Below are 50,472 nucleotides of genomic sequence, written 5' to 3'. Positions count from 1 at the left end.
GTGCCGGCCGCTGGCCGGCATGGCCATGAACGCATCGGACGACCCGAGGTTGCCGGCCAGCGGCCGGCACTACCGGTAGGGGCGCGAACAAAAAAGGCGGCCCTGCGGCCGCCTTTTTCGTGAATCACTTGCCCTTGACGTGCTTCATCAAGCGCCGCTTGGCCTTGACCTGCCGCTCGGTGAGGACGTTCTTCTTGCCCTCGTACGGGTTGGTACCCTCGCGGAAGATGAAGCTCACCGGCGTGCCGATCAGCTTGAAGCGCTTGCGGAAGAAGTTCTCCAGGTAGCGCTTGTACGACTCCTGCAGCTCCTTCAGGCGCGTGCCGTGCACGATGAAGGTCGGCGGGTTGGAACCGGCCGGGTGCACGTAACGCAGCTTGGAGACATGGCCGCGGATGGTCGGCGGCGGATTGGTCTCGTAGGCCACTTCCAGCGCCTTGTTCACTTCGCTGGTGGTGAAGGTCTTGTTCGCCGATTCGTGCGCACGATGCACCGCACGGAACAGCTCACGCAGGCCCGAGCCATGCTTGGCCGAGATGCGCACGGACTCGGCCCACGGCACGAAGCCCAGCTTCAGCGACAGCATGGTTTCGGCCTGCTCGCGCTGGTACTCGGTCAGGCCATCCCATTTGTTGATGGCGATCACCAGCGCGCGGCCGGCGTCGAGCACGGCACCGAGCACGGTGGCGTCCTGGTCGGTCACGCCTTCGGTGGCGTCGAGCATCAGCACGGCCACCTGGCACTGCTCGATCGACTGCATGGTCTTGACCACCGAGAACTTCTCGACGACCTCATCCACGCGCGAACGACGGCGCAGGCCGGCGGTGTCGATCAGGCGGTACTCACGGCCGTCGCGCTCCAGGTCCACCGCGATCGAGTCGCGGGTGGTACCCGGCACGTCGGAGGCGATCATGCGCTCCTCGCCGAGGATGCGATTGACCAGGGTCGACTTGCCCACGTTCGGGCGGCCGACAAAGGCGATGCGGATGCGGTTCGGGTCGTTGTCCAGCTCTTCGCCGCTGCCTTCTTCCGGCAGGCGCTGGATCACTTCGTCCAGCAGGTCGTCCAGGCCCTGTCGATGCGCGGCCGAGACGGTCAGCATCTCGCCGAAGCCATAACGGGCGAACTCGGAACGCACGCTGTCCTCGTCGGTGCCGTCGATCTTGTTGATCAGCAGCAGCGTCGGGCGCGACAGCTTGCGCAGCCAGGCCAGGATCTCGTCGTCCAGCGCCGAGGTGCCCTCGCGGGCATCGACGACGAACAGGATCAGGTCGGCTTCGGCCGCGGCCGCACGGGCCTGGCGCGTGGTGGCGCCGGCCAGGCCTTCGTCTTCCCCGGCGATACCACCGGTATCCACGACGAGGAAATGGTTGTCCTCGTCGAGGCGGCAGACACCGTAGTTGCGGTCGCGGGTGACGCCGGGCTGGTCATGGACCAGCGCGTCACGGGTGCGCGTAAGCGCATTGAAAATAGTCGACTTGCCGACATTCGGCCGTCCAACCAGGGCGACCAGAGGCAGCATCGCGATTACTCCAATTTTTTAGTTTGCCAACCGGAAGGCGGTCAGCTTGCCATCCACGTTCTGCACCAGCAGCACCCCGTCGACGACGACCGGCTGGGCCAGCAGGGCGTCGCCGCCACTTTTTGCCCGTGCCGCCATCGCACCATCGGAGGCCTGCAACCAGTGCACGTATCCCTTGTAGTCACCGACCACGACGTAGTCGCCGTGCAGTGCCGGGCCGGTCAGGGAGCGACGGGCCAGTGCCGTCTGCGACCACATGGCTGCGCCGCTGGCCTTGTCCAGGCCGAACACGCCGCCCTTGTTGTCGGTCACGAACACATTGCCCGACGACACCGCCACGCCACCTGCGCCGCCATGGTCGCGCGCCCACAGCGGGCGACCGGTCGGGCCTTCGATGGCCATGGTCTGGTTCTTGAAGCTGCTCACGTACAGGGTGTTGCCATCGAGCACCGGTGCGCCGTCGACGTCCGCCATGCGCTCCAGCTCGGTGCGGCCTTCGCCGTTGCCGAGGTTCTGTTCCCACAGCGTGCGGCCATCCTGCTGGGCCAGGGCCGCAACCGCGCCCTCGTCCTTGCCGATGAACAACACGCCCGGGCCGGTCACCACCGGCGCGTTGCCGCGCACGGTCAGCGCCGGCAGCTCGCTGGGGTTGAACCACTTCTGGGTGCCGTTGCCGACATCGAAGGCGGTCACACGACCGTCGTTGCTGCGCACGTAGACCATGCCCTGGGCAACGGCCGGCGCGGCGATGACTTCACCCGGAACACGGGCGCGCCACTTCTCGCTGCCGTCGTTGATGTCCAGCGCGATGACCTGGCCATCCAGCGTGCCGATCACGACCAGGTTCTCACCGACACCCGGGCCGCCGGACAGGCGCAGCTTGGCCTTCTTCTTTTCCTTCTTCGGCTCCCAGGTCCAGACCTTCTTGCCGGTCTGCAGGTCGATGGCGTGCACGCCACCGGTGATCGCCGCAGCGAACACGTGGCCGTTGGCCACCGCCGGGCCCTGGCGCACACCGATGCGACGCTCGCCCTTGCCGAGGTTGACCGACCAGATCTTGCTGACCTTCACGGTCGGCTCGAACTTGACCAGCTCAGCCGGTTCCTGTGCCTTCTTCGCCGCCGCGTCCTTGCCAGCGAACCAGCCCTTCATGGTGCCGCAGCCGGTCAGGGCCATGCCCATCAGGAGCACGGTGGCGACGCGGGTGATCATGACCTTCTGACTCATCAAACCGACTCCGCAGGGGCGGCAACGGTGCCGCCGGCGTCCATAACCTTGGTTTCCAGCAGGCGCCGCTGCGGCGCTGCCACGTCCAGCGTCTTCAGCGCCTTCTCGTACTGTACGCGGGCGTCGTCACGCTTGCCCTGCGCCATCAGCGCATCGCCATGGATTTCCAGGCTGCTGCTGTCGGTGGCGCTGCCCAGCAGCTTGATGGCCTCGTCGCTCTTGCCGGTGGCCACCAGCAGGCGGGCCACACGCTGGTCGACCACGCGCTGCAGGTCGCCTTCGACCTTCACGTTGCGCAGGGTGGCCAGTGCCTCTTCGTTCTTGCCGGCGTCGACCTGGGCCTTGGCCAGCTGCAGCGCCGCGAGGTCGCCGTAGATGCTGGACGGACCGGCTTCGAGCGCCTTGACCGCCTTGGCGGCGTCGTCGAGCTTGTTCTGCTGCAGGCCCTGCAGGGCCTTCTGGTACTCGACATTGGCCGAGGCCAGCTTGCTGCCCTGCTCCTTCTGGTACCACTGCCAGCCAGCAATGGCACCGATGGCGATGACTACGCCACCGAGGATGCTGGCGCCATTCTTCCGCAGCCAGCTGCGGACGCGTTCACTTTGTTCGTGCTCGTCGAGCAGATCGTCGATCGCCATGCGTACTCTCGCCCCGCCCGTCGGGAGGGACCATTGGGTTTAATCGAAGGTGGTGAAACCGCGCCTCAGTGCGAAACCGGGACTACGGAGCCTTCAGAGGATACCTGAAAGCGTGCCACGTTGGCTCGCTGGTAGGGGGTCAGATCGACGATAGCGCCGTTCTGCTGAACCTGGACCGCCGAGGCGTTGCCCAGGGTCACCCGGGTCACCTGGCCCGGCGTGAAGCTGCGGGTCTCGCCGGACTTGATCAGTGCCTTCTCGACGGTGCTGCCGTCCGGGCCGCCGATGTCGACCCAGCTGTCGCCGCTGAACTGCATTTCCAGCGCATTGCCGGCAGCCGGGGCCGGCGCCGGGCGCGGCACCGGGGCCAGCGAGGCGACGTAAGGGGTGGCCGCCGGCTTGCTGGCCGGGGCCATGGCCGCTTCGGCCGGGGCGGCCGTCTCGCTACCGGCTGCGGACGGCGTGACCGGCACGGCGGCCGGGATCACGTCCAGCGAGGCGGTGCTCGGCGACGGGGTCGCGCTGCCGTCGAAGTGGCCACGGGTGGCGAACCACACCGGCACCGCCAGCACGGCGGTGATGCCCACATACAGCGCGCGCCGGCCGAGGTTCTCGGCAATGCGGCGCGCACGCGGGGTATGGGTATGGCTGACCAGGGTGGGCGGAACCACCGGGCCGACCTGGGCCTGTTCCAGCAGCTCGCCCACGTCCACGTCGAGCAGGCGCGCATAGCTGCGCAGCTGGCCGCGCACGAACACCGGCGCCCCCAGCTTCTGCCATTGTTCCTCTTCCAGGGACTTGACCACCTGGACCGGCATGCGCAGGCGCGAGCCGACATCTTCGAGGGTCAGTCCGGCCGCTTCACGGGCCTGGCGCAGGCGGGTGCCGCAGCCGGCCGCAGTCTCGAGAGCGCTCACAGTCTGGTCATCAATCACAATGCATCAACCCTGGAGTTAGGAGCCCGCATCCTGCGGAAATTCCTGTCGAATCCGCTGCAGATAGCGATCAGATGCCGCCCGATCGCCCAGCCTCGCTTCGATTTGAGACGCAAGTTGTAACACGGAACGCGTTGCGGGTGCAGCCGCAATCCTACGTTCGGCGAACGCCCGGGCCTCCATATAGCGGCCTTGGCGGAAGCTCAGCTGGGCCATCGACTCCAGCGCAACCGGGTTGGCCGGCGCCGCGACGAGTGCCGCGCGCAGGTCGCGCTCGGCACGTTCGAGCTGCCCAGCGTCCAGTGCGCAACTGCCGGCATTGGCCTGCGCTTCGCCCGGGGTGGCATAGCCCGGCGCCTGCAGCGCCCGGTCGAACCAGACCAGCGATTCGGCCGGCTGGCCCTGCTGGCACAACCAGGCACCGTAGTTGTTGAGCACGTCTCCGCGCTGCGGCGCCAGCTCGGCGGCCTTGCGGAAATTCTCGCCCGCCTGGCGGGTGCGGCCACGACGGTCATCGATGCCAGCCTGCAGCACCAGCGCATCGGGCGCCTCCGGCGCCAGCTTCAGCGCTTCGCGCACCTTGCGCTCGGCGGCGTCGAGATTGCCGACCTGCATGTCGCGGGTCGCCAGGGTCAACAGGTCGCGCCAGCGCACTTCGCGCCGCACGCTTTCCGGGTCAGCCACCGAATAGACCGGCGCCTGGCTAGGCCCGAGCTTGGCCTTGGGATGGGATTTGCAGCCGCCGACCGCAACGGCCAGCATGCCTGCGAACAGAACCAGCCAGAGGCGGTCAGGCCGCGGCATCGCTCCCCTTCCCCGCCTGCAGCGTCTTGTTGAACTCCGCCTGGCGGCGGGTGCGGTCCATTACCTGGCCCTTGAGCTGGCCACAGGCGGCATCGATGTCGTCGCCACGGGTGCGGCGGACCATGGTCAGCACGTTGCTGTCGAGCAGGATCTTCTGGAAGGCGCGGATGTGCGCTTCTTCCGAACGCTCGTAGCGGGTGCCCGGGAACGGGTTGAACGGGATCAGGTTGACCTTGCCCGAATCCTTGGCCTGCACCGCGTTGTCGAACTGGCGCATCAGGCGGGCCAGCTCGCGGGCATGCTCGGGCTTGTCGTTGATGCCCTTCATCAGGGTGTATTCAAAGGTGACCGACTCGCGGCGCTTGTTGGCGCGCAGGTAGCGTGCACACGAGGCCATCAGCTCGGCGATCGGGTACTTCTTGTTGAGCGGCACCAGCGTCTCGCGCAGCGCGTCGTTCGGCGCATGCAGCGACACCGCCAGCGACACGTCGCTTTCGGCAGACAGGCGGTCGATCTGCGGCACCAGGCCAGAGGTCGACAGGGTCACGCGCTTGTTGGCCAGGCCGTAGCCCAGGTCGTCGCGCATCACACTCATGGCGCGCACGACGTTGTCGAAATTCATCAGCGGCTCACCCATGCCCATCATCACCACGTTGGTGAGGCGGCGCATCTGGTGCGGCACGTTGCCCAGGTGGCGTGCGGCAACCCACACCTGGCCGATGATCTCGGCGGTGGTCAGGTTGCGGTTGAAGCCCTGGGTGGCGGTGGAGCAGAACGTGCAGTTCAGGCCGCAACCGACCTGCGAGGACACGCACAGCGTGCCGCGGGTCTTGTCCGGGATGTACACGGTCTCGATGGCGTTCTTGCCATCCACGCCCATCGCCAGCAGCCACTTGTGGGTGCCGTCGGCGGAGGGCTTGTCGAACACGATGTTGGGAACCAGCACCTCGGCATGGGCCTGCAGCTTGGCGCGCAGGACCTTGCCGAGGTCGGTCATTTCATCGAAATCGGTGACGTAGCGATGGTGGATCCACTTCATCACCTGATGGGCACGGAACTTCTTTTCGCCGAGGACCTCGACGAAAAACTTCTCCAGGCCCGCGCGATCGAGGTCGAGCAGGTTCTGCTTGCCAGCCGTGGGTGCCGACTTCGGCAGCGGCTGGATGGCGGGGGACTGTACGACCTCGTTCACGGCATTACTCTCAGCGCGAGACGACTTCGGTGGCGGCGAAGAAGTAGGCGATCTCAATCGCGGCATTCTCGACCGAGTCCGAGCCGTGGGCGGCGTTGGCATCGATGGATTCGGCGAAGTCGGCGCGGATGGTGCCCGGCGCGGCTTCCTTCGGGTTGGTGGCGCCCAGCAGGTCGCGGTGGGCCAGGACGGCGTTCTCGCCTTCCAGGGCCTGGATCATCACCGGGCCGGAGATCATGAACTCGACCAGCGCGTTGAAGAACGGACGCTCGCGGTGCACGGCGTAGAAGCCTTCGGCTTCACGACGGGACAGCTGCTTGTACTTGGCGGCCACGACCTTCAGGCCGGCCTTCTCGAAGCGGGCGTAGATTTCGCCGATGACGTTCTTGGCAACGGCGTCCGGCTTGATGATCGAAAGGGTGCGCTCCAGCGCCATGGGATGTCTCCAATGGAATCGGGCCGCTGATGGCCCGAAGGGTAACATGAAAAAAACCCGCGTCGGGACGCGGGCTTAGCCTGATAAACGTAGGCGAATTGTAAAAGATAAAGCCGCGGCATGGTAGTGCCGGCCGCCGGCCGGCAACCCCGTCGCGGCCAAGGGTCGGATTCCCGCAGGGGCTCTGACCCATTCCGGGGCCCACCGTTGGGGTCGGAGCCCCATTCGGGGATCCGACCCCACCCCATCGCATTCACCCACCTGAGTGAAATCTGAACGGCCCGGGCAACTTTGCTGCACTGCAAAATGCCATACGCCACCGTCTGGTCCTAGTATCAAACAATCGTTTGATTAAGGTCCGCCCGCCGATGGCCAAACCCGCCCACTTCTCGACCAAGGACCGGATCCTCGGCGCGGCCGAGGAGCTGTTCGCCCAGCACGGCTTCGCCGGCACCTCGCTGCGCCAGGTGACCAGCCAGGCCGATGTCAACATCGCTGCGGTCAACTACCACTTCGGCTCCAAGGAAAACCTGGTCAACGAGGTGTTCCGCCGCCGCATGGACGAGATGACCGGCGCCCGCCTGTCACAGCTCGAACGTGCCCGCGCCGAGCACCCGGGCGAACTGCGCCCGGTGCTGGCCGCCTTCGTCGAGCCAGCGCTGGCGCTGGCCCAGGACCGCCAGAACGGCGGCGCCTTCGTGCGCGTGATCGCCCGCGCCTACGCCGAGAAGAACGACAACCTGCGCAAGTTCCTGTCCGACCACTACGGCCACGTGCTGCGTGCGTTCGGCAAGGCCATCGGCGAATGCGTGCCGGACCTGAGCAAGGAGGAGCTGTACTGGCGCCTGGACTTCCTGGCCGGCTCGCTCACCTATGCCATGGCCGATTTCGGGCTGATCAAGCGTCCCGCCGGTGTCACCGAAGCGGCGCATCGTGCCCATGCCGCCCACGAACTGATCCATTTCGCCGAAGCCGGGTTCCGCGCCGCCGCACGCGCCAGCGCCCTGCCCGCTTCCGTTTGATTCCACCCAGTAACTGCTGACCAACAAAGGCCCTACACCATGTCCAATTCCCTGCTAGTCCGCCGCGCCGCCGTGCTGGGTGCCGGCGTCATGGGTGCCCAGATCGCCGCCCACCTCACCAACGCTGGCGTCGACACCGTGCTGTTCGACCTGCCTGCGAAGGAAGGTCCGGCCGACGGCATCGTGCTGAAGGCGATCGCCAACCTGGGCAAGCTGAGCCCGGCGCCGCTGGCCAGCAAGTCGCTGGCCGAAGCCATCACCCCGGCCAACTACGAGTCCGGCCTGGAGCAGCTGAAGGACTGCGACCTGATCATCGAGGCCATCGCCGAGCGCATGGACTGGAAGCAGGACCTGTACAAGAAGATCGCCCCGTTCGTGGCCGACCACGCGGTGCTGGCCTCCAACACCTCGGGCCTGGGCATCAACAAGCTGGCCGACGTGCTGCCCGAGCAGCTGCGTCACCGCTTCTGCGGCGTGCACTTCTTCAACCCGCCGCGCTACATGCACCTGGCCGAGCTGATCCCGGCCACCACCACCGACGACGCCGTGCTGGAAGGCCTGGAAGCTTTCCTGGTCACCACCCTGGGCAAGGGCGTGGTGTACGCCAAGGACACCCCGAACTTCATCGGCAACCGCATCGGCGTGTTCTCGATTCTGTCCACCATCCACCACACCCAGCAGTTCGGCCTGGGCTTCGACGAAGTGGACGGCCTGACCGGCCCGCTGGTCGGCCGCCCGAAGTCGGCCACCTACCGCACCTCCGACGTGGTCGGCCTGGACACCATGGCCCACGTCATCAAGACCATGGGCGACACCCTGCCGAACGACCCGTGGCATGAGTTCTTCAAGTCGCCGAAGTGGCTGGACGCGCTGATTTCCAAGGGCGCACTGGGCCAGAAGACCGGCGCCGGCATCTTCCGCAAGGTCGGCAAGGACATCGTCGTGCTGGACCTGGAGAAGCAGGACTACCGCCCGGCCGACCGCACCGCCGCCCCGGAAGTGGTCGAGATCCTGAAGATCAGGAACCCGGCCGAGAAGTTCGCCAAGCTGCGCGAGAGCCAGCACCCGCAGGCGCAGTTCCTGTGGGCGACTTTCCGTGACCTGTTCCACTACAGCGCCTACCACCTGGCCGACATCGCCGAGACCGCGCGCGACGTCGACCTGGCCATCCGCTGGGGCTACGGCTGGTCGCTGGGCCCGTTCGAAACCTGGCAGGCCGCCGGCTGGAAGCAGGTCGCGCAGTGGATCGCCGATGACATCGTGGCCGGCAAGAGCATGAGCAACGCACCGCTGCCGGACTGGGTGTTCGATGGCCGCGATGGCGTGCACGCCGCCGAGGGCAGCTACAGCCCGTCGCGCAACGCCAAGCTGCCGCGTTCGTCGCTGCCGGTGTACCAGCGCCAGCGCTTCCCGGACCCGCTGTTGGGCGAGAAGTTCGCGCCGGGCGAGACCGTGTTCGAGAACGACGGCCTGCGCATGTGGCACGACGGTGATGGCATTGCCGTGGTCAGCTTCAAGACCAAGATGAACACCGTGTCCGACCAGGTGCTGGATGGCCTGCAGGAATGCGTCAGCCGCGCCGAGAAGGACTTCCAGGGCCTGGTGATCTGGCAGCAGAAGGAGCCCTTCTCTGCCGGTGCCGACCTGGCCGGTGCACTGGGCCTGCTGCAGGCCGGCAAGGTCGACCAGTTCGAAGAGATGGTCGCCAACTTCCAGCGCACCAGCCAGCGCATCAAGTACTCGCTGGTGCCGGTGGTGGCCGCCGTGCGCGGCCTGGCCTTGGGTGGTGGCTGCGAGTTCCAGATGCACAGCGCCAAGACCGTGGCCTTCCTGGAAAGCTACATCGGCCTGGTCGAAGCCGGTGTCGGCCTGCTGCCGGCCGGTGGCGGCCTGAAGGAACTGGCGGTGCGCGCCTCGCAGGCTGCGGGCCCGGGCGGTGATGTATTCGCCGAACTGAAGAAGACCTTCGAGACCGTAGCGATGGCCAAGGTGTCCAACTCGGCGGTCAACGCCAAGGAACTGGGCCTGCTGCGCAGCACCGACAAGGTGGTGTTCAACAGCTACGAAGCGCTGCACATCGCCAAGGCCGAAGCTCGCGCCCTGGCCGAAGCGGGCTACCGTCCGCCGCTGCCGGCACGCCGCATCCAGGTGGCCGGTGACGTGGGTATCGCCACCTTCAAGATGATGCTGGTCAACATGCTGGAAGGCCGCTTCATCAGCCCGTACGACTACGAGATCGCCGAGCGCATCGCCACCGTGCTGTGCGGCGGCAAGGTCGACCGCGGCACCCTGGTCGACGAAGAGTGGCTGCTGACCCTGGAGCGCAAGCACTTCGTCGAACTGGCCCAGCAGGAAAAGACCCAGGCCCGCATCGCGCACATGCTGAAGACCGGCAAGCCGCTGCGGAACTGACGGAAGGCATCGGTAGTGCCGGCCGCTGGCCGGCAACCTCTTCCAACCCCTATTCAAGAGATCATTGCAATGACCAAGCAAATCCAGGACGCCTACATCGTCGCCGCCACCCGTACCCCGGTGGGCAAGGCGCCCAAGGGCATGTTCCGCAACACCCGCCCCGACGACATGCTTGCGCACGTGCTGCGCAGCGTCGTCGCCCAGGCCCCGGGCGTGGACGTCAACCGCATCGATGACGCCATCATCGGCTGCGCCATGCCGGAAGCCGAGCAGGGCATGAACGTGGCGCGCATCGGCGTGCTGCTGGCCGGCCTGCCGAACACCATCGCCGCGCAGACCGTGAACCGCTTCTGCTCCTCCGGCCTGCAGGCCGTGGCGCAGGCCGCCGATGCGATCCGCCTGGGCAACGCCGACCTGATGCTGGCCGGCGGTACCGAGTCGATGTCGATGGTGCCGATGATGGGCAACAAGATCGCCATGGCACCGAGCGTGTTCGACAACGACCACGTCGCCATCGCCTACGGCATGGGCATCACCGCCGAGAAGGTGGCCGAAGAGTGGAAGGTCTCGCGCGAAGACCAGGACGCGTTCGCCCTGGCCTCGCACCAGAAGGCCATGGCCGCGATCCAGAACGGCGAGTTCAAGGACGAAATCAGCCCGTACGAGATCGTCTCGCACCTGCCGGACCTGGCCGACGGCCAGCGCATCATCACCCGCAACAAGATCGCCGACACCGACGAGGGCCCGCGCCCGGACTCCTCCGCTGAAGGCCTGGCCAAGCTGCGCCCGGTGTTCCGCAACGGCCAGTTCGGCGGCACCGTCACCGCCGGCAACTCGTCGCAGATGAGCGATGGCGCCGGTGCCGTGCTGCTGGCCTCGGAGCAGGCGATCAAGGACTACGGCCTGACCCCGCTGGCCCGTTTCGTCAGCTTCTCGGTGGCCGGCGTGCGCCCGGAAGTGATGGGCATCGGCCCGATCGCCGCGATCCCGAAGGCCCTGAAGCAGGCCGGCCTGACCCAGGACCAGCTGGACTGGATTGAACTGAACGAAGCCTTCGCCGCGCAGTCGCTGGCAGTGATCCGCGATTGCGGCCTGGACCCGAGCAAGGTCAACCCGCTGGGCGGCGCGATCGCCCTGGGCCATCCGCTGGGCGCGACCGGCGCGATCCGTACCGCGACCCTGCTGCACGGCCTGCGTCGTCGCCAGCAGAAGTACGGCATGGTGACGATGTGCATCGGCACCGGCATGGGTGCGGCGGGTATTTTCGAGGCGCTGTAAGGTTCAAAGCGTTGCCGGCTGATTGTTGGTTGGCTGTGGGGCCCGGGTGGGTGAGGCTGCCCGGGACACGCCGTAAACCCGTCCCTGGGGGCGTGGCAGCGGCATCCATGCCGCTGACAGTCCCGGTCAGCCTCACCCACCCGCGCCACCCGGCATTGCGCTCGGCGGAAGGGTGAGCAAAGGCAAGGCAAGAGCCGGGGTCAGAGCCCTTTGCTGCGCACGGGGATCTGACCCCAACAAGCAAAAAAGGCAGCCATTGGCTGCCTTTTTTGCTTTGCTTCTGCCTTTGATTCCGCCCTTCCCGTCCGCGCCCGCAGGAAACTGTCGAGAGGCGCGGGCAGTCCGCTGCAGGACCGTTGGCGCCATGGATGGCGCCATCGAGCCCCCAGGGATGGGTTTACGGCGTGTCCTGCAGCGGACTGCCCGCGCCTCCCCCACTTTGGCAGGAAGGCGCTGACGGAGCGCTTGATAGAACCCTTATTCCGCCAGCATCGCCGCAAGCTTCTCCCGCGCCGGGCCGGCCAGCTTCGGGTTGTCCAGCGCGAAGCGGATCGTCGCCTCCACCAGACCCAGGTGCGTACCGCAGTCGAAGCGGGTACCCTCGAAACGATAGGCATCGACTTCTTCGGTCTTCAGCAGCTCGGCAATCGCATCGGTCAGCTGGATCTCGCCGCCGGCACCGGTCTGGGTCTGTTCCAGCAGTTCGAAGATCTTCGGGCTCAGCACGTAGCGGCCGACCACCGCCAGGTCACTCGGCGCGTCCTCCGGCTTCGGCTTCTCGACGATCTGCGAAATGCGGCCCTTGCGGCCATCGAACGCCTCAGTGGCGACGATGCCGTAGCTGGCGGTCTTTTCGTGCGGCACGTCTTCGACCGCGATCACGCTGGCACCGCTGGCCTCATTGAGGTCGGCCATCTGCTTCAGCGCACCGGCACCGCGATTCCAGATCAGATCGTCGGGCAGCAGCACCGCGAACGGCTCGTCACCGATCACAGCCTTGGCACACAGCACTGCGTGCCCCAGGCCCAGCGCCTCGGCCTGGGTCACGAAGATCGCGCGCACGCCGTTGGGCAGCACATGCCGGATCAGCTCCAGCTGCTCCTGCTTGCCGGCGCGCTCGAGCTTCTGCTCCAGCTCGTAGGCCTTGTCGAAATAATCGGCAACCGCGTGCTTGTAGCGGTTGGTGATGAACACCAGCGTGTCGCAGCCGGCTTCGATGGCTTCATCAACGGCGTACTGGATCAGCGGCCGATCAATGATCGGCAGCATCTCCTTCGGCACAGTCTTGGTTGCTGGCAAAAAACGCGTTCCCAGTCCTGCCACCGGGAAAACTGCCTTGCGAATTCGCTTGCTCATTGGTGCCTGTTCGCCTCACGTGCCGGAAAGGGCACGACTTTAGCGGATGAAATGTAAGCATCCTGTTCGATTGGCGAGAATTCCGGCATCGTCGCAAACAGGATTTCCTGGATGCTGGCAGTGTCGTAGCTGGCAATCGCCTCACGCAGGCGCGGAACGTTGCCCAGCACCAGGTCGCGCGAGAACGTACGCACGCCGGCCTCGAGAATCTTCGGGTGCGCGGTCGAACGGTAGTCTTCGTCCGAATAGAACAGCGTCTCGTGCAGCTTCTCGCCCGGGCGCAGGCCGGTATAGATGATCTGGATGTCCTTGTACGGCTGCTTGCCGGTCAAACGGATCATCTGTTCGGCCAGCACGCGGATCGGCACCGGCTCGCCCATGTCCAGAGTGTAGATCGCACCATGCGACGCCGACGCGGCCGCCTGCAGGATCAGCTGGCAGGCCTCGGGGATGGTCATGAAGTAACGGCTGACTTCCGGGTCGGTGACCGTGACCGGACCACCGCGCAGGATCTGCTCGCGGAACAGCGGCACCACGCTGCCGGCCGACGCCAGCACGTTGCCGAAACGCACCGTGACGAAACGGGTGTGCGTGGACTTCTGGTCCAGGCTCTGGCAGATCATCTCGGCGTAGCGCTTGCTCGCACCCAGCGCATTGACCGGGTCGACCGCCTTGTCCGTGGAAATGAACACGAAATGCTCCACGCGGGCTTCCAGGCACGCGCGGGCGACGTTTTCGGTCGCCAGGATGTTGTTGCGCACCGCTTCGCGCAGCTGGCGCTCCAGCACCGGCACGTGCTTGTAGGCGGCCGCATGGAAAGCGGTATCGACCGGGTGCAGCGACAACGCATGGCGAATCACCGCCGGGTCACCGCAGTCGCCCAGCACCGCCTCGATCTCGACATCGGGGAAGCTGCGCCGCAGCTCGCCCTCGATGGTCAGCAGCAGCAGCTCGCTGATCTCCAGCAGGATGATGCGACCTGCACCGTGCCGCGCGCACTGGCGACAAAGCTCCGAGCCGATCGAACCACCGGCGCCGGTGACCATCACAGTGCGCCCACCCAACCAGCCGCGGATCAGGTTCCAGTCCGGCATGATCGGCTTGCGGCCCAGCAGATCCTCGATCGCCACTTCCTTCAGCTGGCCCGGCAGCGACTGGCCCTGCAGGATGTCGCTGAGCTTGGGCACGGTACGGAACGGAACGCCGGTGCTTTCGCAGATCGCGACAACGCGCTGCATGCCTGCGGCGTCCAGTGACGGCATGGCAATGACCAGCAGCTTGGCAGCGGTCTCGCGGACCACTGTCGGGGCGTCATCCAGGGTGCCGAGGATCGGCAGGCCCTGCAGCTTGGCACCCCGCAGGTGCGGTGCATCGTCGAGCAGGCCGACCGGCTCGAAGTTGCCGGAACGACGCAGGTCGCGCACCAGTGTTTCCGCCGCCTGGCCGGCGCCAAGGATCAGCACGCGGCGGGCGCTGGAATCGGACTGCAGGGCCTGATAGTCCTTCCAGGCCCGGTACAGCAGGCGCGGTGCGCCCAGCAGGGCCGACAGCGCGAACGGGTAGATCACCAGCACCGACATCGGCACGCCGTCGAAGCGCTTCCACATCAGCACCAGGACGATGGCGACCATGCCGATGAAGCTGGCCTTGAAGATGTTCAGCAGGTCGCTGACGCTGGCGAACCGCCACAGCCCGCGATACAGGCCCACGCGCCAGAACACCAGGCCCTGCAGCAGCAGGACCAGGGTGGTATCGACGTTCCACAGGGGCAGCGCCGGAGCGTTGGGCAGGATCGAGTAACGCCCTGCATGGAGCAACTGCCAGCATGCCCAGACCATGAAAAGGTCGTGGCAGACGATGGCCGAACGCGGCATCAGGCCGAGGATTCTGTCCCGCCAGGGTGAAGCCATAAGTCAGGTATTTCCTTGTCGGTAGCGCATTCCATTGCGCAGGAGGAGCCAGAGGACGCTCAGCGCGGTGAACCACGCGATCGCCACGGCAGCCTCCCACCTCGGCTGCAAATTGGAGCAGACATTGAACACTGTAATACTGAACAGGCCCAAAGCAAAGTACATCCCTGTCACCTGGGGGTGACTGGCTCCTGCCTGCACCGCGCGCTGGTAGACGTGCTGGGTGTGGGGTTCCATCCAGCGTTGTCCTGAAATGATGCGCGCCAGCAGTGTGAAGCCCGCGTCCACGAGGAACGGCGAAACCGGGACCAGCAGCAGGATCCAGTTGATATCGGTACGCACGCTGGCGAGTGCCAGCACCGCTGCGACCGCATACCCCAGCGCTCCACTACCGACATCGCCCATGAAGATCCGGGCCCGAGGAAAGTTGAACGGCAGGAATCCAAGGCAGGCCAGGCCCAGGGCCACGGCAGCCAGCGAGTACGGCCACGGCAGCACCGGCGCCAGCCCCAGCATCGCCACGACGGCCTGGCTGGCGGCAATGCCGTTGATGCCGTCCATGAAATTCCAGATGTTGATCAGTGAGGCGGTGAACAGCAGCACCAGCGCCGCCAACAGCCAGCTGCCGCCATTCACCTTCACCAGGCCGGCCAGCAGCGTCGCGGCGATGAAATGCACCAGCAGGCGACGCATCGCTGGCAGGGGCTTGTGGTCGTCCCACCAGCCGATACCGGCCACCAGCACCAGCCCAAGGCTGGCCACCAGTACTGTCGGCGTGCTCTCGGGCCAGGCCCAGATGGCCACGGCTGCAGTCACCAGCAGGCTGATGACGATGGCGATGCCGCCACCGCGCGGTGTAGCGACGCTATGGCTGCGGCGTTCGCCGGGCTGGTCCATCAACTGCTGGCGCAGCGCATAGCCGCGTGCCGCCCAGGTCAGCACCGCACTCAGCAGGGCGAGCGCCAGCAGCGCGCCCATCACAAGCCAGGGCATGGATCAGAGCACCGCGTAGTTCAGCAGCGGCTTGACCGTCCCCCACTCCTTGCAGCTCGGACACTGCCAGTGGTGGGTACGCGCCCCGAAGCCGCAGCGGGTGCAGCGATAGGCCGGGTTGCGCACCAGCAACTGGTCAGTGATGTGCTTGAGGTCATGCAGGGTGGCTGTGGAATCGGCGCCCTCGGCCAGGGTGAGGTCGATCAGCGCGGACTCGCCACGCACCGACGGGCGATCCTTCAGCTGGCGGCCGAGGTAGGCACGCGCCGGGGCCACGCCTTCCTGCTCTTCCATCAACCGGGTCAGCGCAAGCACCGGGGCAATGCCTCGGTAATGCTCTGTCATCTCCGACAGGAACGCGCGCGCACCTGCCAGATCGCCCACCTTGCGATAGTTCTGCATCAGCGCCGGCAGCAGTTCCGGCAGGTATTCGGGGTCGTTGCGCGCGGCGCGCTCGAAGGCGCGCACGGCGGCCTCAGGATTGCCCGCGTCGGTTTCCAACCGGCCCTCGATGATGCCGGCGCGCACCGACATCGCATCGGCCTGGTAGGCGCGGGCGATCGCTGCCCTCGCCTCTTCCAGCTTGCCGGCGCCACGGAATCGCTCGGCCAGTTCGCACTCGAACTGCCCGATCAGCTTGCCCATCGGCTCGCCGGTGACATCCTCGAACCGGGTGGCGTTGTCGATGGCCTTTTCCCAATCGCGCTCGGCCTGGTAGATGCCGATCAGGTGCTTGAGCGCCTGCGGTGCGCGCTGATCCAGCTGGGCCAGCTCGGTGAACACGGTCTCGGCACGATCCAGCAGGCCGGACTTCATGTAGTCCTCGCCCAGGGCCAGCAGGGCCTGCACGCGCTGTGCGTCACTCAGGTCATGGCGATTGACCAGGCCCTGGTGCAGGCGGATGGCGCGGTCGACTTCGCCACGACGGCGGAACAGATGACCCAGCGCGACCTGGGTCTCGAAGGTTTCCTTGTCCAGCTCGGCGATGTGCAGGAACAGCTCGATGGCCTTGTCCGGCTGCTCGTTGAGCAGGTAGTTCAGGCCACGGAAATAGGTGCTCGACAGGCGGCTGACCTGGCTGTCACCGTGGCGTTGGCCACCACGCCGCCCGATCACCCACCCGGCCAGTGCGGCCAGCGGTACGAACAGGAAGAACCAGAACCACTCGGTGACGAAATCCATCTTCGATCAACGTCCATCAAAAGATTGGGGGGAAGCAACCGGTGCCGGCGAAGCGGCAGCGGACTTGTTGGCGCGACGCAGCTGGCCGTAGAGCGGAATGACCACGCTCACCAGCACCAGGCCAGCACCGACGATGACGCCGATCAGCAATGCGGCAATGATTGCCACGCCGACCGAGGTCTTCAGTTGGGTGAAAACAAGGTTGATAGTCATCTCGTCCATGTTCATGGCACCGATGATCAACCCAAGAATGAGTACCGCCAGCAGGACCAGCAGACGAAAAACCTTCATGCGACAGCTCCAGTGGCAGGAGTCCGTAGCTTATCCGACTCGCGGCTGGATTCGCACGCGGTGGCGCGACGGCAGGCTCAGGCCGGATCGGCGTCCAGCGGCAGCACACTGCTGACCCGCTCGCGCAGTTCCTTGCCCGGCTTGAAATGGGGGACATGCTTGCCCGGCAGGGCAACCGATTCGCCGGTCTTCGGGTTGCGACCCAGGCGCGGCGGACGATAGTGCAGCGAGAAGCTGCCAAATCCACGGATTTCGATGCGATCCCCGGCGGACAGCGATCCGCCCATCATTTCCAGCAACGACTTCACCGCCAGATCGACATCATCGGCCTTCAGGTGCGCCTGGCGGCGCGCAAGGATTTCGATCAGTTCGGATTTGGTCATTACCGGCTCACATCAGGGGCATCTCAGCCTGAAACGGCCCGGGCAATGCCCGGGCCGTCCAGGAAACAACGAACAGCCTAAGGCCGATTACTCGGACTTGTTGCCGTTCAGCTGTGCACGCAGCAGCGCGCCCAGCTGGGTGGTGCCGCTGGAAGCCGAAGAGGACTGGTATTCCTCCAGCACTTCGCGCATTTCAGCGTCGTCCTTGGCCTTGATCGACAGCTGCAGGGTACGGCCCTTGCGGTCCATGCCCACGAACTTGGCTTCGACCTTGTCGCCGACCTTCAGGTGCTGGGTGGCGTCGTCAACGCGCTCGTTGGCGATGTCGCGGGCCGAGACGTAACCTTCGATGCCGTCAGCCAGCTCGATGATCGCGCCCTTGGCGTCGACTTCCTTCACCACGCCTTCGACCTTGGAACCCTTCGGATTGGCAGCCATGTACTGGCCGAACGGATCCTGCTCCAGCTGCTTCACGCCCAGGGAGATGCGCTCGCGCTCCGGATCGACGGCCAGGACGACGGCGTCCAGGGTATCGCCCTTCTTGAAGTTGCGAACGACGTCTTCGCCGGTGGTGTTCCAGCTGATGTCGGACAGGTGGACCAGGCCGTCGATGCCGCCGTCCAGGCCGATGAAGATGCCGAAGTCGGTGATCGACTTGATCTGGCCCGACACCTTGTCACCCTTCTTGTGGGTGGCAGCGAAGGTTTCCCACGGATTGGCGGCAACCTGCTTCATGCCCAGCGAGATGCGGCGACGCTCTTCATCGACGTCCAGCACCATCACTTCGACTTCATCACCCACCTGGACAACCTTGGACGGGTTGACGTTCTTGTTGGTCCAATCCATCTCGGAGACGTGCACCAGGCCTTCGACGCCCGGCTCGATCTCAACGAACGCACCGTAATCGGTGACGTTGGAGACCTTGCCGAAGACGCGGCTGTTGGCCGGGTAACGACGGCCGATGTTGTCCCACGGATCCTCGCCCAGCTGCTTCAGGCCCAGCGAAACGCGGTTGCGCTCGCGGTCGAACTTCAGCACGCGGACGTCCAGCTCGTCGCCGACGTTCACGACTTCCGACGGGTGACGCACGCGCTTCCACGCCATGTCGGTGATGTGCAGCAGGCCGTCGATACCGCCCAGGTCCACGAACGCGCCGTAATCGGTCAGGTTCTTGACGACACCCTTCAAGATCGCGCCTTCCTGCAGCTTGTCCATCAGCTGCTCGCGCTCTTCCGAGTGCTCGCTTTCGACGACAGCGCGGCGCGAGACCACGACGTTGTTACGCTTGCGGTCCAGCTTGATGAGCTTGAACTCGAGTTCCTTGCCTTCCAGGTAGGCCGGATCGCGCACCGGGCGCACATCGACCAGGGAACCCGGCAGGAAGGCGCGGACATCCTTGATGTCCACGGTGAAACCACCCTTGACCTTGCCGCTGATGCGGCCGGTGATGGTTTCGTTCTTTTCCAACGCTTCTTCCAGCTCGTCCCACACCATCGCGCGCTTGGCCTTCTCGCGCGACAGGACGGTTTCGCCGAAGCCGTTCTCGATCGAGTCGAGGGCGACCTTGACGATATCGCCTTCGGCGACGTCGATTTCGCCAGCGTCGTTACGGAACTGTTCGATCGGCACGATGCCTTCGGACTTCAGGCCAGCGTTGATCACCACGACGTCGCCGCGGACTTCAACAACGGTACCGCTGACGATGGCGCCCGGCTTCAGCTTGGCCAGGTTGGCCTGGCTGGCTTCAAACAGTTCGGCAAATGATTCGGTCATTAGATTTACTCTGTTGGACACATGGGTCGGTGGCGTCCCCTTCAGGGGAATGGCGACCGCCCGCCTGTTGGTCGACCCCGGAAACGCAGGTCGTGTGTAGTAGGAAAACCGCCACGCATCATTGCGCGACGGAGCGGGTACAGCACTGCTATGCGCGACCACCGCCGATGCTGCTGGCAGTGCTCCCGCGCGAACGGATCAGGCAGCCGGAACCGGAAGCAGATCCATCACTCGGGCAACGACATCATCGATGCCGATGCCTGTGGTGTCGATGAGGACAGCATCGTCTGCCGGCTTCAGGGGCGCCACGGTACGCTGAGCATCACGGGCGTCGCGGGCCATGATCTCGCGCAGGAGGTCATCAAAGTTAACAGAAACCCCCTTGTCTTTCAACTGCTTATGCCGGCGCTCGGCGCGCTCCTCGGCACTGGCGGTCAGGAAGACCTTGTAGGGGGCGTCCGGAAAGATCACCGTGCCCATGTCGCGGCCGTCGGCGACCAGGCCTGGCAGTTCCCTGAATGCGCGCTGGCGCTCCTTCAGGGCGGCCCGGACCTCCGGGATGGCGGCAATGGCCGAGGCCAGCGCCCCGGTGGTCTCCAGGCGCAGCTCGTCGGTGGCATCGGTGCCGTTGACCATGACCCGCATCGCATCGCCCTGCTCGACAAACTGAACGTGGGTGTCAAAGGTGCAGCGCACCAGCGCGGAGGCGTCGGAGGTGTCGATGTCGGCCCAGCTTGCGGCCACGCCCACCGCCCGGTACAGCGCGCCCGAATCCAGGTAATGCCAGCCCATCCTGCGCGCGATGATGCGGCTGATGGTACCCTTGCCGGCCCCGGATGGGCCGTCGATGGTCAGGACGGGAGCGAGTGGATTCATGGGGGTCCCAGAGCGTGTGAAGAGGCCATTCTAGCCCCTGCCAGACGCCCCCAGCGGGATCTTTTGTGCAACCACTTGAAACCATGAGGAAAAGCCCGGTAGAATGGCGGGCTTGAACGAGCGTCAACTGCCGATTGTCTTTCGCATATCGCGGCCACGCTCCACCCGAACAACTACTGTTTACGCCGAGGTATGCCATGAAAGTCCTGTCCTCCCTGAAGTCGGCGAAGGCCCGTCACCGTGACTGCAAGGTCGTGCGTCGTCGTGGCAAGATCTTCGTCATCTGCAAGTCGAACCCGCGTTTCAAGGCGCGTCAGCGCTAAGCCTCACAGCCGTCCGGCTGCGGCTGGCCCTACGCGGGGCCGACCCGATGCAAGAAACCGCCTTCGGGCGGTTTTTTGTTTATGCGGCTTTTTCCTGCCGTTTTTGCTGTAATCGCCTTTCTTGACCACTGGGGAGTAGATCGAGATGAAGCGTTACCTGTCCGCCCTGGCCGTGATGGCCACCCTGGCCGCCGCCACACCGGCACTGGCCGATACCCTGCTTGTCGACCGTGCCCGCGAGAAGCCGGCCGGTGCGCTGCCCGTGCGCGGCCAGAGCATGCAGCAGGTGCAGGCGCAGTTCGGCGCGCCCAGCGAACAACTGCAGCCGCGTGGCGGGCAGAAGCGGCAATGGCCGACCATCAACCGCTGGGTGTACCCGCAGTTCACCGTCTACTTCGAGAAGCAGAAGGTGATCGACGTGGTGGCCAACCAGGCGGACCCGAACGAAATCGGCCCGAAACCACCGATCCGTTGATCCCTTTACCCGCCCTGGGCGGGCCTGTGTAGCGAGACCATGAACCAGACCCTTCGTTTTCCTGCCGAGTGGGAAGCCCAGAGCGGCGTCCTGATTGCCTGGCCTACCGCTGACACCGACTGGGCCGACCGCCTGGGCCAGGTGGAAGAGACCTACATCGCCCTGGTCGCGGCCATCACCCGCTTCCAGCCGGTGCTGATCTGCGTGGCCGACGACGATGTGGAGACCTATGCCGAAATGCGGCTGCGCTCCAACCGCATCGACATGGACAAGGTCCGCTTCACCACGGCCGCCTACGACGATACCTGGCTGCGCGACTCCGGCCCGATCACCCTGCGCCGCGCCGACGGCGGTTTCCAGCTGCTGGACTTCCGCTTCACTGGCTGGGGCGGCAAGTTCGACGCCACCCTGGATGACCAGCTGGTGGGTGTGCTCGACCAGGCTGGCGTGTTCAACGACGCCCCGGTGCGCAGCATTCCGTTCGCGTTGGAAGGCGGTGGCATCGAAACCGACGGCGAAGGCACCCTGCTGACCACCTGGAAGTGCCTGCACGAACGCCACCCGGACCGCGACCGCGCCAGCCTGAGCGCCGACCTGGCCGACTGGCTGCAGCAGGACCGCGTGCTGTGGCTGGACCACGGCTACCTGGAAGGCGACGACACCGACGCCCACATCGATACCCTCGCCCGCTTCGCCTCCGCTGACAGCATCGTCTATCAGGCCTGCGACGACGAAAGCGATTCGCACTACGCCGAGCTGCAGGCGATGGGCAACGAGCTGGCCGCGCTGCGCACCAAGGACGGCCAGCCGTATCGCCTGTTCCCGCTGCCGTGGGCGCGGCCGGTGATCGACGAAGGCCGCCGTCTTGCTGCGTCGTACGCCAACTACCTGATCGTCAACGGCGCGGTGCTGATGCCGGCCTATGGCGACCCGGCCGACGACCTGGCCCGTGATGTGCTGGCCCAGGCGCATCCGGGTCGCGAGATCGTGCAGGTGCCTTGCCGCTCGCTGATCTGGCAGAACGGCAGCCTGCACTGCATCACCATGCAGCTGCCGGCCGGGTTGTTGAAGGTCTGAGAAAAGGGAGTGCCGGCCGCTGGCCGGCAACCAGGCAATGCCTGACGGATTGATGGGGATGCCGGCCAGCGGCCGGCACTACCATCACCCATTCAGCGCGCAACACGCCGTCGCCGCCCATCCGCGCTAACATGCAGGTTTTCCCCCGCAGGAACGCCCGCATGAACTCGCGCAGCCCCCTTACCGTCGCCCTGATCCAGGAGCGCAACCACGGTGATGCCGCCGCCAACCTGGCGGTGATCGAAGCACGCGTGGCCGAGGCGGCTGCGCAGGGTGCCAAGCTGGTGCTGCTGCAGGAACTGCACAACGGCCCGTATTTCTGCCAGCACGAATCGGTGGACGAATTCGACCTGGCCGAATCCATTCCGGGCCCGAGCACCGAGCGCCTGGGCGCACTGGCGAAGAAGCATGGCGTGGTGCTGGTCGGCTCGCTGTTCGAGCGCCGCGCTGCCGGCCTGTACCACAACACCGCCGTGGTGTTCGAGAAGGACGGCAGCCTGCTCGGCAAGTACCGCAAGATGCACATCCCGGACGACCCGGGCTTCTACGAGAAGTTCTACTTCACCCCGGGCGACATCGGCTTCAAGCCGATCGATACGTCGGTGGGTCGCCTTGGCGTGCTGGTGTGCTGGGACCAGTGGTACCCGGAAGCGGCGCGCCTGATGGCGCTGGCCGGCGCCGAGCTGCTGCTGTACCCGACCGCGATCGGCTGGGACCCGGACGACGTGCAGGACGAGAAGACCCGCCAGCGCGACGCCTGGGTGCTGAGCCACCGTGGCCACGCCGTGGCCAACGGCCTGCCGGTGCTGAGCTGCAACCGCGTCGGCCACGAGGCGTCGCCGCTGGGCGCGTCGGGCATCCAGTTCTGGGGCAACAGCCACGTGCTCGGCCCGCAGGGCGAGTTCCTGGCCGAGGCCGGCACCGAGGCCACCGTGCTGCTGTGCGACGTCGACCTGCAGCGCAGCGAGCATGTGCGCCGCATCTGGCCGTTCCTGCGTGATCGCCGCATCGATGCATACGGCGACCTGCTCAAGCGCTACATCGACTGAGCCGGAGCCCGCGCATGGCCGTCCTCATCCGTGATGCCGGCCCGGCCGACATCGACGCGATCACCGCCATCTACGCGGTGGAAGTGACCGATTTCGTCAACACCTACGAGTACGACATCCCGGACGCGACCGAGATGCTGCGCCGCATGCGCGACATCATTGATCGTGGCTTCCCCTACCTGGTCGCCGAGATCGACGGCCAGGTGGCTGGCTATGCCTATGCCAACACCTATCGCACCCGCATTGCCTACCAGTGGACCGTGGAGAACTCGGTCTACGTCGATGCCGCGTTCCAGGGCAAGGGTGTCGGCACCGGCCTGCTGCAGGCCTTGATCGACGCCTGCGTGGCACGTGGCTACCGGCAGATGGTGGCGGTGATCGGCGAACCGACCAACACCGCCTCGATCAAGCTGCACGAACGCTTCGGCTTCGAGCTGGTGGGCGTGTTCCGTGGCCTCGGCCGCAAGCATGGCCGCTGGCTGGACACCGTACAGATGCAGCGCGCGCTCGGCGATGGCGCCGACACCGCACCCTCCAATGAATGAACCCATGACCGAAACCCTTCCCGAGACCGGCGACGACCTGTTCGCCGGCCAGCCGGTGCGCGTCGTCGAACGCGACGGCGTGCGCTACACCCTGCTGGGCACCGCCCACGTCTCCCGCGCCAGCGTCGAGGCCGTTGAAAAAGCCATCGACAGCGGCCGCTTCGATGCCGTTGCCGTCGAGCTGGACCCGCAGCGCCTGCAGGCGCTGAGCGACCCTGACACGCTCGCCAAGCTCGACCTGGTCGAGGTGATCCGCAAGGGCCGCGTCGCCCTGTTCGCCGCCAACCTCGCTCTGTCCGCCTATCAGCGCCGCCTGGCCGAGCAACTCGACATCGAGCCCGGCGCCGAGCTGAAACGTGCGGTGGAACTCGCCCGCGAACGCAACCTGCCGGTGCACCTGATCGACCGCGAGGTCGGCCTGACCTTCCGCCGCGCGTCGCAACGGCTGGGCTTCTTCGGCAAGCTGAAGCTGGTTGCCGGCCTCGGCGCCGGCCTGTTCTCGTCCGAGGAAGTGGGCGAGAACGAGATCGAGAAGCTCAAGCAGGGCGACATGCTGGAATCGAGCTTCGGTGAGTTCGCCAGCGAGAGCCCGGCGCTGTACGAAACCATCATCGGCGAGCGCGACCGCTACATGGCCACCCGCCTGCGCGAAGAACACGACCCGCACCAGCGCGAAGTGCTGGCAGTGGTCGGAGCCGGCCACCTGGCGGGTCTGGCACGCCACCTGGAAACCGACACCGAGGCACCGGCGCCGCTGCGCGCCGAGCTGGAGGCGGTGCCGAAGAAGCGCAACATCCCGTGGTTCACGCTGGGCATCCTGGCGATCGTGGCGACCGGCATCGGCGTAGGCTTCTACCGCGGCGGCCTGGGCGTAGGCACCGAGCTGCTGGCAACCTGGGCAATGTATACCGGCGGCCTGGCCGGCCTGGGTTGCCTGCTGGCCGGTGGTCACCCGCTGAGCATCCTCACCGCGATCGCGGTAGCCCCGTTCAAGCCGTTCCGCCTGAGCATCCCGACCGGCGCCTTCTCGGCACTGGTGGAAGCGCGTGTGCGCAAGCCAGCCTACGAGGACTTCCTGAAGCTGCGCGACGATGCGCAGAGCCTGAAGGGCTGGTACCGCAATCGCGTTACCCGCGTGGTGCTGACCTTCATGCTGACCAACATCGGCAGCATGCTTGGCCTGTGGCTGACCACCTTCAAGGTGTGGGGCAAGGTGGCGGGATGACGTCCCAGCGCTCGTGCCTATACTCAGCGTTTTAGGAAGGAACACTCCAATGGATGCATACGATGCGCTGATGCGCGATGGTTTCGTGGTGGTGCGCCAGGCCATCGCACCCGCGCTGGTCCAGGACATCAACGCGCGCATCGCGCGCTTCAAGCAGCGCAATCCAAAGGCGGTGTCGCGCAACCTGGACGAACACAAGCGCATGTATCGGGTCGTCAACCTGCACCTGGCGGTGGATGCGATGACCCGCCTGCTCACTGACAACCCGGCCATCGACGTCTGCGATCGTTTCCTCGGCGAACCGACCACGCTCTACACCAGCCTCTACTACGAGCGCGGATCGGAACAGGCTTTGCATCGCGATACGCCAGTGTTCTGCACCTCTCCGGGCGAGCGCTACATGGGAGTGTGGACCGCACTGGATGCGGTTGATGAAAGCAATGGCCCCCTTCGCGTGGTTCCGGGCAGCCACCTGTTGCCGCCGATTGACGTGCAGGCGCTGCGACGCACTGTCTTCGGCGACGGCCCGATCAGCGCCATGTCGCCGGAAGGCTGGACCGCCTATCAGGATGCGGTGGCGCGTCAATGCGAAGACGCTGGCCTGAAGCCGCAGTCGGTGCACGTGCAGCCTGGCGATGTGATCGTCTGGCACCCGCAGCTGTTCCACGGCGGCGCGCCACATCCCTCTGCCGGAACGCGTCGCAGCGTGGTCATGCACGTAACGCCGAAGTCGATGCCGGTGGGCCACATGGATGTTTTCTACGGGCAAACTCCTCCGCTGTCCAAAGCACCGTGGCGCTATTACCGGCGTGGCCAGCGTGAGATCGCACGGTTCGGGCAGGTGGATTTCGGTCACGAGTACACGCGCCGGACCTGGTTCCTGCGCAAGGCCTGACCCAAGCCGAAAAAAGGGGGAGGCCGCCCCACTACGACCGGCCTCCCCCACACCACAACACGTTGACGTGCATTACAGCCGGGCAGCGCCCGGCTCTACCATCTCCACTCCACGCGCGCGACGGATCAGCCGCGTCACGGCATTGCGCAGGTCATCGAGCACCGCGTAGATCGTCGGCAGGAACAGCAGGCTGACCACGGTCGAGAACGCCAGGCCGCCGGCAATCGCGCGCGCCATCGGCGAATACTCCGGGCCATTGCCGAACATCTGCGTGTCGGTCAGCGAGATCGGCACCATCGCCAGGATCGCCGTGCCCATGGTCATCATGATCGGGCGCAGGCGTTCGCGTGAGCCTTCCACCAGCGCCTGGGTACGGCCCATGCCGCTGCGCCGCAGGTTGTTGATGTGCTCGATCATCACGATGCCGTTGTTCACCACCACGCCCATCAGCACCAGGATGCCAATGAAGGACATGATCCCGAACGAGGTGCCGGTGATCCAGAACAGCCAGAACACGCCGAAGATCGAGAACAGCACGCCACTCATGATTGCCGCCGGGAACAGCAGCGACTCGAACACCGCCGCCATCACCACGTAGATCATCACCAGCGCGATCAGCAGGTTGAACACCATCTGCTGCATGGCTTCATCATCGTTGCCGTAGTCGCCGCCATCGAAGGTGAAGCCGTAGCCGGCCGGGAAGTTCATCGGCTTGAGCACGGCCTCTATCGCCTTGCGCCCGTCCGGTGCGGTGACCTTCCCGGCCAGGTTGGCCTTGATGGTCAATGTCGTCTGACGATTGGTACGGCCGATCTGGGTGGCCGACGAACCAACGTCCACGGTGACCAGGCTCAGCAGCGGCACGCTGCGGCCATCGCCGGTACGCACGCTGAAACCGGCCAGGTCTTCCGGGCTGCTCTGCTCGGCGCCGGCAAAGCGCACCCACACCGGCACTTCATTGTCACCGCGACGGAACTCGCGCATCGGTGCGCCGCGCAGCGCCAGGCCGACGAAGCTGGCCACCTGTTCGGCGTTGAAACCGAACGCTGCGGCACGCTCACGGTCGACGCGTACCTTCAGCTCGCCGCCCTTCTCGCCGTTGTCGATGCGCACGTCCCGCAGTTCGGCACGCTGCGCCAGCAACGGCACCACTTCCTGGCCGATCTCCTGCAGCATCGAGCTGGAATCGCCCACCAGCTGCACCTGCACGCCCTGGTTGCCGCCACCCCCGCCATCGCCGCCCTGGTTGCCGACGAAATAGTCGGTGCGGGCGGACTTCGGCAGGCCCTTGCGCAACTCTTCCTGCAGCGCCTTGATGTCCTTGGCGTACTTCTCGTCCAGGGTGACCACCGTGGAGCTGCCTTCCTGCTCGCTGTACCAGGAGTACACCTGCTTCACGTGCAGGCGCTCGCGGTTCTGGTCGATCCAGCTCTCCACGCGCGCCACTTCCTCGGACATCTGCCGGTAGGTGTAGGCGCCCTTCCACATGTAGCCGATGAAGATGTCCTTGCCGCCCTCGCCACCGAACATGTCGACCTTGGTCAGCTTCATCGGCACCAGGCTGACCAGCACCACCAGCAGGATGCCGAGCAGGCTCCAACCGCGGTGATGCAGTGACCAGTCCAGCAGCTGTGCATAGCGCCGTTGCAGGCGCGCGATCAGGCCGGTCTGCGAGTGCACCAGCTTGGGTGTGGCCATGCGTGCGGACAGCATCGGAATCAGGCTGACCGCGACCAGCCACGAGGCCAGCAGCGAGACCGAGATGGTGATCGCGATCTGCGCCATGAAGATGCTGATGTTGTTGGTCTCGCCGAACAGGTTCGGCACGAACACGATGCAGTGGCACAGCGTACCGGCGCTGAGCGCGATGGCCACGTTGCGGGTGCCGATGATCGAGGCCAGCCGTGGCTGCCCCGGCATGCGCTCGCGCTCCTGGTAGATGCTCTCCACCACCACCACGGCGTTGTCGACCAGCATGCCCACGGCCAGCAGCAGGCCCATCATGGTCAGGATGTTCAGCGTCACCCCGACGAAGTACATGAAGCCCAGGGTGATGGTGAAGCAGATCGGAATGGCCAGGGTCACCATCAGCGTCGACGGCCAATGGCGCAGGAAGAAGAACAGCACCGTCACCGACAGGATCAGGCCGACCGCACCGGCTTCGGCCAGCTCCAGCAGCGACGAGGTCACCGCCTTTCCCTGGTTGTCGATCACCTTGATCTGCACGTCGCGCATCGACGGCTGCGCGCGGATCGCCTCGACTTCGGCCAGCGCCGCACGCGAGACGTCCACCAGGTTGGCACTGCGCTCCTTGAAGATGTCCAGGCCCACCGCCGGGTTGCCGTCCAGGCGGCGCCCGTAGTTCATCCGCGCCGGCTTCAGGCGCACGTCGGCGATATCGCCCAGGCGCAGGCCCTTGGCGTTGATCACCAGGTCGCGCATCTCCTGCAGGTCGGTGATCTCGCCCACCGGCTGCACGCGCACGCGCTGGCCGTTGTCGTCGATCTGACCGGCCGAGATCGAGAAGTTCAGCGTGCGCAGGCGCTCGCTCAGCTCGTTGATGCTCAACCCATGCGCGTTGAGCCGGTTCGGATCGATGGCGATCTCCACCTCGTTCGGCGGTGCACCGGTGATGTCGACGCGGGCCACACCGGGAATACGCTCGATGCGCCGCTTGAACTCACGGTCGAGCATGTCATAGGCAGTGGTCAGGTCGGTGGTGCTGGCCAGCCGCACCTTCAGTACCGGCTGGTCACTGCTGGACCACTTGAACACGTTGTAGCGCTGCAGGTCGTCGGGCAGGTCGCTGCGGATCGCATCGATACGCTCGCGCGCGTCGGACGCGGCAATGGCGATGTCGCGGTCCCAGTCGCTGAACTCGATGTAGATCAGCGCCGCCTCGGAGGTGGCCGATGAGCGCATGCGCTTGATGCCGGTCATCGTCGCCAGCGACTCCTCGACCGGGCGGATGATGGTCCGCTCCACTTCCTCGGGCGTCGAACCGGTGTATGGGATCTGCACGAACAGGAACGGCGCGGAGATGTCCGGCAGCGCCTCCAACGGCAGCCGGAACGAAGCGATCAGGCCGATCACCACCAGCGACACGAAGCACATGATGGTGGTGACCGGGCGGCGGATGGAGAACTCGGCAACGCTCATGCCGGCTCCTCCACACCTGCCGTGCCGCCCTCGTCGCCATGCAGGCCTTCACCGGCATGCTTGCGGCCGCGCTCACGGTAATAGGCGTCGCCGCGACGATCCATCAGGTCGTACACCACCGGGATCACCAGCAGCGTCAGCAGCGTCGACACCAGCAGGCCACCGATCACGGTGATCGCCATCGGTGCACGCACTTCGGCGCCCTCGCCCATGGCCACCGCCAGCGGCAGGAAGCCGAACAGCGTGCATAGCGTGGTCATGATGATCGGGCGCAGGCGCGAGCGCGCACCTTCCACCAGCGCCTCATGCTTGGCCACGCCGGCTTCGCGCAGCTGGTTGACCTTGTCGATCAGGATGATCGCGTTCTTGGTGACCAGGCCGACCAGCAGGATCAAGCCGATGAACACCACCACCGAGATGGGCTTGCCGGTCAGCATCAGCGCCAGGATCGCGCCGACCAGCGCCAGCGGGATGGTGAACAGGATCACGAACGGGTGCAGCAGCGACTCGAACTGCGAGGCCATCACCAGGTAGACCAGGAAGATCGCCAAACCAAAGGCGAAGATCAGCGACTTCGCCGCCTGCGCCAGCTCCTCGCCCTGGCCACCGATGTGCAGGCCAACGCCCGCACCCAGCGGCTGCTCGGCCACCATCTGCTGCACTTCGCGCATGGCTGCGCCGAGGTCGATGTCGCGCAGGTTGGCCGATACCACCGCCACCCGGGTCTGGTCGGCACGATGGATCTCGCTGGGGCCGGTGGTGGCGACCACGTCGGCCACCGCGTCCAGGGTGACCGGGCGGGTGCTGCCCGGATTGACGATCAGCCGGCGGATGCTCTCGACGCTGGCGCGGTCACCTTCCTGGGCACGCACCAGCACGTCGATCTTGCGATCACGGAAGCTGTAGCGGGTGGCGACGTCGCCGCGCACCTTCTTCACCACCACGTCGGCGATCTGGCGGGTGGTCAGGCCCAGCGCACCCGCGCGCTCCTGGTCGAAGCGGATCTGGATTTCCGGGAAGCCCTCTTCCACCGTCGACTTCACGTCGGCGTAGTGCGCATTGCCGCGCAGCATCGCCGCCAAGCGCTGGCCGGCCACTTCCAGGGTCGCCATGTCCTGCCCGCGCAGTTCGATTTCCAACGGCGTGGAGAAGCTGAACAACGCCGGCCTCGCGAAGTCGACCTGGGCGCCCGGGTGCTGGCTCATGGTGCCGCGCAGGCGTTCGGTGATTGCCGCTTCAGTGCGCGCGTTGCCACCGCCTTCCATCACCACAGTCAGCTTGCCGATGTTCTCGCCGCTTTCGGTCGGACTGGCATCCAGCCGGGTGCCGCTGCCACTGACGCCATACAGCGAGGCCACGCCCTCCCCCTTGCCGTGCGCCAGCTGCAGCTCGCGCACCAGCGCATCGGTCTGCTTCAGCGGCGTGCCGGCCGGCAGCTTCACCGTCATTTCGAACCGGTCCTGCGCCAGCTGCGGAATCAGGTCCGCGCCAAGCATCGGTACCAGCGCCATGGTCGCCACGAAGATGATGGCTGCCACGCCCAGCACCTTGCCGGGATGCGCCAGCGCACTCGGCAGCAGGCGCAGGTAGCCTCGCTCGGCGCCTGCATAGGGCTTCATCGCCAGGTCGCTGGCCTTGCGCATCACCGGGCCGACCACTGCCACCACGCCACGCCACACGCGCACGACAAGCCACGCCAGCGCATAGAAGCTCCAGCGCACGCTGGCAACCACGCCACGGCGGCCCAGCGCGACCGGCTTCTGCCAGCGCTTCTGCGGCTGCCACGCTTCGTTCGGCGCCTCTTCCGGGAACGCCAGCGGTGGCCGCCCCTTCAGCGAGCTCAGCATCGGGATCAGGGTCATCGACACCAGCAGCGAGATCGCGATGGCGATCGCCACGGTCAGCGCCTGGTCGCGGAACAGCTGTCCGGCAATCCCGTCGACGAACACCAGCGGCAGGAACACGGCGATGGTGGTCAGGGTTGAGGCAACCACCGCCATGCTCACTTCGCGGGTACCGGCAATGGCCGCCTGCAGGATGCCCAGGCCACGCTCGCGGGCCTTGGCGATGCTCTCCAGCACCACGATCGAGTCATCCACCACCAGGCCGGTGGCCAAGGCCAGGCCGCCCAGCGACATCACGTTCAGGCTCAGGCCGAGCTGGCCCATGAAGAAGAACGTGGCGATGATCGATACAGGCAACGACAGGCTGATCACGAACGTGCTCCAGCCATCGCGCAGGAACAGGAAGATGATCAGGATTGCCAGCAGGCCACCAATCACCGCGTCCTTCTTGACGTCGGCGATGGCGTGCTCGATGAAGCGCGACTGGTCCTCGATGGTGGTCAACTCGACATCGGACGGGAACGTGCCCTTGATCTGCTCCAGGCGCTTGCGCAGCGCTTCGGCGGTGGACACGGTGTTGGCGTCGCCTTCCTTGTAGATGGCCAGCTCGACCGATTCCTTGCCGCCCAGGCGGATGATCGCTTCACGCTCCTTGTAGCCCTGCCGCACCGTGGCCACGTCCTTCAGGCGTACCGGCACGCCATTGGCAACCACGCTGGAGCCACCACCGGACGATGCGCTCTGTGCCGCCGACGCGGCGGCGATGGCTGCAGCCGAACCAGTCGACGCGGCGATGTTGAACATCTGCTGCAACGCCGAGTCGGCTGCGCTGCCATTGGCGGCCTGGGTGGTCACCAGCAGGTTGCGGATTTCCTCGAGGTCAGCGAACTGGTTGACGGTACGCACCAGGAAGCGCTGGGAGCCCTCCTCCAGGCGGCCGCCGGAGATGTTGATGTTCTCGTCCTTGAGGCGCTTGATGACGGTGTCGATCGGCAGGTTCAGCTGCGCCAGCTTCTGCTGGTCGATGTCGACCTGGATCTCGTCTTCCAGGCCACCGCCCACCTTCACTGCTGCCACGCCGGTGACCGGCTCCAGCTTCTTCTTCAGGTCTTCATCGGCATAGCGGCGCAGGCCGGTCAGCTCGCGGACCGCATCGGCATCGCTGGTCGGCGCGACCTTGTTGGACAGCACCAGGCGCATGATCGGCTCGGTGGACGGATTGAAGCGCAGCAGCACCGGGGCCTTGGCCTCCAGTGGCAGGTTCAGCGCTTCCATCTTGTCGCGCACCTCCAGGCTGGCCTGGTCCATGTTGGTGCCCCAGGCGAACTCCAGCACCACATCGCTCTGGCCGGTGCGCGAGACCGACTTCAGCTTGCGCAGGTTCTTGACCACGCCCACCGCTTCTTCAACCGGCTGGGTGATCAGGGTTTCGATTTCGGTCGGCGCCGCACCGGTGTATTCGGTGCGCACGGTCAGCGTCGGGTAGCTCAGGTCGGGCAGCAGGTTGACCTTGAGGTTGCCGAGCGCGATCAGGCCGAACAGCAGCAGCGTGACCGTGCACATGGCGATGGTCACACGGCGACGCGTGGCGAATTCCACCAGGCCGCCGCGCATGCCGGCGGCGGCGCCGTCGCTCGCCGGCGAGGCACCGTGGTCGTGGCCCGGGGCAGTCATTGCTTGCTCCCGGCCTTGTCTGCGGGCTTGGCGGCCGCCGCGACCGCCTTCGCCTTCGGATCGGCGATCACCTGCACCGTGGTGCCGTCGCGCAGGGCGACCTTGCCGGCGGTGACCACCTGATCACCGGCCGCCAGGCCATCACGGATCTCCACCCACGGGCCCTCGGCGTAACCCAGCTTGACCGGAATGCGTGCGACCTTGCCTTCGCGCACGCGGAACACCGCAGGTTCACCGTCATCGAGCAACGCCAGGCGCGGCACCACCAGCGCATCGGCACGCTGGTCGTAATCGATGCGGATGCGGCCGAACATGCCGGGCTGCAGCGCGTGGGCGGCGCCATCGAAGGCACTGACCACGCGAAACGTGCCGCTGCCCGAGTCCACCACCGGCGCGATGCGGTCAACGGTGCCGGTGAAGCTCTGGCCCGGCAGTGCGTCGGCCGCCAGCGTCACCGGCTGGCCGGCACGCAGGGTGGCCAGCTCACGTTCGGGAACGTTGAGCGTGGCCTCCAGCCGCGAGTTGTCGACGATGCGGAAGATCGGTGTATTGATCTGCACGAAGTTGCCGGTCTTGATCGAGCGTGAGGCGATCACACCCGAGATCGGTGCCACGACCGTGGTGTAGGACAGCTCCAGCGTGGCCAGGCGGTACTGCGCACGGACGTTCTCCAGGTCGTAGCGCAGCTGGTCGACATCGGCAGCGCTGACCATCTGCTGGCCGACCAGCTTCTGTGCGCGCTGGTAGTTGTTTTCCAGCTTTCGCATCTGCGCTTCGCTCTGCGCCACGGCCAGGCGCGCGCGGTCCGGGTCCAGCCGCACCAGCGGCTGGCCGGCGGTGACCCGCTGCCCTTCCTCGACCAGCACCGCCAAGGCCACGCCGGAGGTTTTGGCGACCACCTGCGACTCTGCACGTGGCTCCAGCGCCGCGGTGCCGGTGTAGCTGGCTGCGACCGCACGATGGCTGGCCACCGCCACTTCGACCGGGACTGCGTCGACCTTCTTCTCCTCCTTGGTCTCGGCAGCCTTGGCTTCGGAATTGGGCCCTGCGGCGCAACCGCCCAGCAGCAGGGAGGTGGAGATCAGCAGTGCGGCAGCGCAGATTCCGCTGCGACGGCCGGACAGGAAGGTTGGGTGCGACATCGTCAGGTCCCTGGAGGATGCGTGGACAGGTGTGGTAGCAAAGTAATGCACCACTTCACGGCAACACCATATCCCAAAGGTCATGGTGTCTTCACGCCGCTGGTCGGCCCGCCCCCATTTCAGCTAGATGAAACCTGAGGCTATACTCGGGTCGTTCCGTACCCCACGCCGGAACGACCAGACCCGAATCCCCGGAAACGACACCATGCGCCCGCAGCCGCTCGCCGCTTGTCTCGCTCTGGCCGTCCTCCTGCCCCTTGGGGCCGCCGCACAGCCCGCTCCCGCTCCTGCCACACCCACCCCGGCGCCTGCCGCCGCGCCGGCGCCTGCCACGCCCACCGGCAACTTCGACAATGGCCGTGTCCTGGCCTACACCTGCCAGGGGTGCCACGGCATCACCGGCTACAAGAACGCCTACCCCAGCTACCGGGTGCCGAAGATCGGCGGCCAGACCCAGCAGTACCTGGCCCAGGCCCTGACCGAGTACCGCCAGGGCAAGCGCCGGCATCCGACGATGCAGGCGCAGTCGATGAGTTTCAGCGAACAGGAGATCGCCGATCTCTCTGTTTACCTGTCCACCGTCAAGTAAGGCCCGCCCATGTCGAAAGCCGCGCATCCGATGCGTCACGCCATCGCCCTGTCCGTTGCCCTGCTGCTGGCGGCCTGTTCGCAGTCGCAGGTGGAAAACAGCGAGAAATCCGCCGCCGACCCGGGCCATGCCAGCGGCGAACACGGCTCTTCGTCCTCCGCCGGCCTGCCGGCAGGCCGCGAGGCCGCCGGTGAAGCCCGCGCCAAGGTGAAGGGCAAGGCCACCAACCAGAGCTGCATCGACTGCCACGGGGCCGATGGCAATGCGCCGATCGATCCGACCTATCCGAAGCTGGGTGGGCAGTACGGCGACTATCTGGCGCATGCGCTGCAGGCCTACCGCGCCGGCGACCGCCAGCATGCGCTGATGACGCCGCAGGCGAAGGACCTGAGCGATCAGGACATCGCCGATCTGGCCGCGTATTTCGGTAGCCGGCCGAGCCAGTTGCGGGATCTGCACGGGGTCAAATGACGGCCGGCCCCCGGTGGGTGCGGACCCTGGTCCGCACGGACCGTTGATTGGTGGGTGCGGACCGTTGGTCCGCACAGATCCGCATATCCACGCATGGCGTGGATCTACTGATTCTTCATCCGATCAATCGGCGCACTTGGCGCCGACCGATACTCAGCCTTCCAGCTCTTCCCAGCGCGCGTACGCGGCATCCAGCTCGGCCTGCACCTTGGCCAGCTGCTGGGTGTGCGCGGTCACTTCCGCACTGCTGCGGGTATAGAACGCCGGGTCGTTCATCGCCGAGGTCAACCCTTCGACGTCGCCTTCCAGCTTCTCGATGGTCTTCGGCAGCTGCTCCAGCTCGCGTGCTTCCTTGTAGGCCAGCTTGCGCTTGGGGGCAGCCGGGGGGGCAGCGGCCGGGGCGGCGGCCGGCGGCTTGGCTGCGGGGACCGAGGCAGGCGCCGCGATGCTGGCCGCATAACGCTGCCAGTCGCTGTAGCCACCGACGTACTCGCCGATCACGCCGTCGCCTTCCATCACCAGCGTGGAGGTCACCACGTTGTCGATGAAGTCACGGTCATGGCTGACCAGCAGCAGGGTGCCGGTGTACTCGCCCAGCAGCTCTTCCAGCAGCTCCAAAGTTTCCACGTCCAGGTCGTTGGTCGGTTCGTCCATCACCAGCAGATTGGACGGCTGCGCGAACAGCTTGGCCAGCAGCAGGCGGTTGCGCTCGCCACCGGACAGGCGGGTGATCGGCGCACGCGCGCGTTCCGGGGTGAACATGAAGTCCTGCAGGTAGGCATGCACGTGCTTGCGCTTGCCGTTGAACTCGAGGAAATCGCGGCCTTCGGCCACGTTCTCGATCGCGCTCCAGTCTTCGCGCAGCACCGCGCGGTACTGGTCGAAATAGGCGATCTGCAGGTTGGTGCCGGCGTTGACTTCGCCCTTGGCCGGCTGCAGCTCGCCCAGCAGCAGCTTCAGCAGCGTCGTCTTGCCGCTGCCGTTGGGGCCGATCAGGCCGATGCGGTCGCCGCGCATGATGGTGGTGGTGAAGTCGCGGACCATGGTGCGCTCACCGAAGGCGAACGAAATATCCTTGACGTCGATGACCTTCTTGCCAGAGCTGATGCCCTGTGCGGCTTCCATCTTGACGTTGCCGCTGAGATCACGGCGCTGCGAACGCTCCACGCGCATCGCCTTCAGGCGGCGCACGCGGCCCTCATCGCGGGTGCGGCGCGCCTTGATGCCTTGGCGGATCCAGACTTCTTCCTGCGCCAGCAGCTTGTCGAAGCGCGCGTTTTCCTGCGCCTGCGCGTTGAGGCGCTCCTCTCGGCGACGCTCGTAGTTGGCCCAGTCGCCCGGCCAGCTGGTGACCTGGCCACGGTCGATCTCGACGATGCGGGTGGCCAGTGCACGCAGGAAGCGGCGGTCATGGGTAACGAACACCACGCTGCCGCTCCAACCCTTCAGGAACGCTTCGAGCCAGTCGATGGCTTCGATATCGAGGTGGTTGGTCGGTTCGTCCAGCAGCAGCACGTCGGGGCTGGACACCAGCGCACGGGCGAGCAGCACGCGGCGCTTCATGCCGCCGGACAGGCGGCCGAACTCGGCTTCGCCGTCCAGGTCGAGCTTGGTCAGGGTTTCGCTGACGCGCTGATCCAGGCCCCAGCCGTTGGCGGCGTCGATCTTGGCCTGCACGTTGCCCAGTGCTTCGCCATCAAATACTTCGGCGTGGCTCAGGTGATGGAATTCGGCCAGCCACTGGCCCAGTTCACCGAGGCCATCGGCGACGACGTCGAACACCGAGCCGGCGGCGCCATGTGGCACTTCCTGCTCCAGGCGGGTGACGCGCACGCCCTGCTGCACGCGGACTTCCCCGTCATCGGGCTTGTGATCGCCGGACAGCAGCTTGAGCAGGGTGGATTTGCCGGCGCCGTTGCGGCCGATCAAGGCGATGCGTTCGCCCGGCTCGATCGACAGTTCGGCCTTTTCCAGCAACAACGGGCCGCCGACGCTGAAGTCGACGTTCTGCAGAGTAATCAGAGGCATCCGGATATTGTACGGGTTGGGGGCGTCGGCCGGGTTGCACCCGGCACCGGCGGTAGTGCCGGCCGCTGGCCGGCAACTTCAACGGCAACGTCAAAAGCTGGTTTCCTGTGGGATGCCGGGGCGGTGCGGGTCTGCAGGACACGCCGTAAACCCCTCCTTGGGGGCTCGATGGCGCCATCCACGGCACCAACGGTCCTGCAGACCCACACCGCCCCGCCTCTGACAGTTTCCCGCGATCTGTCGGAACGGCATTCTGCGCGGGTGGGTGTCGACCTTGGTCGACACGGCAGATCCAGGCCACGCGTGGATGAGCGCTGCAAGGCCTGTCGATCTGTCGGGGTCGGATCCCGTTGCTGCGCAAAGGGCTCTGACCCCTTCGTGGAATTCGCGCAGTGCAAGACCGATCCCTGCTACTCCACGTCCCCCAGCAACGCCTGCAACCCCGGCAGCCACTGCTTGCCGGGATGCCGTACCAACCACAGGGTGCGCTGCAGGGGCGGCAGCGGGGTCTCCAGCACGCGCAGCCGGCCCAGGGCCAGCGGCTCTTCCAGCGCGTGGCGGGAAAGGCAGGCCAGGCCGAGACCGGCGATGGCGGCCTGCTTGATCGCTTCGGTATTGCCCAGCTGCAGGGTCTGGGCGAAGCCGCGCAGGTGCGGCAACAGCGCCTGTTCCACTGCTTCGCGGGTGCCGGACCCCGGTTCGCGCAGCAGCCAGCGGGCACGGCGCAGTTCGTCCAGCGACCAGCGCGGGGGGACGTCGGCGGCGCCGACGATCACCAGCGGATCCTGCTGCCAGGCCGTGACCTGCAAACCGCGTTCATGGCACGGGCCTTCGATCAGGCCGGCGTCGACGTCCAGGCGCTGCACGGCGGCGACTACGCCAGCACTGTTGTCGATGCGCAGGTCGACTTCGGCCTGCGGCGCCTGCCGCAGCAGTTCAGCGATGCGCTGCGGCAGCAGGTAGTTGCCGATGGTGGTACTGGCGGCCAGTACCAACCGCAGCGGTGCCCCTTGCGACGGGTCTCCGCCGGCGGCCAGCTGCCGCTCCAGATCAGCGGCATTGACCAGCAGGGTGCGCGCCGGCTCCAGCAGTGCGCGGCCGTGCCCGTTCAGCGCCAGGCGACGGCCGATGCGGTCGAACAGCGGCGTACCGAAGTGCGCCTCCAGTTCCTGCAGGGCGGCGCTGCTGGCCGACTGCGAGAGCGCGATGGCCTGGCCGGCGGCGGTGGTGCTGCCGTGGTCGGCGATTGCGACGAAGACTTGCAGCTGGCGCAAGGTCAAGCGCATGGCATTTACCCGCTTGATAGGTAGGTTTCACCCATATTATTCGTTTTACAGGTCATTGACGAAGGCGCACGCTTGCCCCGTCACTACAGCCCTACCCCTGCCATGAACGCCCCCGCTCTCTCCTCCTGGTCCCTGCCCGCCCTGCGCCAACGCTGGCAGCCGCGCCTGCCCGGCCTTCTGCTGGTGGGCCTGATCGCGGCGGCATCGCTGTACCTGGCCGAGCTTCCCTGGTTGCAGGCGCATGGCCTGAGTGCACTGACCGTCGCCATCGTGGCCGGCATCGTGGTCGGCAACACCCTCTACCCGCGGCTGGCGCCGAGCAGCGCGGCCGGTGTCGGCTTCTCCAAGCACTGGCTGCTGCGCGCCGGCATCGTGCTGTACGGCCTGCGCCTGACCTTCCAGGACATCGGCCATGTCGGCGTCAGCGGCGTGCTGATGGACGTGCTGGTGGTCGCCAGCACCTTCGGCCTGGCCTGCTGGCTGGGCGTACGTGTGTTCAAGATGGAACGCGAGGCGGCAATGCTGATCGGCGCCGGCAGCGCGATCTGCGGTGCGGCAGCGGTGATGGCCGCCGAACCGGTGGTGCGTGGCCGCGCTGCGCAGGTCACTGTCGCGGTTTCTACTGTCGTGGTGTTCGGCACGCTGGCGATGTTCCTGTACCCGGCGCTGTATGCGCTGGTGCAGTCGCACGGCTGGCTGGCGATGGACGCGCGGCAGTACGGCCTGTTCACTGGTGCGACGGTGCACGAAGTGGCGCAGGTGGTGGCCGCCGGCCGCGCGGTCAGCGAAGCCGCCGCCGATACTGCGGTGATCACCAAGATGGTGCGGGTGATGCTGCTGGCGCCGTTCCTGGTCGTGTTGTCGTTGTGGCTGGCGCGTGGCGGCAAGGCCGGCGCCGACGGCAGCAAGGCGCGCATCGTAGTGCCGTGGTTCGCGTTCGGTTTCGTGGCAGTGGCCGGTTTCAATTCACTGCACCTGCTGCCGGCCAGCCTGCAGGCCGGGCTGGTGCAGTTGGATACCGTGCTGCTGGCGATGGCGATGGCCGCGCTGGGCCTGACCACCCATGTCTCGGCGCTGCGCCAGGCCGGCCTGAAGCCACTGCTGCTGGCGCTGATCCTGTTCGCCTGGCTGCTGTTCGGTGGCCTGGCGATCCACCAGGGTGTGTTGGCGGTGCTGGGCTGAGCAGGGCGTGCCGACCAACGGTCGGCACCCACCCGTAGATCCACGCCATGCGTGGATGGCGGCCCAGGACGGGCGCTGCCGCGCAGGCAGGTACAATGCGCCATGACTGACTTCTTGACCCTGCCGCTGAGCCCGGCCCTGCAGCCCGGCCTGGACGCCCTCGGCTACACCACCCTCACCCCCGTGCAGGCGCAGAGCCTGCCGGCCATCCTCGATGGCCACGATGTGATCGCACAGGCGCCGACCGGCAGCGGCAAGACCGCCGCCTTCGGACTGGGCCTGTTGCAGGCCGTCGACCCCAGCCTGATCCGCGTGCAGGCGCTGGTCCTGTGCCCGACCCGCGAACTCGCCGACCAGGTCGGCAAGCAGATCCGCAAGCTGGCCACCGGCATTCCCAACCTGAAGCTGTTGCTGCTGGTAGGCGGCGTGCCGCTGGGCCCGCAGCTGGCCTCGCTGGAAGGCCACGACCCGCACGTGGTGGTGGGTACGCCCGGCCGCGTGCAGGAGCTGGCACGAAAGCGCGCGCTGAATCTTGGCGCGGTGCGCACGCTGGTGCTGGACGAGGCCGACCGCATGCTCGACATGGGCTTCGAGGAGCCGATCCGCGAGATCGCCGGCCGCACCCACAGGGATCGCCAGAGCCTGCTGTTCTCCGCCACCTTCCCCGACAGCATCCGCGCCATGGCGCGTGACCTGCTGCGCGACGCGGTGGAGGTGACCGTGGAAGGTGCCGATCAGGCACCGGCCATCCGCCACCTGTTCTGCGAGGTGGAACCGGCGCATCGCCAGAAGGCGCTGGCCGGCCTGCTGCTGAAGTACGCGCCGGAATCGGCGGTGGTGTTCTGCAACACCCGCAAGGACGTGGACGAAGTGGCCAACTCGCTGCAGCAGTTCGGCTTCTCCGCACTCGCCCTGCACGGCGACATGGAGCAGCGCGACCGTGAGGAAGTGCTGTTGCGGCTGGCCAACCGCAGCTGCAACGTGCTGGTCGCCAGCGACGTCGCCGCGCGCGGACTGGACGTGGAAGAGCTGGCGGCGGTGATCAACTACGAACTGCCGACCGACGTGGAGAGCTACCAGCACCGCGTGGGCCGTACCGGTCGCGCCGGTGCCAGCGGCCTGGCGATCAGCCTGGTGGCCGGCCGCGAGAAGACCCGCGCCGAAGCCATCGAAGCACAGCTGGGTCAGCCACTGGACTGGCAGAAGACGCCACTGGCGACCTCGCGCCCGGCCGAGTTGCCGCAGGCGGCGATGCGCACCCTGCGGATTGACGGCGGCAAGACCGACAAGCTGCGCCCGGGCGACATCCTCGGCGCACTGACCGGCGATGCGGGCCTGTCGAGCAAGTTCATCGGCAAGATCGCGATCTTCCCGACCCGCTCCTACGTGGCGATCGCGCGTGAACAGGCCAACAAGGCCGTCGCCAGGCTGGAAGCCGGCAAGATCAAGGGCCGTCGCTTCCGCGTGCGGATGATGTGATTGAAGCCGGGTTGCCAACCACGGTTGGCAACGACCGGCTCCCGGCTCTTCGCTCTGGTAGATGCCAACCTTGGTTGGCATTCACCCTTCGATCAGAACACCAGTTCGGTGTGCAGTGGCAAGCCCGCCTCCCAGCGGGCCCGGCCGCCCAGGCCATCGAGCTCGACCAGCACACCGGCGCCGACCACTTCAACACCCAGGCGGCGCACCAGCGACAACGCAGCGACCAGCGTGCCGCCGGTGGCCAGCACGTCATCGATGATCGCGACACGGGCACCGCCCGGCAGCGCGTCGGCGTGCACTTCGATGCAGTCGCTGCGGTACTCCAGCGTGTATTCCTCGCGCAGCACCTGGCCCGGCAGCTTGCCCGGCTTGCGCACCGGCACGAAGCCGACGCCCAGCTCCAGCGCCATCGCGGCGCCGAGGATGAAACCACGTGATTCGATGCCGACCACCGCGTCCAGCTTCTGGTCGCGCCAACGGTCGGCCATCGCGGTGATCGCGCCGCGGAAGTCCTCGCCGTGGGCGAGCAGCGGCATGATGTCCTTGAACAGGATGCCGGGCTTGGGGAAGTCGGCGATGTCGCGCAGGCGGGAGGCCCACTGCGGAGCGACGATGGCGTCGGTCATGTCACATTGGCTATCTGATGGCGGCATAGGGTACCCGTTCCGGGCGCCGGCTGCCTGTTGGGGGTGTTCGGCCGGGCTGCGCCCGGCACCTGCGGTAGTGCCGGCCGCTGGCCGGCAACCTCCACGGCAACAGCAACAGCGTGCATTCTGTGGGATGGCGGGGTGGGTCCGGTTGCAGGGGACGCTGCAAGTACCCCTCCGGGGCCCGGCCCAGCCGCTGGCGGCTGTGCGTTCGGGCGCTTGCGAAGCAGTGCGTCGCAAGCAAAGCGCCCTCACCCATGTAAGATCGGTCGCCGCTTGCTCGTGTACGCTGTCCTGCGCACACGGCAAGACCGGGGTTGGGCGTCCTGCCCAACCCGCCCGAGGCGTGCCTCGGGCCCATGCGGCTCACGCCCCCGCAACCGGACCCACCCCGCCTTCGACAGAGTCCTGCGATCTGTCGTGGATCCACGCCATGCGCGGATGAATCTCCATCGAAATCGAATATTTCGAGAATTGAATGAAGAGCATCCACGCATGGCCTGGATCTACCGTGTCGACCAAGGTCGACACCTACCAACAGCCGCCGGAATCTGTCGGAGGTGGGGCGGTGTCGGAGTGCGGGGTGTCAGCCGCATGGATGCGGCTGCCAAGCCTACACGGACGTACTTGCAGCGTCCCCGCACTCCGACACCGCCCCGCCAAACCACGGAATCCAGCTTTTGCTCTGGCTGTTGACCTGGCCTCTGCGGGTGCAGGGCGCAGCCCTGCCGAAACCCACCCTCAGGAACTGCAGGACAGCATCGAGCAGCCGGCGCGGTTGTCGGCCCACGCCGGGCGCTTGCCGGCGAAGTGTTCAAGCCCCGGGCGTTCGGTGTATGGGTCGCGCAGCACGTCCTGCAGCGCATGCACACCGCCGAGGTCACCCTGCTCTGCGCGGTCGATCGCTTCCTGCGCCAACCAGTTGCGCAGCACGTACAGCGGGTTGGCCGCCGTCATCTTCGCCACGCGTTCGCTGGCCGGCAGCGGATCGCTGCGCAGGCGCTCCGCGTAGTCCTGCAGCCAGTGCTGCAACGGTGCCTGCACTGCCTGTCGCCGCGCCTCGTCGTAGTACACCGCGTCCAGAACCGTAGCGTCCGCTGCCGACGGGTCGATGCGCATCAGTGCGCGCCAGGCCAGGGTCATGTCCATGGCACCCTCCTGCATCAGCTGCTGCCAGCGCTGGTAGAGCTGCAGGTCGTCATCGTCGGCCGCGGCCAGCCCCAGCTTTGCCGCGGCATCGCGACGCGTGCAGGCCACGAAGGTGGACTGGAAGGCCGCCAGGCCCGCCTGCAGCGGTGCGACATCGGCGAACAGCGGCGACAGCGCCTGGGCCAATCGGCTCAGGTTCCAGTACGCCACCTGCGGCTGGGTGCCGAAGCGGTAGCGGCGCCCCTGGGCGTCGGTGGTGTTCGGCGTCCAGTCCGGATCGAAATCCTCGACCCAGCCATAGGGGCCGTAATCCAGTGTGAGACCGAGCACGGACAGGTTGTCGGTGTTCATCACGCCGTGCACGAAGCCGACACGCATCCAGTGCGCGATCATCTCGGCAGTGCGCACCGCGATCTGCGCGAACCAGTCGCCGTACAGGGCCTCGCCCTGCCCTTCAAGCTCGGGGAAGTCGCGCGCGATGCAGGCATCGACCAGCTGCTGCAGCAGGGCGGTTTCACCCCGCGACGCCGGCAGTTCGAAGGAACCAAAGCGCAGGAACGACGGCGACACCCGGCACACGATGGCGCCAGGCTCGGCACGCGGGTGGCCGTCATAGAACATGTCACGCACCACCTCTTCGCCGGTGCCGACCAGCGACAACGCGCGCGTGGTCGGCACGCCCAGGTGGTGCATCGCTTCGCTGCACAGGAACTCGCGGATCGACGAGCGCAGCACTGCCCGTCCATCGGCACCGCGCGAGTAAGGCGTCGGCCCGGCCCCCTTCAGCTGCAGCTCCCAGTGGCGGCCATCGGGTGCCACCAGCTCGCCCAGTGAGATCGCACGCCCATCGCCGAGCTGGCCGGCCCAATGGCCGAACTGATGGCCACCGTAATTGGCGGCCCATGGCTGCATGCCGGCGTACAGCGCGTTGCCGCCGAATACATCGGCGAAGCCTTCGCTCTCGATCTCGGCAGCATCGAAGCCGAGCATCGTGGCAACCTCAGGCGACCACGCCAGCAACGTGGGCGCCACCACCGGCGTCGGCATCACCGGCGACCAGGCCGCGCCCAGCACTTCACGGCGACGCGGGCCGGATTCGGGGTCACCCGGCAGGGCATGCAGCAGGCGGTTGTCGAAACGGGGGCTGTCGGTATCCATGACTCTGGAGGTGGGGGCGACCGCCGCCGACCTCAATTGCCGCTGAGCGCCTGCAGATGGCCACCGTGGGCCTCGGCGCGCTGGTAAGCAGGCCGCTCGCTGATGCGCTTGAGGAAGCCACGCAGTGCCGGCTTGCCGTCGAGACCGCCACCGCGCGCGGCAGCAGCCTGGATCGGGAAGCTCATCTGGATGTCGGCCGCACTGAAGCGCTCGCCGGCAAACCATGGGCTTTCGGCCAGGCGGCGCTCCATCCAGTCCAGGTGCAGGCGCCGCTGCGGCCCAACGAAGCCCCGCTCGGCCTTGTCGGCAATGCTGCGTGCAATCGGGCGTGCGAAGAATGGCATGGGCGCATTACGGATGCGGCCCATCACCAGGGTCAGCAGCAGCGGCGGCATCGCCGAGCCTTCGGCATAGTGCAGCCAGTAGCGGTACGCGATGCGTTCGGTGCCGTCGGCCGGCATCGGTGACGGCGACAGCTGGCGCTGCGCGTCGTAACGGTCAGCGAGATAGTCGAGGATCGCCCCGGACTCGGCCAGTACCAGCTCGCCATCCTGCAGCACCGGCGACTTGCCGAGCGGATGCACGTTGCGCAGTTCCGGCGGCGCCAGCAGCGTCTTCGGATCGCGCGGATAGCGGCGCAGTTCGTAGTCCAGCCCCAACTCCTCCAGCATCCACAGCACGCGCAGGGAACGGGAGTTTTCCAGGTGATGAACGATGCGCATGGGGACGATCCTTGGGAAGGCCGCCATCCTACCGCGCCGGCTGCATGCCCTTTGTAGAGTCGAGCCCTGCTCCACTGTCCTTGAGAACAGTCGAGCGTGGCTCGACTCTACAAAAAACAGCGGGCAATAAAAAAACGCCGGAAGCTCTCGCCTCCGGCGTTCTGGCTACCCAACGGTAGCAGACGGATTAGACCGCCTGCACCTGGTCAGCCTGCATACCCTTCTGACCCTGGACGGCGATGAAGGTAACCTTCTGGCCTTCCTGCAGGGTCTTGAAGCCGGTGCCCTGGATCGCGCGGAAGTGCACGAACAGGTCCGGGCCGCTTTCCGGGGTGATGAAGCCGAAGCCCTTGGCGTCGTTGAACCACTTGACGGTGCCGGTCTGACGTTCAGACATTTTACTAACTCCTGAAACACATGTTGAAAAAAATCGCAGCCACCGGGTATCGGGGCCGAGACTGAGTTGCAGGCGTTGGTAAAGCGGATCGATGAGCGGATCGTGAGATCAACTGCACCAGGCCACGATTCACGGTGACCCTAGCAAACACAGTGGGTCGCACGATACGCGTGTTTTCTGCAAAAAGCGATAGTCCCGACGTTCATGGGAACACGTCACCCGCTAGGCGTGACAAGGGTTGGCAGCCAATCGCGGCTAACCCCGAGCCCCCATTCAGGTTTTTCCTACCCTACACTGGGTAAATGACTGAAGCTGAAATCCCCGCTGAACACGCGTCTCCCCGCATCTGGGTGGACGCGGACGCCTGCCCCACTGTCATTCGCGACATCCTGTTCCGGGCCGCCGAACGGGTCGGGATCGAGCTGACCCTGGTCGCCAACCAGTGGATCCGCACCCCGCCGTCGCGCTGGCTGCGCTCGATCCAGGTACCGCAGGGCCTGGACGTGGCCGACAGCGCCATCGTCGAGCGGGTCGCCGCCGGAGACCTGGTCGTCACCCAGGACATCCCGCTGGCCGCGCTGGTGCTGGAGAAGAAGGCCGTGGCGCTGAACCCGCGCGGCCAGCTGTACACCCCGAACAACATGGCCGAGCGGCTGTCGATGCGCAATTTCATGGAGGAACTTCGCGGCGCCGGGGTCCAGACCGGCGGACCGCCGCCCCTGGGTCCCCGCGACCGGCAGCTGTTCGCCGCCGAGCTGGACCGCTGGCTGGCGCGACGCCCGGCCCGCTGAGCGCCTGGCCGCGCTAAGCCGGAAGGCTCAGGCTGCGGCCGCTGCTGAACGCCCGTCGTTCGCCGCTCAATGGGTCGTCGAAGGCCAGGGCCCGCGCCAGCAGCTGCAGCGGCGCCTCGGCGACGTTCGGCGGACGTTGCCGAAGCTGCGGGTACAGGTCGTCACCCATGATCGGCGCCCCCAGCATGGCCATGTGCACGCGCAGTTGATGCTTGCGGCCGGTCTCCGGCAGCAGCCGGTAGCGCCAGATCGGCCCTTCGGCCTCGATCAGCTCGATCCGGCTGCGCGCATTGGGCTCACCGGGCACTTCGGACATGCGGAAGAACGGCTCGCCCGGCACCAACCGGCTGTCCCGCTGCAACGGAAACGCCAGCCCCGGCAGCGCCGGTGCCAGGGCCTCATAAGTCTTCTCGATGCGCCGCTCACGGAACAGGCGCTGGTAAGCATCGCGCGACGCTCGCTGGGTCGAGAACAGCACCAGCCCGGCCGTCAGCCGATCCAGCCGGTGCAGCGGTACCAGATCGGCATTGCCGGTGCGGGCGACCAGCCGCGCCAGCAGCGTCTCGCGCACATGCCCACCCGCAGGTGTCACCGGCAGGAAATGCGGCTTGTCGGCCACCAGCAGGTGCGCATCCAGATGGACGATGGTTTCGACAAAGGGAATCACCGGTTCGTCGGCCACCTCGCGGAAGTACTGGATCTCCCGCCCGACCTGCCAGGGCATGTCCGCAGTGAGCGCCCTGCCCTGCGCATCCAGCACACGGCCACGCGCGAAGCGATCCTGCCATTGCGCGGGCGCGATGCGCGGGAAACGTGCACACAGGCCATCCAGCAGGGTGGCCCAGGGGCCGGGCGGCAGCTGCAACCGACTGGGCAGGCTCATGGCGTCCACTCCGGCCACAGGAAAGACCTCAAGAGTGCCACCGTTGACGGCATGCAGACAGCCCAGCCACGGACACCCCCGGAGCAAACCTCTATCATTGTCGTCTTTAGTCCACGGACCCCCCATGGCTCTTACCGCCACCATCCGCAAGGCCGAACTGCAGATCAGCGACATGGATCGCGGCTACTACGCGACCCACAACCTGACCCTGGCCCAGCATCCGTCCGAGACCGACGAGCGCCTGATGGTGCGCCTGCTCGCCTTCGCACTGAACGCCGGCGACCGCCTGGAGTTCGGCCGCGGCCTGAGCACCGATGACGAACCCGATCTGTGGGAACACGACTACACCGGCGACATCCTGCAGTGGATCGACCTGGGCCATCCGGACGAATCGCGCATCCGCAAGGCCAGCAACCGCAGCCGCCAGGTGCAGGTGGTCAACTATGGCGGCAACGCCTCGGAGATCTGGTGGGGCAAGCAGGGCAAGGGCCTGGCGCGCTTCGACAACCTCTCGGTGGTCGACCTCGACGGTGCCTTCGTAGAACTGTGGGGCCAGCAGATCCAGCGCGCGATGCGCTGGAGCGTGCTGATCCAGGACGGTGAAGTGCAGCTGCTCAACGATCAGATGCAGCTCGACGTGATCCCGACCTGGCGCAAGCGCGCCAAGGCATGAGCACGATCCGTTGTGACGTGGTGGTCATCGGCGCCGGCGCAGCCGGGCTCATGACCGCGATCACGGCTGGCCAGCGCGGCCGCCAGGTGCAGGTGATCGACCATGCCAACAAGGTCGGCAAGAAGATCCTGATGTCCGGCGGTGGCCGCTGCAACTTCACCAACACCGGCACCACCCCGGCCAACTTCCTGTCGGCCAACCCGCACTTCTGCAAGTCGGCGCTGGCCCGCTACACGCCCTGGCACTTCATCGAGTTGGTGCACAAGCACGGCATCGCGTATCACGAAAAGGAACTGGGGCAGCTGTTCTGCGATGTCTCCTCCAAGCAGATCGTGAAAATGCTGGTGGACGAATGCCAGGCGGCCGGCGTGCAGATCCGTACCGACTGCAGCGTGCAGCGCATCGAGCACGGCAGCGATGGTTTCCGCGTGCACACCACGCACGGGCTGTTCCATTGCGCCTCGCTGGTGGTTGCCACCGGCGGCCTGTCGATTCCCAGCATGGGGGCCAGCGGCTTTGGCTATGAAGTGGCCCGCCAGTTCGGCCACCAGGTGCTGCCGACCCGCGCCGGGCTGGTGCCGCTGACCCTCAGCGGCAAGCACCAGGAACGGTTGGCCGACCTCAGCGGCGTGGCGCTACCGATCGAGGCGCGCTGCAACGGCAAGAGCTTCCAGAACTTCATGCTGCTGACCCACCGTGGCGTGAGCGGTCCGGCCATCCTGCAGATCTCTTCGTTCTGGCGGCCCGGCGATGCGCTGGAGCTGGACCTGTTGCCGGGCCAGGATGCGGGCGAGTGGCTGCGCCAGATGAAGCGCGACCGCCCCGCCGCCGAGCTGCGCACGGTGCTGGGCGAGGTACTGCCGAAGCGGCTGGCGCAGCGCCTGTGCGAGCACTGGCTGCCCGACCGCCCCGTGCGCCAGCTGGACGAGCCGGTGCTGCGCCAGGCTGCGCAGCTGCTGGGCGCATTCCCGCTGGTGGCCAGCGGCACCGAAGGCTACCGCACCGCCGAGGTCACCCTGGGCGGCGTGGACACCGCCGAAGTGTCATCCTCAACGATGGAATCCAAGCGCGTCCCCGGCCTGCACTTCGTTGGCGAGGTGCTGGACGTGACCGGCTGGCTGGGCGGCTACAACTTCCAATGGGCCTGGGCCAGCGGCCACGCAGCGGGCGGCGTGGTGTGAACCACTTCGCCGTTCCATGCGCGCAAGGGGTACGCGCATGGACGGTTCGCCGCGCATCGTGTATCTAGATTCGCAGATTGGGGAGCAGTGCATGCAGAACGCGAACGACATCACCATCCGCCTGCTGATCGTCGATGACAGCGGCGAGAATGCCGAAGCCATCGTCAGCACCCTGCGCAACAGCGGCATCGCGGTACGCCCGTGGCGCCCGCAGGATGCGGCCGAGCTGGCCCAGGTGCTGACCAGCCAGGCCATCGACCTGGTGCTGGCCTCGCCGTCGCAGGGCATTCCGTTGCAGCTGGCAGCCCAGCACATCGCCGCCAGCGGCAAGGACATCCCGCTGGTGCTGCTGGCCGAGCGCATCGACGAGGACGAACTGGTGCAGGCCAGCAGCCATGGCATCCGTGCCCTCGCCCTGCGCCAGCGCCCCGAGCACCTGCTCGCCGTGGTCCGCGACCAGTGGGTCGACCTGCAGGCACGCCGCGGCCTGCGCCGCATCGAGGCGCAGATGCGCGAGACCGAGCGCCGCTGCGACGCGCTGATCGCCTCCTCGCGCGACCCCATCGCCTACGTGCATGAAGGCATGCACATCCGCGCCAACGACGCCTATCTGGAGATGTTCGGCTACGAGCAATTCGACGACATCGAAGGCATTTCGCTGCTGGACATGGTCGCTGCCCAACACGTGGAGGGCTTCAAGCAGCTGCTGAAGGGCCTCAGCCGTGGCGAGGCGCCGCCGCCGCAGTACCAGCTCGACGCGCGCCACCAGGACGGCAGTGCGTTCCCGGCGACGATGGAATTTGCGGCGGCCACCTACGAAGGCGAGTCCTGCCTGCAGGTGGTGCTCCGCCGCCGCATGGAGTTCGACCCCGAGCTGGCACGCGAGGTCGAGGACCTGCGCCAGCGCGACCAGGTCACCGGCCTGCTCAATCGCCCGACCTTCATGCTGCAGCTGGAAAGCGCGGTGGCCCAGGCCGGGCGCAGCGAGGGCCAGTTCGGCCTGCTGCTGATCGAGCCGGACCACTACGCGCGCCTGCTGCCGGATATCGGCCTGGCCTCGGCCGATACCCTGATCGGCGCCCTCGCCGCCCTGCTGGCCGAAGTGGTTGGCGAGGACGCGCAACTGGCCCGTTTCGGCGAACACAATTTCGCCGTGCTGCAGGCCGGACCCTACGCACAGACCGTGGCGCTGGCCGAGCGCATCCGAGAAGCCTACGCCGCGCACGTCTTCAGCATCGGCGCACGCTCGGCCACGGTGACGGTCAGCATCGGTGGCGTACAGGTCGGTGAGAAGATCGCCAGCATCGGCCAGGTGTTGGCGCGCGCCAGCGAATGCACCCAGGCTGCAGCCGAGCTGGGTAACACCTGCCGCATCTTCGACCCCGCTGCCGCCGACCGTGTCGAGGAAGAGCGTGTGCAGCGCTGGGTGGCGCGCATCCGCGAGGCGCTGGCCGGCGACGGTTTCCAGCTTCACTACCAGCCGGTGCTGAACCTGCAGGGCGAACCACTGGAGCTGTACGAAGCCTATCTGCGCCTGGAAAACAATGGCGAGCTGCTGAGCCCGACCGCGTTCCTGGGCATCGCCGAGGAACACGGCCTGCTGGCCGACATCAACCGCTGGGTAGTCTCGCAGGCGATCGCGGTGCTGGGTGAACGCGCGCGTGCGGGTCATGCCACCCAGGTGCTGGTGAAGGTCACGCCGGAATCGTTCGATGACCCACAGATGATCGCCACCCTGCACCGCGAACTGCAGGCACAGGGCGTGCCCGGCGAACGGCTGTGGCTGCATGCACCGGAAGCGAAGGTGTTCACCCACCTGCGCAGTGCACAGCAATTCCTTGCCGAAGTGGCGCCACTGGGCTGCCGCATCGGCCTGGAGCAGTTCGGTTCCGGGCTGGACTCGTTCCAGCTGCTGGCCCACTTCCAGCCGCAGTTCCTCAAGCTGGACCGGGGCTTCACCAGCGACCTGGCTGCCACCCGCGAGAACATCGACCGCATCAGCCAGATCACTGCGCGTGCTCAGGAAGCGGGCATCCGCACCATCGCCGAATTCGTCAGCGATGCCAACTCGATGACGCTGCTGTTCAGTGCCGGCGTGGATTACGTGCAGGGCGACTTTGTCGGCCCGGCGTTGCCGGAGATGGGGTTCGAATTCGGGTAACCGAGGGTAGTGCCGGCCGCTGGCCGGCAGCCTC

Annotated in this window: 43 protein-coding genes; 18 read left to right on the top strand and 25 right to left on the bottom strand. The window is 66.5% G+C overall.

What is annotated here, in order from left to right; translation table 11 throughout:
- Window positions 1-124 precede the first annotated feature (124 nt).
- From der to ndk, 7 genes are all read right to left on the bottom strand, one after another.
- The gene (der, locus tag ACM0O9_RS18685) at window positions 125-1,522 is read right to left on the bottom strand and encodes a ribosome biogenesis GTPase Der (RefSeq protein WP_005413118.1); all 1,398 of its coding nucleotides are present in this window, start codon (window positions 1,520-1,522) and stop codon (window positions 125-127) included.
- Between the two features lie 18 nt (window positions 1,523-1,540).
- On the bottom strand, window positions 1,541-2,749 hold the full coding sequence (bamB, locus tag ACM0O9_RS18680; protein ID WP_005416243.1) for an outer membrane protein assembly factor BamB: 1,209 nt from the start codon (window positions 2,747-2,749) through the stop codon (window positions 1,541-1,543).
- Window positions 2,749-3,387, bottom strand: a complete 639-nt coding sequence (locus ACM0O9_RS18675) for a YfgM family protein (protein WP_014036903.1) — start codon at window positions 3,385-3,387, stop codon at window positions 2,749-2,751. Before ACM0O9_RS18675 ends, bamB begins: the two co-directional genes overlap by 1 nt.
- 65 nt (window positions 3,388-3,452) lie before the next feature.
- Window positions 3,453-4,322: a RodZ domain-containing protein gene (locus tag ACM0O9_RS18670; protein WP_088496168.1), complete on the bottom strand. Its 870-nt coding sequence runs from the start codon at window positions 4,320-4,322 to the stop codon at window positions 3,453-3,455.
- 18 nt (window positions 4,323-4,340) lie between these two features.
- Complete coding sequence (pilW, locus tag ACM0O9_RS18665) at window positions 4,341-5,126, bottom strand: type IV pilus biogenesis/stability protein PilW (protein ID WP_065195934.1); 786 nt, start codon at window positions 5,124-5,126, stop codon at window positions 4,341-4,343.
- On the bottom strand, window positions 5,113-6,318 hold the full coding sequence (gene rlmN, locus ACM0O9_RS18660; RefSeq protein WP_005409296.1) for a dual-specificity RNA methyltransferase RlmN: 1,206 nt from the start codon (window positions 6,316-6,318) through the stop codon (window positions 5,113-5,115). Before rlmN ends, pilW begins: the two co-directional genes overlap by 14 nt.
- 10 nt (window positions 6,319-6,328) lie before the next feature.
- A complete protein-coding gene (gene ndk, locus ACM0O9_RS18655) occupies window positions 6,329-6,754 on the bottom strand; it encodes a nucleoside-diphosphate kinase (RefSeq protein WP_005409295.1) in 426 nt (141 codons plus the stop codon).
- A gap of 368 nt (window positions 6,755-7,122) precedes the next feature.
- Here ndk and ACM0O9_RS18650 point away from each other — a divergent pair, with 368 nt between their 5' ends.
- The 3 genes from ACM0O9_RS18650 (at window position 7,123) to ACM0O9_RS18640 (ending at window position 11,466) form a co-directional block, all read left to right on the top strand.
- Window positions 7,123-7,776 (top strand): TetR/AcrR family transcriptional regulator, encoded by a 654-nt coding sequence (locus tag ACM0O9_RS18650; RefSeq protein WP_005416238.1) that lies wholly within the window; start codon window positions 7,123-7,125, stop codon window positions 7,774-7,776.
- Between the two features lie 39 nt (window positions 7,777-7,815).
- Window positions 7,816-10,188: a 3-hydroxyacyl-CoA dehydrogenase/enoyl-CoA hydratase family protein gene (locus ACM0O9_RS18645; RefSeq protein ID WP_414604111.1), complete on the top strand. Its 2,373-nt coding sequence runs from the start codon at window positions 7,816-7,818 to the stop codon at window positions 10,186-10,188.
- A gap of 69 nt (window positions 10,189-10,257) precedes the next feature.
- Window positions 10,258-11,466 carry an acetyl-CoA C-acyltransferase gene (locus tag ACM0O9_RS18640; protein WP_005409292.1) on the top strand — a complete coding sequence of 403 codons (1,209 nt, stop codon included), beginning with the start codon at window positions 10,258-10,260 and terminating at the stop codon, window positions 11,464-11,466.
- A gap of 477 nt (window positions 11,467-11,943) precedes the next feature.
- On the opposite strand, the gene galU is transcribed toward ACM0O9_RS18640, so the two are convergent.
- The 8 genes from galU to cmk all read right to left on the bottom strand — a co-directional run bounded on the left by galU (window position 11,944) and on the right by cmk (window position 20,230).
- Window positions 11,944-12,822 (bottom strand): UTP--glucose-1-phosphate uridylyltransferase GalU, encoded by an 879-nt coding sequence (gene galU / locus ACM0O9_RS18635; RefSeq protein ID WP_032954121.1) that lies wholly within the window; start codon window positions 12,820-12,822, stop codon window positions 11,944-11,946.
- Window positions 12,819-14,732: a polysaccharide biosynthesis protein gene (locus ACM0O9_RS18630; RefSeq protein WP_032954120.1), complete on the bottom strand. Its 1,914-nt coding sequence runs from the start codon at window positions 14,730-14,732 to the stop codon at window positions 12,819-12,821. Before ACM0O9_RS18630 ends, galU begins: the two co-directional genes overlap by 4 nt.
- 3 nt (window positions 14,733-14,735) lie before the next feature.
- A complete protein-coding gene (locus tag ACM0O9_RS18625; RefSeq protein ID WP_032954119.1) occupies window positions 14,736-15,725 on the bottom strand; it encodes an MraY family glycosyltransferase in 990 nt (329 codons plus the stop codon).
- Between the two features lie 3 nt (window positions 15,726-15,728).
- Window positions 15,729-16,907 (bottom strand): lipopolysaccharide assembly protein LapB, encoded by a 1,179-nt coding sequence (lapB, locus tag ACM0O9_RS18620; RefSeq protein WP_005416232.1) that lies wholly within the window; start codon window positions 16,905-16,907, stop codon window positions 15,729-15,731.
- Between the two features lie 6 nt (window positions 16,908-16,913).
- Complete coding sequence (locus tag ACM0O9_RS18615; protein WP_061477908.1) at window positions 16,914-17,198, bottom strand: LapA family protein; 285 nt, start codon at window positions 17,196-17,198, stop codon at window positions 16,914-16,916.
- Between the two features lie 77 nt (window positions 17,199-17,275).
- The gene (locus tag ACM0O9_RS18610; protein WP_005409286.1) at window positions 17,276-17,581 is read right to left on the bottom strand and encodes an integration host factor subunit beta; all 306 of its coding nucleotides are present in this window, start codon (window positions 17,579-17,581) and stop codon (window positions 17,276-17,278) included.
- A gap of 87 nt (window positions 17,582-17,668) precedes the next feature.
- Window positions 17,669-19,354 carry a 30S ribosomal protein S1 gene (gene rpsA / locus ACM0O9_RS18605; protein ID WP_005416230.1) on the bottom strand — a complete coding sequence of 562 codons (1,686 nt, stop codon included), beginning with the start codon at window positions 19,352-19,354 and terminating at the stop codon, window positions 17,669-17,671.
- Window positions 19,355-19,552: 198 nt separating this feature from the next.
- Window positions 19,553-20,230, bottom strand: coding sequence for a (d)CMP kinase (gene cmk, locus ACM0O9_RS18600; protein WP_049411481.1), 678 nt, complete (start codon window positions 20,228-20,230; stop codon window positions 19,553-19,555).
- A 197-nt stretch (window positions 20,231-20,427) separates the two neighbouring features.
- Here cmk and ykgO point away from each other — a divergent pair, with 197 nt between their 5' ends.
- From ykgO to ACM0O9_RS18565, 7 genes are all read left to right on the top strand, one after another.
- Window positions 20,428-20,553, top strand: a complete 126-nt coding sequence (gene ykgO / locus ACM0O9_RS18595; protein WP_005409283.1) for a type B 50S ribosomal protein L36 — start codon at window positions 20,428-20,430, stop codon at window positions 20,551-20,553.
- A gap of 175 nt (window positions 20,554-20,728) precedes the next feature.
- Window positions 20,729-21,028 (top strand): hypothetical protein, encoded by a 300-nt coding sequence (locus ACM0O9_RS18590; protein WP_227837998.1) that lies wholly within the window; start codon window positions 20,729-20,731, stop codon window positions 21,026-21,028.
- Window positions 21,029-21,067: 39 nt separating this feature from the next.
- The gene (locus ACM0O9_RS18585) at window positions 21,068-22,105 is read left to right on the top strand and encodes an agmatine deiminase family protein (protein ID WP_414604110.1); all 1,038 of its coding nucleotides are present in this window, start codon (window positions 21,068-21,070) and stop codon (window positions 22,103-22,105) included.
- A gap of 161 nt (window positions 22,106-22,266) precedes the next feature.
- Entirely contained in the window at window positions 22,267-23,154 is an 888-nt protein-coding gene (locus ACM0O9_RS18580; RefSeq protein WP_005416226.1) for a carbon-nitrogen hydrolase, read from the top strand.
- Between the two features lie 14 nt (window positions 23,155-23,168).
- On the top strand, window positions 23,169-23,699 hold the full coding sequence (locus ACM0O9_RS18575; RefSeq protein WP_005416225.1) for a GNAT family N-acetyltransferase: 531 nt from the start codon (window positions 23,169-23,171) through the stop codon (window positions 23,697-23,699).
- A gap of 4 nt (window positions 23,700-23,703) precedes the next feature.
- Window positions 23,704-24,924, top strand: a complete 1,221-nt coding sequence (locus tag ACM0O9_RS18570) for a TraB/GumN family protein (protein WP_088496762.1) — start codon at window positions 23,704-23,706, stop codon at window positions 24,922-24,924.
- Window positions 24,925-24,973: 49 nt separating this feature from the next.
- On the top strand, window positions 24,974-25,819 hold the full coding sequence (locus ACM0O9_RS18565; RefSeq protein ID WP_414604109.1) for a phytanoyl-CoA dioxygenase family protein: 846 nt from the start codon (window positions 24,974-24,976) through the stop codon (window positions 25,817-25,819).
- Window positions 25,820-25,891: 72 nt separating this feature from the next.
- Here the strand turns inward: ACM0O9_RS18565 and ACM0O9_RS18560 are convergent, their stop codons facing one another.
- Genes ACM0O9_RS18560 through ACM0O9_RS18550 form a run of 3 tightly spaced genes read right to left on the bottom strand, consistent with a single transcriptional unit; the run spans window position 25,892 to window position 33,638 of the window.
- On the bottom strand, window positions 25,892-28,978 hold the full coding sequence (locus ACM0O9_RS18560) for an efflux RND transporter permease subunit (protein ID WP_065185171.1): 3,087 nt from the start codon (window positions 28,976-28,978) through the stop codon (window positions 25,892-25,894).
- On the bottom strand, window positions 28,975-32,496 hold the full coding sequence (locus ACM0O9_RS18555) for an efflux RND transporter permease subunit (protein WP_065185172.1): 3,522 nt from the start codon (window positions 32,494-32,496) through the stop codon (window positions 28,975-28,977). Before ACM0O9_RS18555 ends, ACM0O9_RS18560 begins: the two co-directional genes overlap by 4 nt.
- On the bottom strand, window positions 32,493-33,638 hold the full coding sequence (locus ACM0O9_RS18550; protein WP_005416220.1) for an efflux RND transporter periplasmic adaptor subunit: 1,146 nt from the start codon (window positions 33,636-33,638) through the stop codon (window positions 32,493-32,495). Before ACM0O9_RS18550 ends, ACM0O9_RS18555 begins: the two co-directional genes overlap by 4 nt.
- 205 nt (window positions 33,639-33,843) lie before the next feature.
- On the opposite strand from ACM0O9_RS18550, the gene ACM0O9_RS18545 reads away from it, so the two are divergent.
- Together ACM0O9_RS18545 and ACM0O9_RS18540 are read left to right on the top strand one after the other, a co-directional pair.
- Window positions 33,844-34,227, top strand: coding sequence for a c-type cytochrome (locus tag ACM0O9_RS18545; RefSeq protein WP_005416219.1), 384 nt, complete (start codon window positions 33,844-33,846; stop codon window positions 34,225-34,227).
- Window positions 34,228-34,236: 9 nt separating this feature from the next.
- Window positions 34,237-34,698, top strand: a complete 462-nt coding sequence (locus ACM0O9_RS18540; RefSeq protein WP_005416218.1) for a c-type cytochrome — start codon at window positions 34,237-34,239, stop codon at window positions 34,696-34,698.
- Between the two features lie 153 nt (window positions 34,699-34,851).
- Here the strand turns inward: ACM0O9_RS18540 and ACM0O9_RS18535 are convergent, their stop codons facing one another.
- Both ACM0O9_RS18535 and ACM0O9_RS18530 read right to left on the bottom strand, forming a co-directional pair.
- On the bottom strand, window positions 34,852-36,726 hold the full coding sequence (locus ACM0O9_RS18535) for an ATP-binding cassette domain-containing protein (RefSeq protein WP_095377734.1): 1,875 nt from the start codon (window positions 36,724-36,726) through the stop codon (window positions 34,852-34,854).
- A gap of 410 nt (window positions 36,727-37,136) precedes the next feature.
- Window positions 37,137-38,012: a LysR substrate-binding domain-containing protein gene (locus tag ACM0O9_RS18530; protein ID WP_262219646.1), complete on the bottom strand. Its 876-nt coding sequence runs from the start codon at window positions 38,010-38,012 to the stop codon at window positions 37,137-37,139.
- A gap of 102 nt (window positions 38,013-38,114) precedes the next feature.
- Between ACM0O9_RS18530 and ACM0O9_RS18525 the strand changes: the two genes are divergently transcribed.
- Together ACM0O9_RS18525 and dbpA are read left to right on the top strand one after the other, a co-directional pair.
- Window positions 38,115-39,194, top strand: a complete 1,080-nt coding sequence (locus ACM0O9_RS18525) for a YeiH family protein (protein ID WP_005416215.1) — start codon at window positions 38,115-38,117, stop codon at window positions 39,192-39,194.
- Between the two features lie 102 nt (window positions 39,195-39,296).
- On the top strand, window positions 39,297-40,673 hold the full coding sequence (gene dbpA / locus ACM0O9_RS18520; RefSeq protein WP_235649959.1) for an ATP-dependent RNA helicase DbpA: 1,377 nt from the start codon (window positions 39,297-39,299) through the stop codon (window positions 40,671-40,673).
- A gap of 92 nt (window positions 40,674-40,765) precedes the next feature.
- Here dbpA and ACM0O9_RS18515 read toward each other — a convergent pair whose 3' ends face one another.
- The 4 genes from ACM0O9_RS18515 to ACM0O9_RS18500 all read right to left on the bottom strand — a co-directional run bounded on the left by ACM0O9_RS18515 (window position 40,766) and on the right by ACM0O9_RS18500 (window position 44,749).
- Window positions 40,766-41,302 carry an adenine phosphoribosyltransferase gene (locus ACM0O9_RS18515; protein WP_005416213.1) on the bottom strand — a complete coding sequence of 179 codons (537 nt, stop codon included), beginning with the start codon at window positions 41,300-41,302 and terminating at the stop codon, window positions 40,766-40,768.
- 762 nt (window positions 41,303-42,064) lie between these two features.
- The gene (locus ACM0O9_RS18510) at window positions 42,065-43,630 is read right to left on the bottom strand and encodes a protein adenylyltransferase SelO (protein WP_235649960.1); all 1,566 of its coding nucleotides are present in this window, start codon (window positions 43,628-43,630) and stop codon (window positions 42,065-42,067) included.
- Window positions 43,631-43,662: 32 nt separating this feature from the next.
- Entirely contained in the window at window positions 43,663-44,352 is a 690-nt protein-coding gene (locus ACM0O9_RS18505; RefSeq protein WP_005416211.1) for a glutathione S-transferase family protein, read from the bottom strand.
- 187 nt (window positions 44,353-44,539) lie between these two features.
- On the bottom strand, window positions 44,540-44,749 hold the full coding sequence (locus ACM0O9_RS18500; RefSeq protein ID WP_005416210.1) for a cold-shock protein: 210 nt from the start codon (window positions 44,747-44,749) through the stop codon (window positions 44,540-44,542).
- 302 nt (window positions 44,750-45,051) lie between these two features.
- Here ACM0O9_RS18500 and ACM0O9_RS18495 point away from each other — a divergent pair, with 302 nt between their 5' ends.
- Entirely contained in the window at window positions 45,052-45,540 is a 489-nt protein-coding gene (locus ACM0O9_RS18495; RefSeq protein WP_095377738.1) for a YaiI/YqxD family protein, read from the top strand.
- Between the two features lie 13 nt (window positions 45,541-45,553).
- Here ACM0O9_RS18495 and ACM0O9_RS18490 read toward each other — a convergent pair whose 3' ends face one another.
- Window positions 45,554-46,423, bottom strand: coding sequence for a pseudouridine synthase (locus tag ACM0O9_RS18490; RefSeq protein ID WP_053500894.1), 870 nt, complete (start codon window positions 46,421-46,423; stop codon window positions 45,554-45,556).
- A gap of 124 nt (window positions 46,424-46,547) precedes the next feature.
- Between ACM0O9_RS18490 and ACM0O9_RS18485 the strand changes: the two genes are divergently transcribed.
- The 3 genes from ACM0O9_RS18485 to ACM0O9_RS18475 all read left to right on the top strand — a co-directional run bounded on the left by ACM0O9_RS18485 (window position 46,548) and on the right by ACM0O9_RS18475 (window position 50,438).
- Window positions 46,548-47,096, top strand: a complete 549-nt coding sequence (locus ACM0O9_RS18485) for a YaeQ family protein (RefSeq protein ID WP_005416207.1) — start codon at window positions 46,548-46,550, stop codon at window positions 47,094-47,096.
- A complete protein-coding gene (locus tag ACM0O9_RS18480) occupies window positions 47,093-48,277 on the top strand; it encodes a BaiN/RdsA family NAD(P)/FAD-dependent oxidoreductase (RefSeq protein ID WP_005416206.1) in 1,185 nt (394 codons plus the stop codon). The genes ACM0O9_RS18485 and ACM0O9_RS18480 overlap by 4 nt, the downstream gene beginning before the upstream one ends.
- A 91-nt stretch (window positions 48,278-48,368) precedes the next feature.
- Entirely contained in the window at window positions 48,369-50,438 is a 2,070-nt protein-coding gene (locus tag ACM0O9_RS18475; protein ID WP_005416205.1) for an EAL domain-containing response regulator, read from the top strand.
- Window positions 50,439-50,472: the final 34 nt, after the last annotated feature.

Origin of the sequence: Stenotrophomonas sp. FR012, from assembly GCF_047520565.2 — a bacterium.
Classification (GTDB): Bacteria; Pseudomonadota; Gammaproteobacteria; order Xanthomonadales; family Xanthomonadaceae; genus Stenotrophomonas; species Stenotrophomonas sepilia.
This window is presented reverse-complemented; position numbering and strand designations above follow the sequence as displayed.

What these genes read in the sequence shown, in the direction of transcription:
- der (WP_005413118.1), bottom strand. Translation starts at nt 1,522, where the DNA reads ATGCTGCCTCTGGTCGCCCTGGTTGGACGGCCGAATGTCGGCAAGTCG.
- bamB (WP_005416243.1), bottom strand. Translation starts at nt 2,749, where the DNA reads ATGAGTCAGAAGGTCATGATCACCCGCGTCGCCACCGTGCTCCTGATG.
- ACM0O9_RS18675 (WP_014036903.1), bottom strand. Translation starts at nt 3,387, where the DNA reads ATGGCGATCGACGATCTGCTCGACGAGCACGAACAAAGTGAACGCGTC.
- pilW (WP_065195934.1), bottom strand. Translation starts at nt 5,126, where the DNA reads ATGCCGCGGCCTGACCGCCTCTGGCTGGTTCTGTTCGCAGGCATGCTG.
- ndk (WP_005409295.1), bottom strand. Translation starts at nt 6,754, where the DNA reads ATGGCGCTGGAGCGCACCCTTTCGATCATCAAGCCGGACGCCGTTGCC.
- ACM0O9_RS18650 (WP_005416238.1), top strand. Translation starts at nt 7,123, where the DNA reads ATGGCCAAACCCGCCCACTTCTCGACCAAGGACCGGATCCTCGGCGCG.
- ACM0O9_RS18645 (WP_414604111.1), top strand. Translation starts at nt 7,816, where the DNA reads ATGTCCAATTCCCTGCTAGTCCGCCGCGCCGCCGTGCTGGGTGCCGGC.
- ACM0O9_RS18640 (WP_005409292.1), top strand. Translation starts at nt 10,258, where the DNA reads ATGACCAAGCAAATCCAGGACGCCTACATCGTCGCCGCCACCCGTACC.
- galU (WP_032954121.1), bottom strand. Translation starts at nt 12,822, where the DNA reads ATGAGCAAGCGAATTCGCAAGGCAGTTTTCCCGGTGGCAGGACTGGGA.
- ACM0O9_RS18630 (WP_032954120.1), bottom strand. Translation starts at nt 14,732, where the DNA reads ATGGCTTCACCCTGGCGGGACAGAATCCTCGGCCTGATGCCGCGTTCG.
- ACM0O9_RS18625 (WP_032954119.1), bottom strand. Translation starts at nt 15,725, where the DNA reads ATGCCCTGGCTTGTGATGGGCGCGCTGCTGGCGCTCGCCCTGCTGAGT.
- lapB (WP_005416232.1), bottom strand. Translation starts at nt 16,907, where the DNA reads ATGGATTTCGTCACCGAGTGGTTCTGGTTCTTCCTGTTCGTACCGCTG.
- ACM0O9_RS18615 (WP_061477908.1), bottom strand. Translation starts at nt 17,198, where the DNA reads ATGAAGGTTTTTCGTCTGCTGGTCCTGCTGGCGGTACTCATTCTTGGG.
- ACM0O9_RS18610 (WP_005409286.1), bottom strand. Translation starts at nt 17,581, where the DNA reads ATGACCAAATCCGAACTGATCGAAATCCTTGCGCGCCGCCAGGCGCAC.
- rpsA (WP_005416230.1), bottom strand. Translation starts at nt 19,354, where the DNA reads ATGACCGAATCATTTGCCGAACTGTTTGAAGCCAGCCAGGCCAACCTG.
- cmk (WP_049411481.1), bottom strand. Translation starts at nt 20,230, where the DNA reads ATGAATCCACTCGCTCCCGTCCTGACCATCGACGGCCCATCCGGGGCC.
- ykgO (WP_005409283.1), top strand. Translation starts at nt 20,428, where the DNA reads ATGAAAGTCCTGTCCTCCCTGAAGTCGGCGAAGGCCCGTCACCGTGAC.
- ACM0O9_RS18590 (WP_227837998.1), top strand. Translation starts at nt 20,729, where the DNA reads ATGGCCACCCTGGCCGCCGCCACACCGGCACTGGCCGATACCCTGCTT.
- ACM0O9_RS18585 (WP_414604110.1), top strand. Translation starts at nt 21,068, where the DNA reads ATGAACCAGACCCTTCGTTTTCCTGCCGAGTGGGAAGCCCAGAGCGGC.
- ACM0O9_RS18580 (WP_005416226.1), top strand. Translation starts at nt 22,267, where the DNA reads ATGAACTCGCGCAGCCCCCTTACCGTCGCCCTGATCCAGGAGCGCAAC.
- ACM0O9_RS18575 (WP_005416225.1), top strand. Translation starts at nt 23,169, where the DNA reads ATGGCCGTCCTCATCCGTGATGCCGGCCCGGCCGACATCGACGCGATC.
- ACM0O9_RS18570 (WP_088496762.1), top strand. Translation starts at nt 23,704, where the DNA reads ATGACCGAAACCCTTCCCGAGACCGGCGACGACCTGTTCGCCGGCCAG.
- ACM0O9_RS18565 (WP_414604109.1), top strand. Translation starts at nt 24,974, where the DNA reads ATGGATGCATACGATGCGCTGATGCGCGATGGTTTCGTGGTGGTGCGC.
- ACM0O9_RS18560 (WP_065185171.1), bottom strand. Translation starts at nt 28,978, where the DNA reads ATGAGCGTTGCCGAGTTCTCCATCCGCCGCCCGGTCACCACCATCATG.
- ACM0O9_RS18555 (WP_065185172.1), bottom strand. Translation starts at nt 32,496, where the DNA reads ATGACTGCCCCGGGCCACGACCACGGTGCCTCGCCGGCGAGCGACGGC.
- ACM0O9_RS18550 (WP_005416220.1), bottom strand. Translation starts at nt 33,638, where the DNA reads ATGTCGCACCCAACCTTCCTGTCCGGCCGTCGCAGCGGAATCTGCGCT.
- ACM0O9_RS18545 (WP_005416219.1), top strand. Translation starts at nt 33,844, where the DNA reads ATGCGCCCGCAGCCGCTCGCCGCTTGTCTCGCTCTGGCCGTCCTCCTG.
- ACM0O9_RS18540 (WP_005416218.1), top strand. Translation starts at nt 34,237, where the DNA reads ATGTCGAAAGCCGCGCATCCGATGCGTCACGCCATCGCCCTGTCCGTT.
- ACM0O9_RS18535 (WP_095377734.1), bottom strand. Translation starts at nt 36,726, where the DNA reads ATGCCTCTGATTACTCTGCAGAACGTCGACTTCAGCGTCGGCGGCCCG.
- ACM0O9_RS18530 (WP_262219646.1), bottom strand. Translation starts at nt 38,012, where the DNA reads ATGCGCTTGACCTTGCGCCAGCTGCAAGTCTTCGTCGCAATCGCCGAC.
- ACM0O9_RS18525 (WP_005416215.1), top strand. Translation starts at nt 38,115, where the DNA reads ATGAACGCCCCCGCTCTCTCCTCCTGGTCCCTGCCCGCCCTGCGCCAA.
- dbpA (WP_235649959.1), top strand. Translation starts at nt 39,297, where the DNA reads ATGACTGACTTCTTGACCCTGCCGCTGAGCCCGGCCCTGCAGCCCGGC.
- ACM0O9_RS18515 (WP_005416213.1), bottom strand. Translation starts at nt 41,302, where the DNA reads ATGACCGACGCCATCGTCGCTCCGCAGTGGGCCTCCCGCCTGCGCGAC.
- ACM0O9_RS18510 (WP_235649960.1), bottom strand. Translation starts at nt 43,630, where the DNA reads ATGGATACCGACAGCCCCCGTTTCGACAACCGCCTGCTGCATGCCCTG.
- ACM0O9_RS18505 (WP_005416211.1), bottom strand. Translation starts at nt 44,352, where the DNA reads ATGCGCATCGTTCATCACCTGGAAAACTCCCGTTCCCTGCGCGTGCTG.
- ACM0O9_RS18500 (WP_005416210.1), bottom strand. Translation starts at nt 44,749, where the DNA reads ATGTCTGAACGTCAGACCGGCACCGTCAAGTGGTTCAACGACGCCAAG.
- ACM0O9_RS18495 (WP_095377738.1), top strand. Translation starts at nt 45,052, where the DNA reads ATGACTGAAGCTGAAATCCCCGCTGAACACGCGTCTCCCCGCATCTGG.
- ACM0O9_RS18490 (WP_053500894.1), bottom strand. Translation starts at nt 46,423, where the DNA reads ATGAGCCTGCCCAGTCGGTTGCAGCTGCCGCCCGGCCCCTGGGCCACC.
- ACM0O9_RS18485 (WP_005416207.1), top strand. Translation starts at nt 46,548, where the DNA reads ATGGCTCTTACCGCCACCATCCGCAAGGCCGAACTGCAGATCAGCGAC.
- ACM0O9_RS18480 (WP_005416206.1), top strand. Translation starts at nt 47,093, where the DNA reads ATGAGCACGATCCGTTGTGACGTGGTGGTCATCGGCGCCGGCGCAGCC.
- ACM0O9_RS18475 (WP_005416205.1), top strand. Translation starts at nt 48,369, where the DNA reads ATGCAGAACGCGAACGACATCACCATCCGCCTGCTGATCGTCGATGAC.